The 57,671-nt window shown below is 65.3% G+C and carries 50 protein-coding genes and 4 tRNA genes (2 of these 54 running past the window's edge); 15 read left to right on the forward strand and 39 right to left on the reverse strand.

What is annotated here, in order from left to right:
• The 3 genes in view from ABEA06_RS11420 to thiL are tightly spaced (at most 22 nt apart) and all read right to left on the reverse strand, a layout consistent with a single transcriptional unit that may run on beyond the window.
• Nucleotides 1-1,478: the 5' portion of an ATP-dependent DNA helicase RecG gene (locus tag ABEA06_RS11420; RefSeq protein WP_345311566.1), read on the reverse strand. It extends 790 nt beyond the left edge of the window; only the first 1,478 of its 2,268 coding nucleotides appear in the window; the start codon lies at nt 1,476-1,478; the stop codon falls past the left edge of the window.
• Nucleotides 1,475-2,404, reverse strand: coding sequence for a DAK2 domain-containing protein (locus ABEA06_RS11425; RefSeq protein WP_303383374.1), 930 nt, complete (start codon nt 2,402-2,404; stop codon nt 1,475-1,477). Before ABEA06_RS11425 ends, ABEA06_RS11420 begins: the two co-directional genes overlap by 4 nt.
• A 22-nt stretch (nt 2,405-2,426) precedes the next feature.
• Nucleotides 2,427-3,500 (reverse strand): thiamine-phosphate kinase, encoded by a 1,074-nt coding sequence (gene thiL / locus ABEA06_RS11430; RefSeq protein WP_345311567.1) that lies wholly within the window; start codon nt 3,498-3,500, stop codon nt 2,427-2,429.
• Nucleotides 3,501-3,571: 71 nt separating this feature from the next.
• Here thiL and ABEA06_RS11435 point away from each other — a divergent pair, with 71 nt between their 5' ends.
• A complete protein-coding gene (locus ABEA06_RS11435) occupies nt 3,572-4,108 on the forward strand; it encodes a DUF3515 domain-containing protein (protein ID WP_303383761.1) in 537 nt (178 codons plus the stop codon).
• A 53-nt stretch (nt 4,109-4,161) separates the two neighbouring features.
• Here ABEA06_RS11435 and ABEA06_RS11440 read toward each other — a convergent pair whose 3' ends face one another.
• From ABEA06_RS11440 to leuC, 6 genes are all read right to left on the reverse strand, one after another.
• Nucleotides 4,162-5,325 (reverse strand): D-alanine--D-alanine ligase family protein, encoded by a 1,164-nt coding sequence (locus ABEA06_RS11440; protein WP_345311568.1) that lies wholly within the window; start codon nt 5,323-5,325, stop codon nt 4,162-4,164.
• Nucleotides 5,322-6,401, reverse strand: a complete 1,080-nt coding sequence (locus ABEA06_RS11445; RefSeq protein ID WP_425559533.1) for an NAD(P)H-dependent glycerol-3-phosphate dehydrogenase — start codon at nt 6,399-6,401, stop codon at nt 5,322-5,324. The genes ABEA06_RS11440 and ABEA06_RS11445 overlap by 4 nt, the downstream gene beginning before the upstream one ends.
• 62 nt (nt 6,402-6,463) lie before the next feature.
• Entirely contained in the window at nt 6,464-7,207 is a 744-nt protein-coding gene (locus tag ABEA06_RS11450; RefSeq protein WP_345311570.1) for a lysophospholipid acyltransferase family protein, read from the reverse strand.
• 56 nt (nt 7,208-7,263) lie between these two features.
• Nucleotides 7,264-8,583: a UDP-N-acetylglucosamine 1-carboxyvinyltransferase gene (gene murA, locus ABEA06_RS11455; RefSeq protein ID WP_303383026.1), complete on the reverse strand. Its 1,320-nt coding sequence runs from the start codon at nt 8,581-8,583 to the stop codon at nt 7,264-7,266.
• A 100-nt stretch (nt 8,584-8,683) separates the two neighbouring features.
• Entirely contained in the window at nt 8,684-9,283 is a 600-nt protein-coding gene (leuD, locus tag ABEA06_RS11460) for a 3-isopropylmalate dehydratase small subunit (protein ID WP_345311571.1), read from the reverse strand.
• A gap of 59 nt (nt 9,284-9,342) precedes the next feature.
• Nucleotides 9,343-10,809 carry a 3-isopropylmalate dehydratase large subunit gene (gene leuC / locus ABEA06_RS11465; RefSeq protein ID WP_345311572.1) on the reverse strand — a complete coding sequence of 489 codons (1,467 nt, stop codon included), beginning with the start codon at nt 10,807-10,809 and terminating at the stop codon, nt 9,343-9,345.
• A 235-nt stretch (nt 10,810-11,044) separates the two neighbouring features.
• Here leuC and ABEA06_RS11470 point away from each other — a divergent pair, with 235 nt between their 5' ends.
• Nucleotides 11,045-11,779 (forward strand): IclR family transcriptional regulator, encoded by a 735-nt coding sequence (locus tag ABEA06_RS11470; RefSeq protein ID WP_190807323.1) that lies wholly within the window; start codon nt 11,045-11,047, stop codon nt 11,777-11,779.
• A gap of 4 nt (nt 11,780-11,783) precedes the next feature.
• On the opposite strand, the gene ABEA06_RS11475 is transcribed toward ABEA06_RS11470, so the two are convergent.
• The 13 genes from ABEA06_RS11475 to ABEA06_RS11535 all read right to left on the reverse strand — a co-directional run bounded on the left by ABEA06_RS11475 (nt 11,784) and on the right by ABEA06_RS11535 (nt 26,914).
• Complete coding sequence (locus ABEA06_RS11475; protein ID WP_303383023.1) at nt 11,784-13,451, reverse strand: GTPase; 1,668 nt, start codon at nt 13,449-13,451, stop codon at nt 11,784-11,786.
• Nucleotides 13,448-15,202 carry a dynamin family protein gene (locus tag ABEA06_RS11480; protein WP_345311573.1) on the reverse strand — a complete coding sequence of 585 codons (1,755 nt, stop codon included), beginning with the start codon at nt 15,200-15,202 and terminating at the stop codon, nt 13,448-13,450. The genes ABEA06_RS11475 and ABEA06_RS11480 overlap by 4 nt, the downstream gene beginning before the upstream one ends.
• Before the next feature lie 159 nt (nt 15,203-15,361).
• Nucleotides 15,362-15,434: transfer RNA gene (locus ABEA06_RS11485), tRNA-Glu, on the reverse strand.
• Nucleotides 15,435-15,553: 119 nt separating this feature from the next.
• A tRNA-Gln gene (locus ABEA06_RS11490) sits at nt 15,554-15,625 on the reverse strand.
• A gap of 85 nt (nt 15,626-15,710) precedes the next feature.
• Nucleotides 15,711-17,225, reverse strand: coding sequence for a glutamate--tRNA ligase (gene gltX, locus ABEA06_RS11495; protein ID WP_345311574.1), 1,515 nt, complete (start codon nt 17,223-17,225; stop codon nt 15,711-15,713).
• 36 nt (nt 17,226-17,261) lie between these two features.
• Nucleotides 17,262-18,035 (reverse strand): fumarylacetoacetate hydrolase family protein, encoded by a 774-nt coding sequence (locus tag ABEA06_RS11500; protein WP_303383245.1) that lies wholly within the window; start codon nt 18,033-18,035, stop codon nt 17,262-17,264.
• A gap of 54 nt (nt 18,036-18,089) precedes the next feature.
• On the reverse strand, nt 18,090-19,187 hold the full coding sequence (locus tag ABEA06_RS11505) for a branched-chain amino acid aminotransferase (protein ID WP_345311575.1): 1,098 nt from the start codon (nt 19,185-19,187) through the stop codon (nt 18,090-18,092).
• A 26-nt stretch (nt 19,188-19,213) separates the two neighbouring features.
• The gene (locus tag ABEA06_RS11510; protein ID WP_345311576.1) at nt 19,214-20,293 is read right to left on the reverse strand and encodes a 3-isopropylmalate dehydrogenase; all 1,080 of its coding nucleotides are present in this window, start codon (nt 20,291-20,293) and stop codon (nt 19,214-19,216) included.
• Between the two features lie 130 nt (nt 20,294-20,423).
• A complete protein-coding gene (gene metG / locus ABEA06_RS11515; protein WP_345311577.1) occupies nt 20,424-21,977 on the reverse strand; it encodes a methionine--tRNA ligase in 1,554 nt (517 codons plus the stop codon).
• Nucleotides 21,978-22,124: 147 nt separating this feature from the next.
• The gene (gene ilvC, locus ABEA06_RS11520; protein ID WP_312395586.1) at nt 22,125-23,150 is read right to left on the reverse strand and encodes a ketol-acid reductoisomerase; all 1,026 of its coding nucleotides are present in this window, start codon (nt 23,148-23,150) and stop codon (nt 22,125-22,127) included.
• 90 nt (nt 23,151-23,240) lie between these two features.
• Nucleotides 23,241-23,750, reverse strand: a complete 510-nt coding sequence (ilvN, locus tag ABEA06_RS11525; protein ID WP_345311578.1) for an acetolactate synthase small subunit — start codon at nt 23,748-23,750, stop codon at nt 23,241-23,243.
• Between the two features lie 3 nt (nt 23,751-23,753).
• Entirely contained in the window at nt 23,754-25,634 is a 1,881-nt protein-coding gene (locus ABEA06_RS11530) for an acetolactate synthase large subunit (RefSeq protein WP_303383527.1), read from the reverse strand.
• A 293-nt stretch (nt 25,635-25,927) separates the two neighbouring features.
• A complete protein-coding gene (locus ABEA06_RS11535; protein WP_303383528.1) occupies nt 25,928-26,914 on the reverse strand; it encodes an NAD(P)-dependent oxidoreductase in 987 nt (328 codons plus the stop codon).
• A 171-nt stretch (nt 26,915-27,085) separates the two neighbouring features.
• Between ABEA06_RS11535 and ABEA06_RS11540 the strand changes: the two genes are divergently transcribed.
• Nucleotides 27,086-27,158 (forward strand) — tRNA-Lys (locus ABEA06_RS11540).
• Nucleotides 27,159-27,293: 135 nt separating this feature from the next.
• On the opposite strand, the gene ABEA06_RS11545 is transcribed toward ABEA06_RS11540, so the two are convergent.
• A complete protein-coding gene (locus tag ABEA06_RS11545; protein ID WP_303383274.1) occupies nt 27,294-27,782 on the reverse strand; it encodes a MarR family winged helix-turn-helix transcriptional regulator in 489 nt (162 codons plus the stop codon).
• A gap of 163 nt (nt 27,783-27,945) precedes the next feature.
• Between ABEA06_RS11545 and bcp the strand changes: the two genes are divergently transcribed.
• From bcp to ABEA06_RS11585, 8 genes are all read left to right on the forward strand, one after another.
• Nucleotides 27,946-28,455, forward strand: coding sequence for a thioredoxin-dependent thiol peroxidase (gene bcp / locus ABEA06_RS11550; RefSeq protein ID WP_425559531.1), 510 nt, complete (start codon nt 27,946-27,948; stop codon nt 28,453-28,455).
• Nucleotides 28,456-28,567: 112 nt separating this feature from the next.
• A tRNA-Leu gene (locus tag ABEA06_RS11555) sits at nt 28,568-28,652 on the forward strand.
• Between the two features lie 50 nt (nt 28,653-28,702).
• Nucleotides 28,703-30,319 (forward strand): ABC transporter substrate-binding protein, encoded by a 1,617-nt coding sequence (locus ABEA06_RS11560; RefSeq protein WP_345311579.1) that lies wholly within the window; start codon nt 28,703-28,705, stop codon nt 30,317-30,319.
• Between the two features lie 114 nt (nt 30,320-30,433).
• Nucleotides 30,434-31,918, forward strand: a complete 1,485-nt coding sequence (locus ABEA06_RS11565) for a malate:quinone oxidoreductase (RefSeq protein ID WP_303383277.1) — start codon at nt 30,434-30,436, stop codon at nt 31,916-31,918.
• Nucleotides 31,919-32,216: 298 nt separating this feature from the next.
• The gene (locus tag ABEA06_RS11570) at nt 32,217-32,606 is read left to right on the forward strand and encodes a MarR family winged helix-turn-helix transcriptional regulator (protein WP_345311580.1); all 390 of its coding nucleotides are present in this window, start codon (nt 32,217-32,219) and stop codon (nt 32,604-32,606) included.
• 132 nt (nt 32,607-32,738) lie between these two features.
• Entirely contained in the window at nt 32,739-33,842 is a 1,104-nt protein-coding gene (locus ABEA06_RS11575; protein ID WP_345311581.1) for a YihY/virulence factor BrkB family protein, read from the forward strand.
• Between the two features lie 285 nt (nt 33,843-34,127).
• Complete coding sequence (locus ABEA06_RS11580) at nt 34,128-35,225, forward strand: S-(hydroxymethyl)mycothiol dehydrogenase (protein WP_345311582.1); 1,098 nt, start codon at nt 34,128-34,130, stop codon at nt 35,223-35,225.
• Nucleotides 35,222-35,905 carry an MBL fold metallo-hydrolase gene (locus tag ABEA06_RS11585; protein WP_345311583.1) on the forward strand — a complete coding sequence of 228 codons (684 nt, stop codon included), beginning with the start codon at nt 35,222-35,224 and terminating at the stop codon, nt 35,903-35,905. The genes ABEA06_RS11580 and ABEA06_RS11585 overlap by 4 nt, the downstream gene beginning before the upstream one ends.
• Nucleotides 35,906-36,056: 151 nt before the next feature.
• On the opposite strand, the gene ABEA06_RS11590 is transcribed toward ABEA06_RS11585, so the two are convergent.
• Genes ABEA06_RS11590 through ABEA06_RS11600 form a run of 3 tightly spaced genes read right to left on the reverse strand, consistent with a single transcriptional unit; the run spans nt 36,057 to nt 41,743 of the window.
• Nucleotides 36,057-37,358, reverse strand: coding sequence for an MFS transporter (locus tag ABEA06_RS11590; RefSeq protein ID WP_345311584.1), 1,302 nt, complete (start codon nt 37,356-37,358; stop codon nt 36,057-36,059).
• A gap of 9 nt (nt 37,359-37,367) precedes the next feature.
• Complete coding sequence (locus tag ABEA06_RS11595; protein WP_303381899.1) at nt 37,368-40,523, reverse strand: AAA family ATPase; 3,156 nt, start codon at nt 40,521-40,523, stop codon at nt 37,368-37,370.
• Nucleotides 40,520-41,743: an exonuclease SbcCD subunit D gene (locus ABEA06_RS11600; RefSeq protein ID WP_345311585.1), complete on the reverse strand. Its 1,224-nt coding sequence runs from the start codon at nt 41,741-41,743 to the stop codon at nt 40,520-40,522. The genes ABEA06_RS11595 and ABEA06_RS11600 overlap by 4 nt, the downstream gene beginning before the upstream one ends.
• 65 nt (nt 41,744-41,808) lie before the next feature.
• On the opposite strand from ABEA06_RS11600, the gene ABEA06_RS11605 reads away from it, so the two are divergent.
• Nucleotides 41,809-42,840 carry an ADP-ribosylglycohydrolase family protein gene (locus tag ABEA06_RS11605; RefSeq protein ID WP_345311586.1) on the forward strand — a complete coding sequence of 344 codons (1,032 nt, stop codon included), beginning with the start codon at nt 41,809-41,811 and terminating at the stop codon, nt 42,838-42,840.
• A 63-nt stretch (nt 42,841-42,903) separates the two neighbouring features.
• Here ABEA06_RS11605 and ABEA06_RS11610 read toward each other — a convergent pair whose 3' ends face one another.
• The 8 genes from ABEA06_RS11610 to clpS form a co-directional block, all read right to left on the reverse strand.
• Complete coding sequence (locus tag ABEA06_RS11610; protein WP_303381902.1) at nt 42,904-43,485, reverse strand: 3'-5' exonuclease; 582 nt, start codon at nt 43,483-43,485, stop codon at nt 42,904-42,906.
• Nucleotides 43,486-43,583: 98 nt separating this feature from the next.
• Entirely contained in the window at nt 43,584-44,444 is an 861-nt protein-coding gene (locus ABEA06_RS11615) for a phosphotransferase family protein (RefSeq protein WP_303381903.1), read from the reverse strand.
• Between the two features lie 3 nt (nt 44,445-44,447).
• Nucleotides 44,448-45,131, reverse strand: a complete 684-nt coding sequence (locus ABEA06_RS11620; protein ID WP_345311587.1) for a non-canonical purine NTP pyrophosphatase — start codon at nt 45,129-45,131, stop codon at nt 44,448-44,450.
• The gene (gene rph, locus ABEA06_RS11625) at nt 45,121-45,939 is read right to left on the reverse strand and encodes a ribonuclease PH (protein ID WP_303381905.1); all 819 of its coding nucleotides are present in this window, start codon (nt 45,937-45,939) and stop codon (nt 45,121-45,123) included. Before rph ends, ABEA06_RS11620 begins: the two co-directional genes overlap by 11 nt.
• A gap of 9 nt (nt 45,940-45,948) precedes the next feature.
• Nucleotides 45,949-46,788 carry an MBL fold metallo-hydrolase gene (locus ABEA06_RS11630; RefSeq protein ID WP_303381906.1) on the reverse strand — a complete coding sequence of 280 codons (840 nt, stop codon included), beginning with the start codon at nt 46,786-46,788 and terminating at the stop codon, nt 45,949-45,951.
• Between the two features lie 28 nt (nt 46,789-46,816).
• Nucleotides 46,817-47,710, reverse strand: coding sequence for a glutamate racemase (gene murI / locus ABEA06_RS11635; protein WP_303381907.1), 894 nt, complete (start codon nt 47,708-47,710; stop codon nt 46,817-46,819).
• 226 nt (nt 47,711-47,936) lie between these two features.
• A complete protein-coding gene (locus ABEA06_RS11640; protein ID WP_345311588.1) occupies nt 47,937-48,488 on the reverse strand; it encodes a DUF2017 domain-containing protein in 552 nt (183 codons plus the stop codon).
• Nucleotides 48,488-48,733: an ATP-dependent Clp protease adapter ClpS gene (clpS, locus tag ABEA06_RS11645; RefSeq protein WP_303381921.1), complete on the reverse strand. Its 246-nt coding sequence runs from the start codon at nt 48,731-48,733 to the stop codon at nt 48,488-48,490. The genes ABEA06_RS11640 and clpS overlap by 1 nt, the downstream gene beginning before the upstream one ends.
• Before the next feature lie 170 nt (nt 48,734-48,903).
• On the opposite strand from clpS, the gene ABEA06_RS11650 reads away from it, so the two are divergent.
• Both ABEA06_RS11650 and ABEA06_RS11655 read left to right on the forward strand, forming a co-directional pair.
• Entirely contained in the window at nt 48,904-50,244 is a 1,341-nt protein-coding gene (locus ABEA06_RS11650) for a nicotinate phosphoribosyltransferase (protein WP_345311589.1), read from the forward strand.
• Nucleotides 50,245-50,258: 14 nt separating this feature from the next.
• Nucleotides 50,259-50,891 carry an isochorismatase family protein gene (locus ABEA06_RS11655; protein ID WP_312395609.1) on the forward strand — a complete coding sequence of 211 codons (633 nt, stop codon included), beginning with the start codon at nt 50,259-50,261 and terminating at the stop codon, nt 50,889-50,891.
• Nucleotides 50,892-51,022: 131 nt separating this feature from the next.
• Here the strand turns inward: ABEA06_RS11655 and ABEA06_RS11660 are convergent, their stop codons facing one another.
• From ABEA06_RS11660 to ABEA06_RS11680, 5 genes are all read right to left on the reverse strand, one after another.
• A complete protein-coding gene (locus ABEA06_RS11660; protein ID WP_345311590.1) occupies nt 51,023-52,861 on the reverse strand; it encodes a DEAD/DEAH box helicase in 1,839 nt (612 codons plus the stop codon).
• 114 nt (nt 52,862-52,975) lie between these two features.
• Nucleotides 52,976-53,320 (reverse strand): DUF3039 domain-containing protein, encoded by a 345-nt coding sequence (locus ABEA06_RS11665; protein WP_303381912.1) that lies wholly within the window; start codon nt 53,318-53,320, stop codon nt 52,976-52,978.
• A gap of 81 nt (nt 53,321-53,401) precedes the next feature.
• Nucleotides 53,402-55,135 (reverse strand): hypothetical protein, encoded by a 1,734-nt coding sequence (locus ABEA06_RS11670; protein ID WP_345311591.1) that lies wholly within the window; start codon nt 55,133-55,135, stop codon nt 53,402-53,404.
• A complete protein-coding gene (locus tag ABEA06_RS11675) occupies nt 55,117-55,965 on the reverse strand; it encodes an ABC transporter ATP-binding protein (RefSeq protein WP_303381914.1) in 849 nt (282 codons plus the stop codon). Before ABEA06_RS11675 ends, ABEA06_RS11670 begins: the two co-directional genes overlap by 19 nt.
• Before the next feature lie 141 nt (nt 55,966-56,106).
• Nucleotides 56,107-57,075 carry a tetratricopeptide repeat protein gene (locus ABEA06_RS11680; RefSeq protein WP_345311592.1) on the reverse strand — a complete coding sequence of 323 codons (969 nt, stop codon included), beginning with the start codon at nt 57,073-57,075 and terminating at the stop codon, nt 56,107-56,109.
• A gap of 151 nt (nt 57,076-57,226) precedes the next feature.
• Between ABEA06_RS11680 and ABEA06_RS11685 the strand changes: the two genes are divergently transcribed.
• On the forward strand, nt 57,227-57,671 hold the start of the coding sequence (locus ABEA06_RS11685) for an AI-2E family transporter (protein WP_345311593.1). Its footprint extends 746 nt past the window's final position; the window shows 445 of its 1,191 coding nt (coding positions 1-445); its start codon is at nt 57,227-57,229; the stop codon falls past the right edge of the window.

The raw sequence follows: 57,671 nt of genomic DNA on the forward strand, positions 1-57,671 counted from the left end.
TGCTCGGCCAGGCCCACCACGTGGGTGTGGATGGGGCGGCGGCCCCCGGGCAGCTCGCGCAGGGTGCTCACGTCCAGGTCGCCGAAGACCGTCATGGCCACGGTGCGCGGGATGGGGGTCGCCGTCATGACCAGGGTGTGGGGCGTGTGCCCGGCCTTGTCGCGCAGCGCGTCGCGCTGTTCCACGCCAAAGCGATGTTGCTCGTCCACGACCGCCAGGCCGAGGTCCGCGAACTGCACTTTCTCCTGGATGAGTGCGTGCGTTCCGACCACAATGCCGGCCGCGCCGCTGGCGATGTCCAGGAGCGCGACGCGTTTGGCCGCCGTGGGAAGGGAACCGGTCAGCAACACGACCTTGGTGCCGTCCGGGTCGCCGTCGAGTTGATCGGGGCGGGCGAGCGGGCCCAGAGAGGTCACGATCTTGTCGTAGTGCTGCTGGGCGAGTACCTCGGTGGGCGCAAGCATGGCCGCCTGACCCCCGGTGTCCACGATCTGGAGCATCGCGCGCAGGGCCACCACGGTCTTACCGGAACCCACGTCGCCCTGGAGCAGGCGGTTCATGGGGGCGGTGCCGGCCAGTTCGGCCCGGATCTGCTCACCCACCGCCTGTTGACCGTCCGTCAGGGTGAACGGCAGGGCGGCGTCGTAGCGGGACAAGAGCCCGTCCGCGCGGGCGGGGCGCTCGGCGACGGGCTGGGACGCGTGCTCATGACGACGCCGCGCGAGTTCCGTTTGCAGTACGAAGGCCTCCTGGTACCGGAAACGCTCTTGCACCGCCTGGAACGCGTCCACGGATTCCGGGCGGTGCAGGTCACGGTAGGCCTGCGCGAGGCCCACGAGTGTCTCGCGCTCCAGGATGTGCTGCGGAATCGGGTCCGTGAGCGAGTCCAGGTCTGCGGTGAGCAGCAGTTGCTGGACAGCGCGCGTGATCCGCGGGGTGGTGAGCTTGCCCCTTTCCGGATACACCGGGATGGGGTAGACCTCACCGGATTGGGACGTGAAATCCGTGACGGAGTCCGGGGTGTCCACCACGGCGTAATCGGCGCCCGTCATCGACAGGTAGCCGCGGTAGAGTTCGGGTTTTCCCGTGAACAGCGCGTGGGTTCCCACCGGCAATTCTTTCTGGGCGGTGTACGCGTTGAAGAACGTGATCTTGAGGCTGGCCCCGGTGCCGTCCGAGACGAGCACATCGGTCAGGCTGCGGCGCGGGTCCCGCTGCATGCGCCGCGTCGAGGAGGATTCCACGCGGGCCACGAAGGACGTCCGTTCCCCGGCGATCAGATCACTCAGCAGCTGCAGGTGGCCACGGCGGATGTAGCGGCGCGGCGCGTAGTCCAACAGCCCACCCACGGTGGTGATGCCCAGATCCTTCTCGAGCAACTTGACCGTGGCGGTGGGTGCATTACCGGGAATGTAGCGGGACAGCGGTTGGTCCAGGAGCCCGGCGAAGGCCGAGACCCGCGCGGCCCCGCTGGTCACGGGGAAACCCGGTGGTCGTCGGGTCCCAGCGAGGTCACGCTCACGTTGACCGCGTGCCCGTGAGCGCGCATGAGCGCGAGTGCTTCCTCGGGGTCTGCGACGTGCACGTGAACGCGCCACGTGTATTCGTCGTTGTCCGATTCGCTCACCGCGCTGACCAGCACGCTGTCTCCGGCGCTGTCCAGTTCGTGGCGCAGTTCGGCGGCATCCAGGGCGGAGAGTTTCACGGTGCACATGACCTCGAAGCCCGCGCAATCATGGTTGTCCTGGTATCCGGTGTGGTCGGAATAGTCTCGGATGATGTCCGGGACCGGGTTGTGCCGTTGCTCGTCCCCTGTCAGGGCTGCCCTGAGCTCGACCAGCACGATCAGCATGCCCAGCGCACCGGAATCCACGGTGCCGCGTTCGTGCAGGACCGGCAGTTGCTCCACCGTGTCGATCACCGCGTGGTTCCCGCGGGCGATCACCAGGTCCAGCCAGTCGGAGAGCTGCTGATTGGAGCCGTCCGGGGAGGTCTCGGGCAGGGACACCTTGCTCACGGCATCGAGAACGGAGATCATCGTTCCCTCCACCGGATCGGTGAGGGCCGACCAGCAGCGGACCTGAGCGGCGGAGAACGCATCGCGCAGTTCGCCGGCTGTGACCCGCATGGACCCTTCGAGGGACGTTCCCATGGCGGTCAACGTCAAGGCCATGAGCACGCCCGAGTTTCCGCGGGCCTGTTCCAGAGCGGTGCGGCCCGCATGTTGGAGCAGCTCACCGATGTCGTTGCCTTCGATCAGCTGTGCCGCCTCGGTCGCGTAGCCCACCGTGGTGCTGAGATTGACGCCGGTGTCCGAATCGGCCACGGGAAAGACATTGAGATCATTGAGCACGTCAGTGTGCTCCGTCAGGGCACGGTGCGCGGAATCCAACCAGTCGCGCACGGCCGATACGGTAGAGCCTCCCTTATGGCTCAAAATGATCCCATCCTTCACCCACGTCGTAGCCGAGCCATTGGCCCGGATCCTGCCCGGCAATGGTGACGGCGCTGTCCCCGGGGAACGCCTGACGGCGGTCTGCGGGCGCACACGAGCCTATCGCACGCATCCCCGGGGGAACCTGGACATCGGTCGGAACCACGGCGAGCAGCCCGTGGTCCTCGCCGCCGGTCAGCACCCAGCGCCACGGGTCCGCCCCCGCGGCGCGCCCGGCCTCCACCAGCGGAGCCACGTGCTTCCCGAGGGCCGCCGGATCCAGATCAATGACGACACCGCTCGCTCGCGCCACGCGGCCGGCGTCCCGTAGCAGCCCGTCCGAGATGTCGATCATGGCGCTCGACCCGGCCCGTGCCGCTCGTGGCCCCGCACCGATCGGGGCGCGGGGACGCAGTTGTGCGCGTTCGAGCTCTCTCCGCTCAACCTCGGGATAGTGATCCCAGCCGGTGCCGGGCGGAGCTTCCAGCGAGCAGAGCCCGGCAGCAGCGTGTCCGAGAACGCCCGCGTGCACCAGGGTTCCCCCCGCGCCCGCTCCTGAGCGCAGTACGGGCTCCCCGCGCTCCATGACCCCCAGGACCGTAGCGGTCACGGACAGTTCTCGCCCGCGCCCCAGATCCCCACCCACCAGGGCGCATTCCGTGGCGCCGAGCCTCTCGAAGGCTTCCGTCAGCCCGGCGGCGAAATCCTGCACCCAGCGCACGGGGGTGTTCCCGGGCAGGGTCAGCGACACGACCATGGACGTGGGAACCGCTCCCATGGCGGCGATGTCCGCGAGGTTCTGGGCCGCGCACTTGTGCGCGGTGTCCGCCCCCGTGGTCTCGTAACCGTTGGGCCAACGCGCCCGGAAATCCTGATCAATCACCTGAGTGTCGGTGGTGATGACCACTCGCCCCTGCGGAACCGCCACCACGGCGCAGTCGTCGCCGGGCCCCACCTCGACGTACGGTGACGAGGTCTTGGCCAGCGGGAGGAACGCCTTCAACAGCTCGGATTCGGGGACCTGCTCCACCGTGGCTGCGGGGGTCGGTGTGGGGGAAACGGTCATGGGTTCAGCGTAACGAGCGGCACAACCGGCTTCGCAGAGGCCACACGGTCAGCGCGTCTACAGTGGAGATCATGTTCTTCTCCCGCGCGCGCACCCAGGACGGATCTCACGGACTCCACAACTCCACCCGCCGCGCGGCATTGGCAACGATGACTTTGGGGACCTTGTTGCTCACCGGGTGCGGCTCCCCCGTCACGGTCGAGGGAGCGCCGCACAATACCGATCCCGCGTGCGCGTCCGCGATGCTGGCCATGCCCGAGACCATGGGCGATTTGGACCAGCGGGCCACCACGAGTCAGGGCACCACGGCCTACGGCGATCCCTCGGGTGTGATCGTGCGCTGCGGAGTGGAGCCACCAGCACCCACCACTGATCCGTGCACCAACGTCAACGGGGTGGACTGGTTGATCTCCGAGGTGGAGGGTCAGGAGAATCAGTGGCGAGCCGTCAGCTACGGTCGCTCCCCCGCCGTGGAACTGCTTTTCGACACCGCTCGTGTTCCGTCATCCACCGCGATCGTGGAGGCCGGCAGTGCGGTGGCGCAGATCCCCCAGGAGAACACGTGCTTGTCCGTGTCCGACACCCTGGACCTGCAGAACACCCCCTGACCCGGAACGGGCCACGGGGTGCCAGGACGGTCGGTGATCGACTCGCGGGGTGCTCAGCGCAGTCCCACGGGGCGTTCCAGCGCCAGCGAAATCAGCTCGTCGATCAGATCCGGGTACTGCACTCCGGACGCCGCCCACATCCGCGGGTACATGGAAATCGGGGTGAAGCCGGGCATCGTGTTGATCTCGTTGATGATCACGCGGTGATCGGGCGTGACAAAGAAATCGCAGCGCGAGAGTCCCTCGCCGTCAATGGCGTCGAATGCTATGACTGCCTTCTCCCGCAGGGTCGCGATCACATCGTCGGGCAGATTCGCGGGACAGGACAGTCGGGCGCCGTCGTCCGCTACGTACTTGGCCTCGAAGTCGTAGAAGTCATGGCCCTGGACCTCGATCTCACCGGGCAGGGACGCACGAGGGGTGGACCACTCGTGAGCGCCCAGCACGGCGCACTCGATTTCGCGGCCGTCGATCCCGGCCTCGATCACGAGCTTCAGGTCGTGCTTGCGGGCGGTCTCGATGGCGGCGTCGAGGTCTTTGGCCCCGTCCACGCGGGTGATCCCGAACGAAGAACCGGCGCGAGCGGGCTTGACGAAGACGGGGAAACCCAACGCGGCCACGTTGTTCCGGACCTGCTCCGGGTTGGTCAACCAGTCGCGGTTGTGGACCACGGTGTAGGGACCGACCTCCAGCCCGGCGGCCTCGAAGGCGACCTTCATGAAGTGCTTGTCCATCCCGATGGCCGAGGCCGAGACACCGCAGCCCACGTAGGGCAGGTCGGCCAACTCCAGCAGACCCTGCAGGGTCCCGTCCTCTCCGAACGGCCCGTGCAGCAGCGGGAACACGGCGTCGATGTGCCGGCCCCGCGTCAGTGCGCCGCCTTCGACCCCGTATTCGTGGACGAGCAGCTCGTTCTCCCCCACCTGCAACGGCAGGGTCACTCGCTTCTCGCCCACGGGCAACACGGCCATGGTCCGGCTGTCCAACAGGGTCTCCAGTTCCTCCTGCGAATACAGGAACCAGGTGCCATCGGTGGCGATGCCAACGCTCACCACGTCCCACCGATCGCGATTGATGGCGCGCAGCACCGAACGGGCGGTGACCAAGGACACCGAATGCTCGGAGGAGCGGCCCCCGAACACCACGGCCACGCAGGGTTTGCCGGCCGCGCCGGCCCCCTCCGCGGTGCCTTGAGCGTTGTCCGCCGTGTTCATCATGCGCTGTTCCCTTCGGATTTGAGGTCTCGGCCGAGCAGCTTGGGTGCCAGCTGGTCCACCGGGATGTCACCGCGCAGCACACCCACCACCGCCTCGGTGATGGGCATTTCCACGCCGTGTTCTTGGGCCAGGGCCAGCACGGCGGGGGCGGATCTAATGGCCTCCGCGGTCTGGGTCATGGCGTCCTGGACCTGGGACATAGTCAGTCCCGAACCCAGCAGCCTACCCGCAGTGTGGTTCCTGGACAGCGAGGACGAGCACGTGGCGACCAGGTCGCCCATGCCGGAGAGCCCGGACAGCGTGGTGAGCTCCCCTCCCAGTGCCAGGGCAAGCCGCGTGGTTTCGGCCAGTCCGCGGGTCATCACGGATGCTTTGGAATTGTCGCCGTAGCCGCGGCCGTCGCAGATGCCCACGCACAGGGCGATCACGTTCTTGACCAGACCACCGATCTCGGTGCCGGTGACGTCGGTATTCGTGTACGGCCGGAAGTAGGGTGCCGCGCAGCAACGGGCCACCCACGCCGCGGTGGTCAGGTCGGGGGCCGCCACCACGGATGCCGTGGGCTCCTCACGCGCGATCTCCATGGCGAGGTTCGGTCCCGAGAGCACGCAGGAACGGCGCGCCCACTGATCACGGCCACCGCCCGTGTGCTCGCCCAGGGCCTGGGCGATGACCTCCGTCATGCGCAGTCCGGTCGCGGATTCCAGGCCCTTGGCCAATGACAGCACCACCGCGTCCGGATCAATGAATTCCGCAACCGCGCCAAGTTGGGCGCGCAGGGACTGAGCCGGAATGGCGGCCACGACCAGTCGCGCCCCGTTGAGTGCTTCCCCCAGATCGGACGTGAATTGGATCTCACGCGGCAGATCGATGTCCGGGACGTACCGCTCGTTGCGGCCGGTCTCACGGACGCGGTCCATGGCTTCACGATTGCGGCCCCACAAGTGGACGGTGCGTTCGGCACTCGCCTCCCGGGCGGCGTCGGCGAGGACCTTCGCAAAGGTGGTACCCCACGAGCCCGCGCCCAGCACGACGACCTTGCGCGGGCCGTTGGGTTCATCGGCCAGTGCCGTCAACGACGACGCCGCGGCGGTCTCCGGGGGTGCCTTGCGGTCGATCGGACGGCCGGTCGAGACGTTCATGATGATTCCTTGCGGGCGCGGGGATCGAAGCGGGACTCGGGTGCTTCTTCACCGCGCAACTGGGCCACCAGACCGGTGATCCGGTCCATGATCACGGTGGTCGCGTAATTGAGGTCGTCCGCCGTCGGCTGGTCCGTGGGCTGATTCCCGGGGCGCATGAGCTCCCGTGGCTGAAGCGGTTCCCCAATGAGCACGCGGACCTTCTTGGGCGGAAACAGGTTGACCGTGCGTTTGCCCTGCGGGTCCCGGTACAGCACGTTCTGGTCGCCCCAGTGCGCTAGAGGCACCACGGGCACCTGCCCCTGCAGGGACAACCGCGCCGCCCCCGTGTGGGCTCGCATGGGCCACATCCGGGGGTCGCGGGTCACGGTGCCTTCCGGGTACACCAGAATGGCGCCGCCGTCGTGAAGTTCGGCAATGGCTGCCGCCAGGGAATCCTTGGCGCGGGTGGTTCCGCGAAAGACGGGCACCATGCCGATGTGTGCGAGCAACCACCCCAGGACGGGCACACGGAACAGGGATTCCTTGGCCAGGAACCGGGGCATGATGCCGGACTTGTAGACCGGGTACGCCACCGTGATGGGGTCGATCTCGGTGAGATGATTGGCCGCGACCACGAACCCGCCGGAGGCCGGAAAGTTCTCGGTTCCACGCCAGGAAATCCTGGCGACCATGCGGTAGACGGGAATGGCGATCCCGGCCAGAATCCGATACGTGGATCGCTGCGACGTTCTACTCACTCGAGGATTCTCTCCCTACACCGCTCGTGACAGACACTCGCTGGGGCATGGGCGCGTCAGCGATCTTCGAGATCGAAATCCGCGCCCAGTCCCGCCAGTTTATCGGTGAAGTGCTCGTAGCCGCGTTTGATCAGCTCGATGCCGGTCACGTGGGAGACACCGTCCGCCGCCATGGCCGCGATCAAATGCGAGAATCCGCCGCGCAGGTCGGGGATGTTGATGTCCGTGGCCTTCAACGGGGTGGGTCCGGAGATCACAGCGGAGTGCAGGAAGTTGCGCTGACCGAAGCGGCAGGGCACGGAACCCAGGCACTCGCGATGCAATTGGATGTTGGCACCCATGCGGTTGAGCGCGCGAGTGAACCCGAAACGGTTCTCGTACACGGTCTCGTGCACGATCGACACGCCATTGGCCTGGGTCAGGGCAACCACCAGGGGTTGCTGCCAGTCGGTCATGAACCCGGGGTGCACATTGGTTTCCACGATGAGGGGGTTGAGGTCTCCGCCCGGGTGGTAGAACCGGATGCCTTCGTCCTGGATGTCCAGGCCACCGCCCAGTTTCCGGTAGGTGTTGAGGAAGGCCATCATGTCCGCTTGCTTGGCCCCTGCCACCAGGATGTCGCCACCGGTGGCCAACGCCGCGGACCCCCAGGACGCGGCTTCAATCCGGTCCGGCAACGCACGGTGCCTGTACCCGCGCAGCTCGGGGACACCCTCGATCCGGATCACCCGGTCGGTCTGGACCGTGATGATCGCACCCATTTTCTGCAGGATCGCGATCAGGTCCATGATCTCGGGCTCGGTTGCGGCACCGCGCAATTCGGTGTGACCCTCCGCGCGGGTCGCGGTGAGCAGCACCTGCTCGGTGGCGCCCACGGACGGGTACGGCAGATCGATCTTGGCGCCCTGCAGCCCATGAGGTGCGCTCATGCGGATGCCGGATTCCAGCTTCTCCACGCGCGCACCGAAATTGCGCAGCACTTCCAAGTGGTAGTTGATGGGGCGGTCGCCAATGCGGCAGCCCCCCAGGTCCGGGATGAACGCCTCACCCAACGCATGCAGCAGCGGCCCGCACAGCAGGATCGGGATCCGGGAATCCCCGGCGTGAGCGTCGATATCCGCGTGGCGCGCCTGGGTGACGTTGGAAGGGTCGAGGGTCAGAACGCCGTCGGCGCCGTCGCGGTTGACCGTGACCCCGTGCAGGGCGAGAAGATTCGTCACCACGGCCACGTCCTTGATGTCGGGAACGTTACCCAGGACTGACGGCGTGGAACCGAGCAGCGCAGCGACCATGGCCTTGGGAACCAGGTTCTTGGCTCCGCGCACGGTGACCTGACCTGACAGCGGGACGCCGCCGGTGATTCGTAAAGAACTCATGACCTACCGATCTCGGGGGGAAGCTAATGTCCCGTCGCACACCGCAGTACGGAACCTGCCCATTCTAACGAGTCGTCGGCGTGATCAGCGCACTGAGTTCTCAGCTTTTTGCCGGGAGCGTGACGGGCTTGAAGGCCGGTCGGCCGTCTTCGTAGGCCTTGACGTCCTCGTCGTGTTGCATGGTGAGACCAATATCATCAAGACCTTCCATCAGACGCCACCGGGTGTAGTCGTCGATCTGGAAGGGCACCGTGACCGTGTCGCACGTGATGGTCCTGGATTCGAGATCCACCTCGATCTCAATGCCGGGCTGCTCGTCCATGAGTTTCCACAGCAGTTCCACGTCCGATTGATCCACCTGCGCGGCCAACAGGCCCTGCTTACCCGAGTTGCCGCGGAAGATATCGGCGAAACGCGAAGAGATGACCACGTTGAAGCCGTAGTCACGCAACGCCCACACGGCGTGCTCACGCGATGAACCGGTACCGAAGTCGGAGCCGGCCACCAGGACGGAACCGTTGCTGTAAATGTCCTGGTTCAGCACGAAGTCCGGGTTCTTCCGCCAGCCCGCAAAAAGGGCGTCGTCAAAGCCGGTCTTGGTGATGCGCTTGAGGTACACGGCCGGGATGATTTGGTCCGTGTCCACGTTGGACTGCTTCAGCGGCACACCGGTACCGCCGTGAGTGGTGAATTTCTCCATGGTGGGTCTCCTTGACTGTTGCGGGCCCCGCCCGCCGTGGCGGGGCACCAGCGAACGACTTAGCGGGCGGGCGCGGATTCCAGGTCGGACGGTGAGCTGAGCGTTCCACGCACAGCGGTTGCCGCTGCCACCACGGGTGAGACCAAGTGGGTGCGGCCACCCTTGCCCTGGCGACCCTCGAAGTTGCGGTTGGAGGTCGAGGCGCAACGCTCCCCCGGCGCCAACTGGTCCGGGTTCATACCCAGACACATGGAGCAGCCGGCAAAACGCCAGTCCGCGCCGAAGTCCTTGAACACCCGGTCCAGGCCCTCCGCCTCGGCCTGCAACCGGACCCTGGCCGAACCGGGAACGACCATCATGCGCACGTTCTCGGCCTTGGTGCGTCCCTTGACGATGTCCGCAGCGATCCGCAGGTCCTCGATCCGGGAGTTGGTGCACGAGCCCAGGAACACGGTGTCCACCGCAATGTCCTTCATGGGAGTACCGGATTCCAACCCCATGTAGTCCAGCGCACGCCGCGCGGCATCCTTGGCGTTGTCGTCCCCGGCGTCCTCGGGGTTCGGGACGGCCTCGGACAGCGGGACACCCTGACCGGGGTTGGTGCCCCACGTGACGAACGGCTCCAGCTCGTCGGCGTCGATGAACACCTCGTTGTCGAACTCCGCGCCCTCATCGGTGTGCAAAGTGTTCCAGTATTCGACCGCCGCATCCCAGTCCTCGCCCTGCGGGGCGTGCGGGCGAGCCTGCACGTAATCGAACGTGGTCTGATCAGGGGCGATCATGCCGGCGCGTGCACCCGCCTCGATGGACATGTTGCAAATGGTCATCCGCGCTTCCATGGACAGCGACCGGATGGCCGAACCGCGGAACTCCAGCACGTAACCCTGACCGCCGCCGGTTCCGATCTTGGCAATCACGGCCAGGATGATGTCCTTGGAGGTCACACCCGGTTTGAGGGTGCCCTCCACCGTGATGGCCATGGTCTTGAACGGCACCAGCGACAGGGTCTGGGTGGCCATGACATGCTCGACCTCGGACGTGCCGATGCCGAAGGCCAGTGCGCCGAAGGCACCGTGGGTCGAAGTGTGGGAGTCACCGCACACCACGGTCATACCCGGCTGGGTCAGACCCAGCTGCGGGCCCACCACGTGCACGATGCCCTGTTCGGCGTCCCCCAGGGAATGCAGGCGCACGCCGAACTCTTCGCAGTTGGCGCGCAGGGTGTCGATCTGTTTCCGGGAGGTCTCGTCCTTGATGGTCGAGAAGATGTCCTCGGTGGGAGTGTTGTGATCCTCGGTGGCGATCGTCAGATCGGGGCGGCGCAAGCCACGTCCGGCCAGCCGCAGGCCCTCGAAGGCCTGGGGGCTGGTGACCTCGTGAACGAGGTGGAGGTCGATGTAGATCAGGTCCGGCTGACCGTTCTCCCCCTGGCGCACCAGGTGGTCCGTCCAGACCTTCTCGGCGAGTGTGCGCGCAGTGGCGCTGGAATCCTGCGCCACATTGCGGGTTCCGGTGGTTTGTGGCATCTCGACCTCTCCTGATCATGGCTGCGTCGGCGAACCGGCCGCGAGTCACCTCGCGTGGTTTGCCCGGCACCGTGTTTTCTCCATGGTCCACGGGACCCGCCGAACAGTTCCAGTGTACTCGCTTGCTTCTCGCATTGTGAGACGGCAATCTTAGAGCATGGACATTCTTGACGCGATGGATCCGACCGGCGCACCTTTGGGGACTCCGTTGGGTGGCCGAGGAACGGGTGCCGGCATGCCCGGGGAATCTTCCTTCTCCCCGTCCGGTGTGGGGGTCATCGACAAGGCCTCGCTCATCCTGGACGCCCTGGAGGCCGGCCCCGCGTCGCTGGCCGATCTGGTGGAAGCTACCGGGCTCGCGCGCCCCACCGTGCACCGCTTGGCCGTGGCACTGGCTCACCACCGTTTTGTGGGTCGCGATGTGCAGGGCAGGTTCGTCCTGGGCTCCCGCGTGGTCGAACTCGCATCCGCAGCCGGTGAGGACCGGCTCATCTCCGCATCGGCTCCCGTCCTGCTCCAGTTGCGTGACGCCACCGGTGAGTCGTCACAGGTGTTCCGCCGACAGGGCGAGTGGCGTGTCTGCGTGGCCTCCGCGGAACGCCCCATCGGCCTGCGTGACACCATTCCGGTGGGCACACAGCTGTCCATGAGGGCGGGCTCCGCCGCCCAGGTGCTGATTGCGTGGGAGGACCACGCCCGCCTGATCGAGGGGCTCTCCCACGCCCGGTTCTCCGCCACGACCCTGGCCGGCGTCCGACGCCGCGGCTGGGCCCAGTCGATCGGCGAGCGCGAACCCGGCATCGCCTCGGTCTCGGCTCCCGTGCGCGGGCCCTCCGGTCGGGTGATTGCCGCCGTGTCCATTTCCGGCCCCATTGAACGACTTTCCAAACAGCCGGGGCAAAAGCACGCGGAAGTGATCGTGCAGGCGGCACGCCAGCTCACCGAGGCGGTCCGCGTGAGCGGATCCTGACCGGCTAGCTAACGTGGGCGGTGGTCAGCGCCAACGAGTCACCGAACCTGCGATGCGCTTCCAGTTCACGTTCCACGGGAGACTCCACGAGCTCACGCGCGGTCTCGCGCACGGACTCGCCCAGGCGGCGTCGCAGTCGGGAGGCCCGCATGCGCGAGGCGACGGAAGCGATGAGTCCGCCCGTGATGGCCAGGAAGATCGCCACCACCACGCCGGTGATGACCATGAGCGTGGGCACCGGGAGCGGGAACCCCTCGACCGTGGGCGGCGGGGGCAGCGGAATCTGGAAGTATTCGGCCGCGAACAACCCCAGCAACCAGAGCAGGCCCAACACGGTCATGGCCATGGCGATCCACTGCAATACGTCGAAAAGAATCCACCACCAGGACGCGGACCGAGCGGAGAACTTGGTGCGCGCCACGGCCTGGTCCAGCGCGTCCGGCAGACGCGCCTCGTTGGAACGAGCGGCCACGCGCACACTGCGCCGCCACGGTGCTCCCGCCCCTTCGGAGACCGCATCCGCGTAATTACGGACGGCGGAGTCCGCCGAAGCCTTCTGGGAGGCGTTCATGGGAGGCAGGGACGTGCGGTGGACCGAAGGGTCCGAGCCCTTGTCGTGGCTTTCGATGTGCAGGCGCTTGAGCGGATCCTTGCGGAAGTTCGCGAGCCAGCGCGTTGCGATCCAGCCCGTGTGCTTGCCGGCGCGCAGGCGGTAGGAACGTGCCGCGGCGTCGGCAATGAGGTCCACCCCCGCGGCGCGCACGAGGCCCGAGGTGAGATGTTCGCTTGCTTCTCGCGTGATGCCCCGGGGGTCGCCCTCACCGGCGGCTTCCGCGAGAACGTGTCCGGCATGGATCACGTCCGCCTCGAGACGCTGCCCCGCGGCCGCCCGGTGTGCTGCAATGGCGTGGATGCGCTCGCGCAGATCGGGCACACCCTCACCGGTCAGTGCGGATACTGCCACGGGGGCACTGGGTCCGGACGTGGGTAGCCCGTCCTGAGCGAGTAGCTCCCGAAGCGAGGCCAGCACATTGGGCAGGTCCGAGGGCGCCAGGCGGTCGGCCTGATTCAGCACCACCATGGTCACCGCACCGTGACGGGACAGCGGCTGCACGAAATCCTGGTGCAGCACGGCGTCAGCGTATTTCTGAGGGTCCACCACCCACACGACCACGTCCACCAGGCCCACCATGCGGTCCACGATGTCCCGGTGCTCGCGCGTGACCGAGTCGAAATCGGGCAGGTCCAACAGAACCAGGCCGCCACTCGTGGTGCTCGCCCTGCGGCCCTTACCGGTGCTGATGCTCAGTGCGGGGCCCACCACGTGGCGGTCGCTGACGTCGAGCCAATCGAGCAGGGCTTCACTGCCCTCCTCTCCCCGGATCGCAGCCAGCGGCTGAGACGTGGTGGGCCGGCGCGCAGCGGTGCGCGCCAGATCCTGGCCGACCACCGCGTTGAACAGCGTTGATTTTCCGGACCCGGTGGCTCCGAAGAAACCGACCACGGTGTGATCGGCGGACAGGGCCCGCCGCTCCCCCGCACGGTCCAGGGCTTGGCGTGCGGCCGTCACCGCTTCCTGGTCGAGACGACCATCGGCCAGTTCCGCGGCTTGGGCGAGACCCTTGATCCGGTCGGACAGCGTGGCCTCGGGTTGTCTGGTGCGAATTTTCACAGGGCCTCACCGGCCGTGCGGATGTGCTGAGCCGCAGACCGCAACTCGGACGCGGTGGGGTGCTCACCCAATTCGTCCAGGCGGTCCAGGAACGCCTTGGCGCGCTGATCCAGCAGGTGTTTGATGCGGGTTTCCAGGTTCTCCCGTGCTTTCTGGCTCATTCGCCGGACAGCGTCCTCCCCGAAGACCGCTTCGAGCAGTTTGGTACCCACCACGCCGGAGCCGCCGGCGATGCCGACCTCGAGACCGGTGAGGCCACCGGTCATGGAGAACACGCCGATCATTAGAATCACGGCCAGGGCATTGACCCCCAGGGACATGGCCCGAGCTTGCGTACGCTTGCCCGCGCCCTCCTGTTGAATCATGAGCATGACGTCCGATTGCCACGAGCGGATGTGCTCGGCGGTGGTTTCGTGATAGTTCTCCGGCAGTGCGGACAGATCGCGGCCCGCGAGCAGGACCTGCCCCGAGGTTTCATCACGCCAGCGCCGCTCGGCCAATTCCGAAGCGCGGGCGGTGTGTTCCACGATCACGGCCTGCAAGCCGGTTTCAATGGCTTCTTCGACCTGGACCTCCGGGGCGGGCTCGCCCTTGAAGAACGCGGTGATCCGGTCGCGCACGCGGCCGATGCCCGCCTCGAGGTTGCGGAAGAACTCGCCGGTGCCCACGAAGTCCTGCCAGCGGGCCAGGACCTCCCCGCGCAGCAACGTACCGTCACGGGTGGAGTCGATGATGGCCGCCAGGGCGTCGTCAAAGGCCGAGGTGACCTCGCGGCGCAGGTGGTCCTCCGTGCGTTGCTGGCCCTCCACCGCGTCCGCGGTTCGATCCGTGGTGTCCGCGAGCTCGCGCACGGCACCGCCCAGCGTGCGTGCCGCGATGTCCGAGCGTGCCTGGGCGTCGGCCCCGAGGTCCTCGAGCCATCCGCGCAGCGGGGCCACCACGGGCGGCGGCAGCATACCCAGCTCGTTGAGCGGTGACTCCTCCACCACGAAGATGGGCGCGTGCCCGAGCCCTTCCTGATTGAGCATCCGCCGCAGGTCGTCCCGGATTTCCTCCGCCGACGCCGCCTGGACCCGGTCCAGCACCACGGCCACGGTGATATCGCGGCCGGCCGCGTTGCGTAGCAATTGCCACGGCACCGCATCCGCGTATCGGTTGGCGGTCGTGACGAACAGCCAGAGATCCGCCGCGGAAAGTAGTTGGGCGGCGAGCGCGCGGTTGTCGTCGGACACGGAGTCCACGTCCGGTGCGTCGAGCACGGCCAGGCCCTGCGGAATTTTCTCATCCGCCAGCAGCACCAACGACCCCGTGTCCTCCACGGGGCGATCACTCTCGGACCGGGCCGGGGCCGTCACCGTCGGGTCCATGAGCTTCCCTCGCACCCGCGCCAAATGCGGCAGGACACGCTGGGACGTGAACGCGGCGGCGTCGTCGGGGTGGTGGATCAGCAGCGGACGGCGCGTGGTGGGTCGAATGGCGCCGGAACGCGTAACGGGGTGACCCACGAGCGCGTTGACCAGCGTGGATTTTCCCGCGCCGGTGGATCCGCCGACCACCGCCAGCAACGGGGCGTCCAGGGACCGGACGCGGGGCAACACGTAATCATCGAGCTGGGCGACGGCCCGCCCCACGGTCTCTCGCTGCTGCGGCGCACTGGCCGTGGCCAGCGGCAACGTGGTGGAGCTCAACAGGTCTCGGGTCTGCTCGAGCGCTTCGATCAGCGGAGTGGCAGATGCGTTATCGGTGCTCACGCCGCCATTGTGCCAGCCTTCAGCTCAAGGCGAGTGCCAACTCACCCACGACACGAATGCTTGAGGCGGCGGTGCGCATGAGCGGCCACCTGCGAGAGCACCGGCCACGGGAACGAGAAAACCCCGCCTCCGGAAGGAGACGGGGTTTCGTCACTTACGTGACCCCAGCGGGATTCGAACCCGCGTTACCGCCGTGAGAGGGCGGCGTACTAGGCCGCTATACGATGGGGCCTTAGGTGATCGAGAAGCTTTCAGGCTCAATCGACGGACTAAACAGTAACATCAGATTTTGCCTGCACCAACTTGCTCGCTCGGTGCATACATCCGTGGTGAATCAGTGGATGGTCAGCGCTGGGATACCAGGACTCGAACCTAGAACGACGGTACCAGAAACCGCTGTGTTGCCAATTACACCATATCCCAATGTTTTGCCAGGGCTCTCGCACCCGCGCAACGAGCAATAACTATACCCAATCGCCGCGCGGGTGCCAAACCGGGCTCGGAGCCCTTAACTGAGCTGGGAGGCGAGCGCCTTGATGCGGTTCAGGGACGATTCCTTACCCAGGATTTCCAGTGACTCGAAGAGCGGCGGGGAAATGCGTTCACCGGACACAGCGGTGCGGACCGGACCGAATGCCAAACGGGGCTTGATTTCCAGTCCCTCGACAATGGCCTCCCGCAATGCGGCTTCAATGGGCTCTGCCGTGAAATCCTCCAATGGTTCGAGCGCCTCGACCGCGGCGTGCAGCACCTGCGGGGCGCTGTCCTTGAGCTGCTTCTGGGCATCCGGGGCGATCTGGATGTGATCGTCGGAGCGGAACAGGAAGCCCAACAGACCCGGGGTCTCGCCCAGCAGGTTCATGCGCTCCTGGACCAACGGTGCCGCCTGATCCAAGATCTTGTTCTGCTCGTCCGTGAGGGTCTCCCCCGTCAAACCGGCCGACTGCAGGTACGGAATCAAGCGGTTACGGAAGTCCTGCGGCTCCAACATGCGGATATGGGTGCCGTTGATGGCCGTGGCCTTCTTGACGTCGAAGCGCGCGGGATTGGCCAGAACATTGTGGATGTCGAAGTTCTCCACGAGTTGGTCCACGCTGAAGATGTCCTCGTCCGCGGACAGCGACCAACCCAGCAGCGCCAAGTAGTTCAGCAGTCCCTCGGGGATGAACCCGTTGTCCCGGTGGTGGAACAAGTTGGACTCGGGGTCGCGCTTGGACAGCTTCTTATTGCCCTCACCCATCACGTAGGGCAGGTGGCCGAACTCGGGAATGAACTCGGCCACGCCGATGTCCATCAGGGCGCGGTAGAGGGCAATTTGGCGAGGGGTCGAGGACAGCAGATCCTCACCGCGCAGCACCTGGGTGATACCCATGAGAGCGTCGTCCACGGGGTTGACCAGCGTGTAGAGCGGCTTACCGTTGGCGCGGGCCACCACGAAGTCCGGCACCGACCCGGCCTTGAAGGAGATCTCGCCGCGCACGAGGTCGGTGAAGGAAATGTCCTCGTTAGGCATCCGCAGTCGCAGAACGGGCTTGCGGCCCTCGTCGCGGAATGCCTGCTTCTGCTCTTCGGTCAGGTCGCGATCGTAATTGTCGTAACCGAGCTTGGGGTCCTCCCCCTTGGCCTTGTGCCTGGCTTCCACCTCTTCCGGGGTGGAGAAGTCCTCGTACACGTGTCCGGACTCCACCAGCTTGGCCAGCACGTCCTGGTAGATCTCACCGCGCTGGGACTGGCGGTACGGCTCGTGGGGTCCACCCACGTTGACGCCCTCGTCCCAGTCGATGCCCAACCAGGCAAGTGCGTCGAGGATCTGGCCGAAGCTCTCCTCGGAGTCGCGGGCGGCGTCCGTGTCCTCGATGCGGAACACCATGGTGCCGCCGGTGTGGCGGGCCCAGGCCCAGTTGAACAGTGCGGTGCGGATCAAACCCACGTGCGGCGTGCCCGTGGGAGACGGGCAGAAGCGCACGCGCACGGGGGTGTCGGCGGAAACGGTGGGGTGCAGTGAAGTTTCGTGGTCAGTCATGATGTGACCATTCTAGGCTCAAGGATCACCCCTGGCTCAGCGGCGCAGCACCGTGGTGAGGCGGCCGATTCCCTCGATGTCCACGTCCAAGGTGTCCCCCTCGTCGACGATGCCCACCCCGGCCGGTGTGCCCGTGAGGATCACGTCCCCGGGCAGCAGCGTGAAGGCCTGAGACACGTAAGAGACCAGCGTGGGGACGTCGAAGACCATGTCCGCGGTGTTCCCGTCCTGCTTCAGTTCGCCGTTGACGCGGGACTGCACCCCGATCGAGCTGATGTCCAGCTCGGTCTCGACCCACGGACCCAAGGGGCAGGCGCCGTCGAAGCCCTTGGCGCGGGCCCACTGGCCGTCCGTCCTCTGGGCGTCACGCGCGGTGAGATCGTTGGCACCGGTGTAGCCGAACACGACCTCGGGAACTCTCTCGACCGGGACGTCCTTGCACATCCGCCCGATCACCACGGCGAGTTCGGCCTCGTAGGAGACCTGCTCGGTCCACGACGGCAACGTCACCGGATCCCCGGGGCCGGACACCGAGGTGTTCGGTTTGAAGAACAGCAGTGGTCTGGTGGGTAGGTCATTGCCCATTTCGGCGGCGTGGTCCGCGTAGTTGCGTCCCACGCACACGATCTTGGAGCGCGGGATGACCGGAGCAAGCAACCGCACCTCGGAGACCTCCACCGTGCGGTCGAGGGGTTGCACGCCCACGTAGAGGGGGTCGCCCGAGAGGTATGTGATTTTTTCCTGGCCCTCGGGCCCGGAAACCACACCAAAGTGAATTTCATTGTCAAAGGTGAACCGTGCAATGCGCATGCCCTAAGGCTACACAGCACGGTCCACCTCGGACTCGTGTTGAGCGGTGAGCGATCAGGCCAGTCGCGTGAGCCAGCCGTGGGTATCCTCCGCACGACCGGTCTGGATGTCGAGCAGCTGCTGGCGCAGGGACATGGTCACTTCGCCCGGCTGGTCGTCCTCGCTGCCGATGACCTCGTCGTGACTGACCAGACGACGCACGGGTGCGATGACCGCTGCGGTTCCGCACGCGAAGACCTCGGTCAGCTCGCCCGACGCCTTGCCCTCACGCCATTCGTCCAGCGTGAATCGGCGTTCTTCGACCTGCAGGCCGCGCTCCTTGGCCAGCTCGATGATTGAGCGGCGGGTGACGCCCTCCAGAATGGTTCCCGTAAGTTCCGGGGTCACCACTCGGCCGTTTTTGAAGACGAAGAACACGTTCATGCCACCGAGTTCTTCAACGGCGTCGTCGCGCTCGTGGTCGAGGAACAACACCTGGCTGCAGCCGTGGGCGTCGCCTTCCATTTGCGCAATCAACGACGCCGCATAGTTGCCGCCGCACTTTGCCGAACCGGTGCCGCCCTTGCCCGCGCGGGCGTAGGTGCGGGACAGCCAGATGTCCACGGGCTCCACCGTGCCGAAATAGTTACCGGCCGGGGAGGCGATGACGGAAAACCGCGCCTGGCGCGACGGGCGCACCCCGAGGAACGGCTCCGTGGCAATCATAAAGGGGCGCACATAGAGGGACTCACCGTCACCGGAGGGCACCCATTTCTCGTCCGTGCTCACGAGTTCACGCACGGCGTCCACGAACGTGTCTTCCGGCAGTGCCGGCAACGCGAGGCGCTCGGCCGAGCGGTTCAAGCGAGCCGCATTGGCCTCCGGGCGGAAGCTCCACACGGAGCCGTCCTGGTGGCGGTAGGCCTTGAGTCCCTCAAAGATCTCCTGGCCGTAGTGGAACACGGCGGCGGAGGGGTCCAGGGCAATCGGACCGTAGGCCTCCAGGCGAGGATTGTCCCACTGCCCGGTGCCCTTTTCCACGTCACCGGTCCAGTCGATGGAGATCATGTTGTCCGTGAAATGTACGCCGAAACCGGGGTTGGCCAGGACGGCGTTGCGGACCTCGTCGGTGGCCGGGTGGGGATTGGGCTGGCGGACGAACTGGGTGCTCAAGAGTATTCTCCTTCGACTGCTCGGATTCAGGCGTCCTGCAGGGCGGCCACAATGTGGTCGCCCACCTGATCGGTGCTGCGCTTCTCATTGCCGTGCGTCTCGAGATCCCGGCGCACTGCCTGGTTGATCTGGTCTGCGAGATTCTCGTGGCCCAGGTGTTCCAGCATCATGGCGGCGGCAAGGATGGCGGCCACCGGCTGCGCTGTTGCGGTTCCCGCAATGTCCGGTGCGGAACCGTGAACGGGTTCGAACATGGACGGCGCAGTGCGATCTGCGTTGATGTTACCGCACGGTGCCAGACCGATACCTCCGGTCACCGCGCCCGCCTGGTCGGTGAGGATGTCGCCGAACAGGTTGTCGGTGACGATCACGTCAAAGCGGGAGGGCTCGGTGGTCAGGAAGATCGTGGCGGCGTCGATGTGCAGGTAATCCACGGTGACGTCCGGGTACTGCGGTGCGAACTGGTTGACGGTCTCCTGGTACAACCGGCCCGCATTGACCAGCACATTGTGCTTGTGCACCAGGGTGAGTTTCTTGCGCGGGCGCTTTTGCGCCAGCTCGAACGCGTACTTGACCAGGCGGCGTACACCGTGGGCGGTGTTGATCGACACCTCGGTCGCGATCTCGTGGTCGGTGCCCTGGCGGACCCGGCCGCCGTTACCGGCGTAGAGACCCTCGGTGCCTTCACGGACCACCACGAAATCAATGTCCCCGGGCTCGGCCAGCGGGCTGGTGGTCCCCAGGTAGAGGGTGGCGGGGCGCAGGTTGATGTAGTGGTCGAACGTGAAGCGCAGCTTCAGCAGCAGGTCACGCTCGAGAATTCCGGAGGGGATGCGGGTGTCGTTGGGGGCGGCACCGACCGCGCCGAACAGGATGGCGTCATGACCGCGGAGCTGGTCGAGGGTTTCATCGCTGAGCACCTCCCCCGTGGCCAGCCAATGCTCGGCTCCCAGCGGGTAGGTGGTCTTCGCCAGGGTGATGCCGGCCGGCTCAGTCACGGCGTCGAGTACTTTCACCGCCTCGGCAACGACCTCGGGGCCGATTCCGTCCCCGGGGATCACGGCGATCGAGTAGGTGGTGGCTGCGTTCGACGATGCTTCGCTCATGATCCCAGCCTAAATCTGCCGGGCGTCAGGATTCCACAACGTGAATACGTGTCTCGAATACCGAGACATGAAACGACGGCGCCGTCACGTTCCCGTGACGACGCCGCCGCCTCACCTGCCGCACGCGCGCTCAGGCCTTGAGAACCTCGGGCTCTTCGTAGCGCGGGAATACACCGCTCGGCTTGGGCAGCTCGGTCCCGGGCACCAACCGATCGGCAATCGCGGCGTACCGGCGGGCTTCCCCGTCGGGTTGACCCAGCTGGGTCAGCAGCTCGGCCATGGAGTCGGGCATGATCGGCTGCACCAGGATCGCCACGATCCGCAGCACCTCCGCCGTCACGTACAGCACGGTGGCCATGCGCTCGGGGTCCGTCTTGCGCAGTACCCACGGCTCCTGCGCCGTGAAGTAGCGGTTGGCATTGGCGATCACACGCCAGACCGCTTCCAACCCACGGTGGAACGCCTGGGCGTCGAACGCGGTGCGCAACGTGTCCACCGCGGCGCTGGCCTCGTCGAGCATGGCCTGGTCCTCGGCGGTGAACTCACCGGGCTCGGGGGCTGCTCCCCCGAGGTTCTTGGCGACCATGGACAGGCTGCGCTGGGCCAGGTTTCCCAGGTCGTTGGCCAGGTCCGAGTTGATGCGCGATGCAATCGAGTCGTGGGAGTAATTGCCGTCCTGGCCGAAGGGAACCTCGCGCAACAGGAAGAAGCGCAGTTGATCCAGGCCGTATTCGCTGATCAGCGAGTGCGGGTCGATCACGTTGCCCACCGACTTGGACATCTTCTCGCCCTGGTTGAACAGGAACCCGTGGGCGTACACGCGCTTGGGTAGTTCCAGTCCGGCGGACATCAGGAAAGCCGGCCAGTACACGGCGTGGAACCGGGCGATGTCCTTGCCGATCAGGTGCAGATCGGCGGGCCAGTAGGTCTGGAACTTGGTGTCCTCGGTGTCCGGGTAGCCCAGGCCGGTGAGGTAGTTGGTCAGCGCGTCCACCCACACGTACATCACGTGATCCGGGTTGCCCGGCACGGGAACACCCCAGTCGAAGGTGGTGCGCGAGATCGACAAATCCTGCAACCCGCCCCCCACAAAAGATGCAATTTCATGGGAACGGGTCTCGGGCTGCACGAAACCCGTCTCGTAGAGCGCCAGCAGCTTGTCCTGGTAGGCCGAGAGGCGGAAGAAGTAGCTCTCTTCCTCGGTCCACGTCAGTTCGGTGCCGGTGCCGATCGAGTACCGCTGGCCGTCCGCGCGGACCTCGGTCTCGTCCTCGGCGTAGTAGGCCTCGTCGCGCACGGAGTACCACCCGGCGTACTTGTCCAGGTAAATGTCACCGTTGGCCTCCATCCGCCGCCAGAGGTCCTGGCTCGCGGCATAGTGGTCCTCGTCCGTAGTGCGGATGAACCGGTCGTAGCTGACCTGCAGCTCGTCGTCCATCGCCTTGAACTGGGACGCGTTCTGATCCGCGAGCTCTCGCGGTGACACACCCTGCTTCTCAGCGGTCTGCTGCATTTTCTGGCCGTGCTCATCGGTGCCGGTCTGGAACCGCACGTCAAAGCCGTCCAAACGCTTGAATCGCGCCATGGTGTCCGCGGCAATCGCCTCGTACGCGTGCCCGATGTGCGGGGACCCGTTCGGGTAGGAAATCGCGGTGGTCAGGTAGTAGGGAATCTGCTCGCTCACGCCCTCCACTCTAGCGACCGTCCAGTGCTTTTCCCGCCTCGGGAATCCTCGGACAGCACGACGCCGCCGCGAGAGTTCACGTGAACTCTCGCGGCGGCGTCGGCGATCGAACTATTGCACCCAACGGCAGTGCCGGATCAGGACCGATCAGCGAGCGGCGGTGCCCTCGGTGTAGTCCTCATCGGTCTGCTCCCACGCGAAGAGGGAACGCAGCTCACGGCCGGTCTCCTCAATGGGGTGAGACTCTTCCTTGGAACGCAGTTCCTTGAACTCCTTGCCACCGCTGGACTGGTCCTCCATGAAGCGCTTGGCAAAAGTGCCGTCCTGGATGTCCTGCAGAACGGCCTGCATGTTCTCCTTGACGTGGGCATCGACCACGCGCGGCCCGGAGACGTAGTCGCCGTACTCGGCGGTGTCGGAGATGGACCAGCGCTGCTTGGCAATGCCGCCCTCGACCATGAGGTCCACGATCAGCTTGAGCTCGTGGAGCACCTCGAAGTAGGCGATTTCCGGCTGGTAGCCGGCCTCGGTGAGGACCTCGAAGCCCTGCTGCACCAGGTGGGACATGCCGCCGCACAGCACGGCCTGCTCGCCGAACAGGTCGGACTCGGTCTCCTCCGTGAAGGTGGTCTCAATGACACCGGCGCGGGTGCCGCCGATGCCCTTGGCGTAGGACAGTGCCAGCTCGAGGGCCTTGCCGGACGCATCGACCTCGACGGCCACGAGGTCGGGCACGGCGCGGCCGGCTTCGAACTCGCGGCGCACGGTGTGACCGGGGCCCTTGGGAGCGACCATGGCCACGTCAACACCCTCGGGTGCCTTGATGTAACCGAACCGGATGTTGAAACCGTGCGCAAAGAAGATCGCGTCACCCTCGTCCAGGTTGTCCTTGATGGACTCCTCGAAGACCTGGGCCTGGACCTGGTCCGGGGTCAGGATCATGATCACGTCCGCTTCCTTGGCGGCCTCGGCCACGGTGAGCACGCGCAGACCGTGAGCCTCTGCCTTCGCACGAGACTTGGAACCCTCGGCCAGACCGATACGGACGTCCACGCCGGAATCACGCAGGTTCAGCGCGTGGGCGTGCCCCTGGGAGCCGTAACCAATGATGGCCACGGAGCGGTTCTGGATGATCGACAGATCTGCATCGTCGTTGTAGTAGATCTTTGCCATGGGGTTGTCTATCTCCTCATTCGATGGTGGGACTGCTGTTCGGATCGGGGACCGCGTCCCGAGCGGAACCCGATCAAGGGTGTCGTGGTGCTAGTGCCGCAGCGCGCGGTCCGACATGGACTTGGGGCCGCGCCCCAGGGCCAGCGTGCCGGCACGAACGATTTCGCGGACGCCGAAGGGCTCGAGCACGTCCAACAGGGCGTGGATCTTGTCCCGCGCACCCGTGGATTCAATGACCACGGATTCGGTGGAGACGTCCACGATGGTGGCCCGGAACAGATTTGCAGCCTGGGTGACCTGCAAACGAGTGGACGCGTCCGCACGCACCTTGACCATTATGTGGTCGCGCTGCACGGAGGACTCCGGGGCGAGCTCAACAATCTTGATGACGTTGATGAGCTTGTTGAGTTGCTTGGTGACCTGCTCCAGCAATTCGCCGTCCGCATCGACCACCACGGTGATCCGTGAGATCCCCGGGATTTCGGTGGGACCCACCGCCAGGGAGTGGATGTTGAACGCACGGCGCGCGAACAAACCGGCAACGCGCGTCAGCACGCCGGGCTTGTCCTCAACCAGAACGGAGAGGGTGTGTCGGCTCATCAATTAGTCCTCCGGGTTCCAGTCAGGAGTCAGGTTCTTGGCAATTTGGATCTGGTCGTTGGAAACGCCCGAGGGAACCATGGGCCAGACCATGGCGTCCGCGGACACCACGAAGTCGATCACCACGGGGCGGTCGTTGATCTCCAGGGCCTGCTTGATCACGTCATCCACTTGATCATCGCTTTCGCAACGCAACGCGGCGCAACCGTAGGCCTCGGCCAGTTTCACGAAGTCCGGCACACGGCGGGAATTGTGGCCGGTGTTCAGCTCCGTATTGGAGTAGCGACCGTCGTAGAACAAGGTCTGCCACTGGCGCACCATACCCAGTGACGAGTTGTTGATCACGGCCACCTTGATGGGGATGTTGTTGATCACGCACGTGGCAAGTTCCTGATTGGTCATTTGGAAACAACCGTCGCCGTCGATGGCCCACACCACGCGGTCCGGCTGGGACACCTGCGCGCCCATGGCGGCGGGAACCGCAAAGCCCATGGTGCCCAGACCGGAGGAGTTGAGCCACTGGCGAGGGCGCTCGTAGGCCACGAATTGCGCGGACCACATCTGGTGCTGGCCCACGCCGGAGACGTAGACGGCTTCGGGTCCGGTCAGGGCCGAGATGCGTTCGATCACGTACTGGGGACTGCCCAGCCCGTCATCGGTGCGAGCGTAACCGAGCGGGTAGGTGTCGCGCAGACTCGACAGCGTGGTCCACCACGTGCCCAGATCCGGTTTGCCGCCCGTCTCGAATTCTTGCCGCACCGCATCACTGAGATCAGGGATCACGGTCTTGAGGTCACCCACGATCGGAACGTCCGCCGTGCGGTTCTTGGAGATCTCCGCGGGATCGATGTCCGCGTGGATCACCTTGGCATTGGGGGCGAACGTGTCCAGTTGACCGGTCACGCGATCGTCGAACCGAGCACCCAGAGTCACCAGCAGGTCAGCCTGCTGCAACGCGTAGACGGCCGGAACCGTGCCGTGCATACCGGGCATGCCCAGGTTCAACTCGTGGGAGTCCGGGAACACACCGCGGGCGGTGAGTGTGGTGACCACGGGAGCGCCGGTGAGTTCTGCGAGCTCGAGGAGCTCCGCAGCGGCGTCGGCTCGCATGGTGCCACCACCGGTGTAAAGCACCGGACGCTCGGCGGAAGCGATCAGACGGGCCGCTTCCCTGATCTGCTTGGAGTGACCACGCGTCACGGGGCGGTAACCCGCCAGCTCCAGCTGCGGGGGCCAGGAGAACATCATGGTGGAGACCTGGGCGTCCTTGGACACGTCCACCAGGACCGGGCCGGGGCGTCCGGTCGAGGCCAGGTGGAAGGCCTCCGCCAGAACGCGAGGAATGTCCTGGGGGTCGGTCACCAGGTAGGAGTGCTTGGTGATGGGCATGGTCATACCCACGATGTCCGCCTCCTGGAATGCATCGGTTCCGATGAAGGCACTGGAGACCTGACCCGTGATCGCAACCATGGGGATCGAATCCATGTTGGCGTCCGCAAGTGCGGTGACCAAGTTGGTGGCGCCGGGACCGGAGGTCACGATGCACACACCGGTGCGCCCCGATGCCAAGGCGTAGCCCTCTGCCGCGTGCCCCGCGCCCTGCTCGTGACGCACCAGGATGTGGTTGATCTTCTCCGCATCCATCAAGGGGTCGTACGTGGGAAGGATTGCACCACCCGGAAGACCGAACACATCGGTGACCCCGAGCTGCTCGAGGGAGCGAATAATGGCGCGCGAGCCGGTCATTTCCTCCGGGCCTTCGGCGCCGGCCACCGCGGTGGCCACGGGATGCTGCTCCGATTCCGCGCCCACCAATGACGCTGAAGTGTTCTCGGCGCGCCGATGGGCCATCACGGCCGGTGAAATCGGCTGATCCTTACTCATAGTGGATATTTCCTTTACCTGCTGTTGGTGCTGAACGCCGGGCGGGCCATCCCCTGACCGATGACGGTGAGCCAGTGCGGATCGTTATACATAAGGAAAGGCCCTCACGCCACGGGTTTCGTGAGCGTTCGGGCCTGTGTCCACGCGCGACGTATTCGACTCAGGCCCGATGTCCGATAAGAACAACGACTCCAAGGTCTACAACGTCACTCGGTGCGAACTGCATAACACCCACTGTAGTGAGGCGCGCGCCTCCTGTGTCAATCTTCGGACGCCATGTCTCACATTATGAACTACTCTCCGGTGGACGGGAGAACAAGGCGTCCCGGTTGCACCAAGAACTTCGGTGCTTGGCCGGTCCTGACGCGCTCGACCTGCTGGAGAATGAGATCCCGCACGCGGGGCCGGTAGGACACATTGGATCCGCCCACGTGAGGGAGCACGATGGACCCTGCGGCGCTCATGAGGGGGTGATCACCGGGCAGCGGCTCCGGGTCCACCACGTCCAGGGCACAGCGCAGTCGCCCCTGGACCACTTCTTCGGTCAGGGCGTCCGTGTCGACCAGCGACCCCCGCCCCACATTGACGACCAGAGCGTCGTCGGGGAGCCTACGCAGGGCCGCGGCGTCGAACATGCCCTCCGTTGCCTCGGTGAGTGGGAGCGCGACCACCAGAATGTCGGTCTCGGGCAGAATCTGGTCCAATTCGTCCACGCCACGAACCTGGCCCTGCTCGTCCTCCCGCGCCGACGACGCCACGCGAGTGATCTCGACCTCGAACGGCCGCAGGCGGTCAATGACGGCCGAACCGATTTCTCCGATTCCCACGACCGTGGCCCGGGAATCCGCCACCGCACGGGAAAAGAACCGCTTGTACACGCCTTCCTTCTGCTGCACGATGGCGCGATCCATGCTGCGCTGCGCGGCAATGATGAGACCCACCGCGATTTCCGCGGTACCCGCGGCGTGCACCCAACCGGCGGAGCTCAACGCAACGTCGGGGCCGATTCGCTCCGGAACCCCGTCGTAACCGGTGGACTGCAACTGTAGGAGTTTCACATTTTCGACCGCGGACGGATTCTTCAACCATCGTCCGCTGAAGTACGGCGCCACGGCGATGTCAATGTCCTCGCGTGCGCACCCCTCGGGCTCACCCTCGAGATCCCACAACACACAAGTGAAGTCGTCGAGTTCGGCACTGATCTGATCGAAGAGCTTTTGCTCAGGCAGGGAGATCACGCGCAAGTCTGACAGGGCCACGGTGGGGTGCTGAGAGGTCATGGCTTTATGGTACGTGCGAGCGGCTCCTCGGACGTGTCCGGCACCACGCCTGCCGAATTGGACAGATCCGCAGGCGGTGCTACAGTTATCTCTCGTTGCGCAGGGGAAACCCCGCATGGAGCCGTTGTCAAACGACACGGATGATGTGCTAAATTTTTCCCGGTAACGCCAGCGCCCCTAGCTCAATTGGCAGAGCAATTGACTCTTAATCAATGGGTTCTGGGTTCGAGTCCCAGGGGGCGCACCCCACAAGTTCGACCGCATTGCTGGCAATGCGGTCGAACTTTTTTATTGCCCGATTTCACGGCTCAATGAAATGTACGACCAGGAAACTGCGCAACCCCTACCGAGGTGGCGTAGTCCAGGCCGGTTCGCGGGATTACTGTGCTGCGCTGGCGGGGTTCTCCGCATCCTCCCGCACCACACCGTCATCGGTAACTTCCAATTTCCATCGGGCTCCACCCAGAGTGGAAATGATCTCCGCCAATGAACGCCGAAGATTCTCATCCATAAGGGTGCCTTCACCCAACAAATCGTTTTCCAACTTGGATGCCGTGTCCAGGACCTTCTCCCCCTCCGGAGAGATGGACACGACGTGTGAACGGCGATCACGAACATCCTTGGATCGGGTGATATGCCCGTGAACCTCAAGTCGATGCAAAGTCTTGCCCATGGTCTGAGCCTGAACCCGAACCTTGTGTGCAAGCTGCGCCTGGGTCATACTACCCTCGGCCTGCAGGACGTCCAGGGCCATCACACCGGCATGGGTGATTCCCAGGGATGCGAGGCTCTCGTTCCACGCATGTTCCACTAGGCGCGCCGCAGTTGACAGCAGGCGATTTGGGGGCCACTGGTTTCGATGAGACATACCCCCCAGTATACCCGCCAATGGCCAATCGGCAGATTATGGTCAGGGTACTGATAAAGCAAATTCGTGACGTAAGGTACCTTATCCACCACATGTCCTGCGCGTCAGCCATTCTGTAACTTCTGGCCTGGAGCGAGCTCATGCCCTCGAGCGGCCGGTCGAGATGCGCGAGCACTGTTACCCAACCGGAAGGAAGCCCCCTGTGACAACCACGTTAACTGCCGGAGACACCGCCCCCGCGTTCACCCTCCAGGATGCGAACGGAGACGACGTCTCCCTCGGGGACTACCGCGGCCGGCGCGTGATCGTGTATTTCTACCCCAAGGCAGCCACTCCCGGCTGCACCACGCAAGCGTGTGATTTTCGTGACAACCTCGCGCGGTTTACTGCAGATGGGTTTGCGGTGCTGGGAATCTCCCCGGACGCCCCGACTGCCCTGGCGCGCTTCACGGACAAGCAGGAACTGACGTTTCCGCTGCTCTCGGACCAGGACCATTCCGTAGCCGAAGCCTACGGCGCCTGGGGCGAGAAGAAGAACTACGGCAAGACGTACGAGGGCCTCATCCGCTCCACCGTGGTCGTGGATGCCCAGGGTGTCGTGGAACTGGCGCAGTACAACGTGCGCGCCAAGGGCCACGTGGCCAAGTTGCGCCGGGACCTGCACCTGGACTGAACGGCGGGACCGGAGCACCCGGGCCGGGCACTGCGATGCGGGCACCCGACACGTTCGGCCACGATTGTGCGGTTACCATGGTTCTCGTTCGCCGGGTAGGCCCGTGCGAGCTGCGCGAGTGGTGGAACTGGTAGACACGCAGGATTTAGGTTCCTGTGCCTCACGGCGTGCGGGTTCGATTCCCGTCTTGCGCACCAACCCGGTTAGCTCCGTCAACAGCTGTCGGTCGGTGAAAGGATCAGCCTCGTTGAGCACCTCGGAATTCCAGTTCGGGCGTCGCGGGTTCCTGGCCGCGGCCGGGCTGGGAGTAGTGCTCACCGGTTGCGGTGCCACCACGCCACGGTCTCAGGACTCCCCGGCCCTGCCCGACGCCTCGTTCGTCTTTGCCCAGGCAGCTTCTCCCGCCACACTGGATCCGTCCATCAGTAATTCGGTGGAAACTTCTCGGATCGCCGCTCAAGTCCTCGAGGGTCTGGTCAGAGCAGACCCCTCGACCGGGGAGCCTCTCCCGGGTCTGGCGGAATCCTGGGAGCTCGACGCCGACAACCGTTCCGTAACCTTCACCCTCCGGCGCGGGATCTCGTTTCACGACGGCGCCGCCCTGAACGCCGAGGCAGTGCGCGCGAACTTCGACAAGTGGCGGGAGCAGGCCGAGTCGGATGAGCCCTGGGCGCCCAGGACGTCCTTTGCCACGGTGTTCCGACACGGCAACACGGATCCATCCACACCCTCCAGCTACGGCGGTTGCGAGGTGGTCGATGAGCGCACGGTCAAGATCGTGCTGCGCCACCCGTACCACCCCCTGCTCCACGCGCTGACCCAGCCATCGTTCGGTCTTGCCTCACCCGACAGCATCGCCGCCGACACCTCGCGCAGCCATCCCGTGGGCACCGGTCCGTTCGGCTTCGACTCCGCCGATGCCACGGCGGTCCGACTGAGCGTCAATCCCGATTACTGGGCGGACCTGGGCCACCTAGGCAGCGTGGAGTTCCGCAGTGTCCCGGACTCCAAAGTCCGGTACGCCGCACTCGTATCCGGCCAAGTGGATGCCTATGACCAGGTCGGCCTGGACGATTTCGCCCCCCTGGCCCGCAGCGGCACCCAGGTGCTGTTCCGCGACCCGTATTCCGTGTCCTACGTGGGGATCAACCAGCGTCTCCCCCTGCTGCAGGACGTGACGATTCGCCGCGCAATCGCTGCGGCCATTGATCGAGGTGCCATTGCCCGGGAGCTGTTCCCCAACGGCACCAACGTGGCCAATCAGTTCATCCCGGCGCGATTCAACGTGGATGGTGATGACCTACAGGTCCCAGGATTCAACCCGCAACGCGCCCGAGACCTGCTCGCCGACTCGGACTACGACGGCGAACGGCTGAGCTTTTATTATCCGCGCAACACCTCCCGGCTGTACCTGCAGAAACCCGAGCAGGTCTTCGCCATGATGTCCGAGCAGCTCACGCGGGTGGGATTTAATCTGGACCCGGTAGCCCTGGAATGGGATGACGACTATGTGCAGAAAGTTACGGATCCGGAGTCACGTCATGCCCTCAGCCTGATGGGATGGAGTGGCGGGTTCCGAGATCCGGACAATTTCCTGGGCCCGTTGATGGGCTCCCCCAACGCCGAGTTCGGGATTCGGAACACGGGCCTGTTCACGGCCGTCAATCGCGCGGCCGCGATGTCCGACGACGCCGCCCGGGCCAACACCTACCGGGCGTTGAACAATCGGATCTCCAGAATGCTGCCGGCCATTCCGCTTGCGCACTCCGTATCGGCCGTGGCCGTCAACAGCAGGGTCGAGACCTTTCCCCTGACCTCGACCGGACACGAACTGTTCAACGACCTGACCCTGCGTAGCGGCTGACGAATCGGCATCTCGCACTGATTTCCATTCGGTGATCGTCGCGGGCTGGAGATAGTCTTGATGTGAACCTCACGCGGCGCACCGACGCGCCCGCAAAGCATTCCGGGAGACACCTTGACTTCAACTCAGCCCACAGAATCCACCGACGTTCTTCTGGTTGGCGCAGGCATCATGAGTGCCACGCTTGCAACCATCCTCAAGGATCTTCAGCCCCACTGGGACATGACCATCCTGGAGCGTCTGGACCGCGCAGGGTTGGAAAGTTCCAACGCCTGGAACAACGCCGGCACCGGTCACGCCGCCCTGTGTGAACTCAACTACGCGCCCCAGGCCGCGGACGGTTCCGTGAGCGCACAGAAGGCACTCAACATCAACGAGCAGTTCCACGTGACCCGCCAGCTGTGGTCCACGTTGGTGGAGAACGGAGTGCTCAAGGAGCCCTCCGGCTTCATCAACCCGGTCCCCCACATCTCCATGGTGTTCGGCGAGGACCACGCCGACTACCTGCGCACCCGCTACGACTCGTTCAAGCAGAACAAGCTCTTCGAACGCATGGAATTCTCGGTGGACCGCGACAAGATCGCCGATTGGGCCCCGTTGACCATGCACGGTCGTGGTGCCGGTCGTGTGGCTGCGACCTTCGCCCCCGAAGGCACAGACGTGGACTTCGGTGCGCTGACCAATCAGCTGATCGACTACGTCGCGGGCCAGGGTGCCACGGTCCGGTACGGCCAGCAGGTCACGACCCTGAACCGGCAGTCCGACGGTTCCTGGCTGGTCAAGGTCGAGGATCTCCTCAACAGCGACAACAACCGGAGCATCCACGCCAAGTTCGTGTTCCTCGGCGCCGGTGGTGGCGCCCTGCACCTGCTGCAGCGCTCCGGTATCAAGGAAGCCAAGGGGTTTGGAGGTTTCCCGGTGTCCGGGCTGTTCCTGCGTAACACCGATCCCGCCGTCACCTCTCAGCACAACGCCAAGGTGTACGGGCAGGCCTCCGTGGGAGCACCGCCCATGTCCGTGCCGCACCTGGACACCCGTTACGTCAATGGCCAAAAGGCCGTGATGTTCGGTCCCTATGGCGGATTCAAACCCAACTTCTTAAAGCACGGTTCTTTCCTGGACCTGCCCAAGTCGGTGCGTGCGCACAACCTCTACCCCATGACTCGCGCGGGACTGGCCAATCTCGACCTGGTCAAGTACCTCCTGAGCGAATTGACCAAGACCCGCTCCCAGCGCATGGACGCCTTGCACGAGTACTACCCCACCGCCGAGGCCGGCCAGTGGGATCTCATCGAGGCCGGCCAGCGCGTCCAGGTCATGAAGAAAGATCCCCAAAAGGGTGGCGTGCTGCAGTTCGGCACAGAGCTGGTGACCAGCGCGGACGGTTCCATCGGAGCGTTGCTGGGCGCGTCCCCTGGTGCCTCCACCGCGGTACCCATCATGTTGAACATGTTGTCCCGTTGCTTCCCGGCCAAAATGTCGGAGTGGGAGCCACGGTTGAAGGAACTCATTCCGGCCTACGGTGAAAAACTCAATGACAACCCGCAACTCGCGGACGAGATCATTGGCCACACCTCCGAGGTGCTGGGTATCCGCTGACCTGCTGAGTCACCCGCGGCCCGAGCCGGGACTGCGTTTCCACGGGAGCATTTGTACATGTCGTGCAAATGCTCCCGTGCTGTTTCCACAATTCGCACCCGGTATCGCGATGTGCACTCTTCCGGGGACAGGGTTACCCACAGGTGTCAGAAATGTGGACACTGGCGACACCGGAGCTTTGGCTGCGGTTTCGTAGCATGGAAAGAACGCTCATAGGGGGTGAGCGTTCAAAGGGGGAATTATGCCATCAAGAGGGAGTATCGAAGCGTGGGAGGCCGTAGGCCGTTGCCACGTCTCCGTGACCCGCGTACTACAACGCAACGTGAACTTACATGGTTTGTCGCGCCGAGAATTCGAGGTGCTGGCAACTTTGTACACAGCTGATCGCAGTGGTTTGAGATTGCGTGACCTCAACAGTCATGTACTTCTGACCCAGTCGAGTCTTTCCAGAATGTTGGAACGGCTCGAGTTGAAGGGCTTGGTCACCCGGCGCCAGGATGCGCAGGACCTACGGGGTGTGCGTGTCGCGCTGACCAGTAGTGGTTCGGAATTGTACGAGGCCATTTCTGTGGATCATGACCAAATGGTTGCCGAACTCATCAGCACAGCGCTCGATCCGGATGAAGTCCGAGTGCTGATGCGGTTGAGCGAACGCGTCCACCAGTACTCATTGTCTTTACACCGATAGGCCCGCTGGGCTCGGAAGGGGACCGAGTGCCGCGGTGAGCTGCGGGGTGCATGATCCAGCGCCCACAGCTCAGTAGACTGTCTAAGAACTGTCATCAGCACCAGCGACACATTTCTTAGAGAGGACTACGCGATGAGCGAGCAAAAGCTTGAAGCCACGCAGCGCCGCGACCACGCGGCCCCAGATCCGGACCACGATGCCAAGCCCGACTCTCCCACTGATCTCAAGGGACAGTCGTGGGGGTACGTGTTCAAACGCGCCCTTTCTGAATTCAGCAAGGACGGCTGTACCGACCTGGCAGCATCGCTGACCTACTTCGCGGTGCTGTCGGTCTTCCCGGCGCTGTTGGCGTTGGTTTCGCTGCTGGGCGTTTTCGGCCAGGGCGAAGCCACCACCACGGCGATCCTGGACTTCTTGGAGCAGTACGCACCGCCCGAACTGGTCAGTCTGCTGTCCGGTCCCATTTCCCAGCTGACCACCCAGTCGGGTGCCGGATTGGCCCTGATCGTCGGTGTGGCCGGTGCATTGTGGACCGCTTCCGGTTACACCGGCGCGTTCGGTCGTGCCATGAACCGGATCTACGAGGTCAGCGAGGGACGCCCGTTCCTGAAGCTCAAGCCCGTCATGTTGCTCGTGACCCTGGCGGTCGTCTTGATCGTGGCGCTGGTCATGTTCATGGTGCTCCTGTCCGGTGACATCGCCCAGACCGTGGGCGACCTGGTGGGCCTGGGCTCCACCGCGGTGACCGTGTGGAACTGGGCCAAGATTCCCGTCATCCTCTTCCTGGTGGTGCTGCTGATCGCGCTGCTGTACTACGCGACTCCCAATGTGAAGCAGCCCAAGTTCCGCTGGATGAGCCCCGGTGCCGTGATCGCATTGGTGGCCATGGGCCTGGCCGGTGCCGCTTTCGCGTTCTATGTGACCAACTTCGCGAGCTACAACGCCACCTACGGCGTCATCGGCTCCGTGATCATCTTGCTGTTGGGCCTGTGGATCATGAACAACGTGCTCCTGTTCGGCGCGGAGGTCGATGCCGAGGTCGAGCGCGGCCGCCAGCTCCAGGGTGGCCTGCGGGCCGAGGGCACCATCCAGTTGCCCCCGCGTGACGTCCGCCAGACCAAGAAGCTCCAGGCCAAAGAGGAAAAACTCGAGGCCGAAGGCCGCAAGCTCCGCCTGCAGCACGACCACATCGATTACTCGTCCGATTCCGACGATTCCAAGGACTCCAAGGACTAGCGTCAACTACTTCACGCGTTCGGTCCGAAGCCGGTTCGAGGTCCCCACGGGCCACGAACCGGCTTCGGCCGTTAACGCACCCTCGGATTCCGCGCGCGCTGCGCGGCCCCGCACTCTTCTCGCACGCCCACGGCGCACAATCCAAGGCCGGCGGCCTCGCCGCGTTCCCCGCCGAGCGGCGTCGTCACAACGCAGTTCCTCGCGGGGCGAACTCCCGGCACCTCCCCCGAGCTCTGACCTAAGCTGGAAGCAATGCCAGCTACAGCCCAACAGGAAGGCACACGCATGCACAAGGTTAAAGGTGTCGTGGTCAAGGCAAAGAACGAACCGGCCACGGTGGAAACGATTCTGGTACCGGATCCCGGACCCGGCGAGGCCCTGGTGGACGTGCTGACGTGCGGTGTGTGCCAAACCGACCTGCATTACAAGGTGGGCGGCGTGGGTGACAACTTCCCCTACCTGCTCGGCCACGAAGCCGCCGGTGTCGTCAGCGCCGTGGGCGAAGGCGTCACCGAGGTCGAGGTGGGCGATCACGTGATCCTCAATTGGCGCGCTGTGTGCGGTGAGTGCCGCGCATGCCGCAGGGGCGAGCCGTGGTACTGCTTCGACACGCACAATGCGACCCAGAAAATGACTCTCGAGGACGGTACCGAACTGGAACCGGCCCTGGGCATCGGTGCCTTTGCGGAAAAGACGTTGGTGGCGGCCGGGCAATGCACCCGTGTGGAAACTCCTCTCGAGGACCACCAGTACGCTGCCGTGGGTCTGCTCGGGTGCGGCGTGACCGCCGGCATCGGTGCGGCCATCAATACCGGCGCCGTGAAGCGTGGCGAGTCCGTAGCCGTGATCGGCTGCGGTGGCGTGGGCACGGCCGCAATTGCCGGTGCGGCCTTGGCCGGAGCCACAACCATCATTGCCGTGGACCTCGACACCGAGAAACTCGCCACCGCCCAGCGCCTGGGCGCAACCCACACGGTCAACTCCAAGGACCGTGATCCGGTGGAAGCGATTAGGGAACTCACGGACGGTAACGGTGCGGATCTGGTCATTGATGCCGTGGGCATCGAGCCCACCTTCAAGCAAGCATTCCAGGCTCGCGATCTCGCCGGACGGGTGGTCCTGGTGGGCGTGCCCGATCCCGGAACCACCATTGACCTGCCCCTGGACGAAATCTTCTCCCGCGGCGGTTCCATCAAGTCCGCGTGGTACGGGGACACCCTGCCCTCGCGTGACTTCCCCATGCTCGTGGACCAGTACAAGCTGGGCCGCCTCGACCTCGATGCGTTCGTGACCGAGCGCATCAAGTTGGACGAGGTGGACGAAGCATTCGAGACCATGAAGGCCGGTAAGGTCCTGCGATCCGTAGTGGAGATGCCCCGATGAGCGAACAGCCGACAACGATTCTCAGCGACGACCAGACCGGTCTGCGGATCGACAATTGCGTGACCTCCGGCACGTTCAGCCTGGACGGCGGCACGTGGGAGGTCGACAACAACGTGTGGATCATCGGCAACGGGGTGGAGTGCGCGGTCATTGACCCGGCACACAACCCGCAAGCCGTTGTGGACGCCGTGGCGGGGCGAACCATCACCCACGTGCTGTTGACCCACGGACACGACGACCACATCGCCGCGGTTCGCGAGTTCGTGGAACTGGCCGGCACCGACGCCCAGATCTATATGCACCCGGAGGACCTGGTGCTGTGGCGCAAGGTGTTCTCGGACGGCTCCGAGCCGGAACCGCTCGAGGACAACCAGCACATCGTCGCGGGTACGGCGGCACTGACCGTGCTGCACACCCCCGGGCACTCCCCCGGTTCCGTGGTCTTCCACGCTCCCGAGGTCGGCGATCACGGCGTGCTGTTCAGCGGCGACACGATGTTCCAGGGCGGCCCGGGTGCTACGGGACGGTCCTATTCGGATTTCCCCACCATCATTGGATCCATTCAGGAACGCATCCTCGGCCTGCCGGAGGAAACCCTGGTACTCACCGGGCACGGCGACTCCACCACCGTGGGCAACGAGAAACCGCACCTGAGCGAGTGGATTGCGCGCGGCCACTGAGTCCACGGGCACAAGCTCCACCCAAATGAACCGCGTCACGGCCGGCAACGGCTGCGGCGCGGTTCGTCTTTAATGAGCGCCCTTGCACCGGCGTCCGGGGGCTTTCTCATCCCCCGCGGGCGGCACCGCGCGGCCGGGACGACCGTGCCGGTCACCCGTGCAGGCTGGACAACGGCGACCGGCGCCACATGAAGATGAAAGTCAGTGAGCTGGCCAAGGGAATCAGGGCCATGGCCACCGGGACGAGCGCAGCGGAAATGTAGTCGTAGCGCACACCGAAGTACGCGCTGAGCACCAACCCCAGGGCCGTTCCGGCAGAGGTAGCCGCGGTCATGTGCGAGACGAGCCCCATGTACATGTTCTCCGGGGCCACGTAGGCCGCCAGGCCGAACAAGCACAGCAGACTCGGCCCAATGGTCAACCCGATCAAGGCGAGCACCACCGCGAACCCGAGCGCCCCCGAAGGGGTGGATAACATCATGGAGGTCAGCAGCGCCGCTGTGGCGTAGAGGATCCACAGGTTCCAGGGCGTCACCCGGGTGCGCCAGGACACGGTGACGACCGCCGCAATTGCGGACGTCAAACCCAGGAACGCATACAGGGCACCCATCGACGGCACAATGTCCACGGACACGGCAAAGACCACCAGGCACCCCTGGATCGCACCCAGTAGGGCCCCGAGACCACCGCAGCCCACCAGCAGCATGGTGCGCAGCCGCTGCGCGGACCAGCGCCGAGCGTGGGCTAGTCGTTCCGACCCCTCCCGCAGCGACATGGTGAGGATTGGCTGCTTGAACCTGGCGGACGGATGAAGCATGAAGATGAGCACCATGAGCACTGAGAGCACCGCCGAGACCCGCAGGACGGTTTGCGGCCCTGCCGTGGTGGCGATCAACCCGGTGATGGCGGCACCCGTGACCACGGACATGGCTTCACTCACGGATTCCATGCGCATGGCCGCGGGTAGAAGGTCCACCCGTTTGCGATGCTCCAACACAGAATTCCACCGGATCCTGCAGGCCAGACCCTGCGGGGCCAGGGACAGTCCGGCGAGGAAGAAGGGCAAGAACATCCCCACACTCTCGATCCCCGTGGGGACGGATTCAATGGGCGCCAGGGGCAACAGCCACATGACCGTGCCCTGAACCAGAGCCAGCACGGCCAACCCCCCTTGACGCCAGGGGACATTGACGAAGAACGTCATGATGAGTCCGCACAGGGCACTTCCCAGATACACGGCCGCCGAGCCCAGCGCCGCCGTCCACGGGGAAGCCGTCTGAGTGGCGATCCATGTGATCACTCCCAGGGGGGCGAGAACCTGGGGCAATCGCAACGCGAGCATGATCCGGGTGAGGCCGCGCCCGCCCATCCCATTGAGCTCTTTGACGTCTCTGATCAACTCGGGGACGGTGGTGGACGTGACGGGCGAGGGTGCGGGCACGAAAGAACTCACGGGATCAGCCTACGCGTTCGTCTCCAGACCGGTCATGACCCGCAAGTGTGACCCCTTGGGCGTCTTGGTCACGACCAGTTGTGTACCGATGCGCTGTTTCATCTCGGCCACGTGGGAGACCAACCCGATCACCCGTCCGTTCTGCCGGAGTCCGTCAATGGTCTCGAGCACCTGTTCCAGGGTGTCCTCGTCCAAGGAACCAAACCCTTCGTCCACGAACAGGGTGTCCATGTCCTGACCGCCCGCGGCCGCGCGCACCACGTCCGCGAGTGCCAGGGCGAGGGCGAGGGACGTGAAGAATGATTCACCGCCGGACAACGTTTCCGTACCTCGGCGGACCCCTGTCCACGAATCGTCCACTTCCAGGCCCAGCCCCGCCTTTCCGCCGCCCCGCGTCTGGTCGGTATGCAGCAAGCTGAACCGGCCGGAGGACATCCGCTGCAGATGCTCCGAGGCCACGGCCGCCACGTGCTCCAGCTTGGCCGCGAGCACAAAGGACGTCAGTGTCATGCGAAGACTGTTGTCCGCGGACAACCCGTTGGCCACGGCGGACAGGCCGGTGAGCCGTTCCGTCTTTTCCCGGGCTTGGCTCAGGCGCTCACCGCGTTCACCTCCCGCACGGCCCAGTTCCCGAACCGCGCGTTCAAGGGCGGTAATGGTTCCCGACGCCGCGGTGATCAGGTCCCGGCGGGCCGCGAGGCTCTCACTGTGCTGCACGGCCCGGGCCACGGATTCCGTGGACGTTTCAGCGCGTTCCCGCGGCGAGAGCTGACCAGTGGCCACCATGGCTTCCGTGGCCAGTTCGGCGGTGACCTTGCCGTGCCGGTCGTGGTGATTCTGCAGCCAGATTTCAATCTCCTGGACCTCGGAGGGCTCCAGACGTGCCGACCGCACCTCCTCCGCCGTTGCGAAGGGTGAGTCCTCCAGCTCGCCCGTGAGGGCGTGTTGGGCGTAATCGAGATCCTGGGTGGCACGGTCGAGGCCGCGCTGGGCGGTTTCCATGCCGGACACGGCATCGATGAGGTCCTGGGCGGCATCCAGCCGTTGCCGGGCCGATTCGAAACCGAACAATTCCCGGTCCAAGCGCTCACTGGCCTCCTCCAGCTGCGCGGTCAGGGACGTCCTCCGCGTGGCATCGCGTTCGATCCGAAGGTCGATGTCGCGCAGGCCCACCCGTGACTCATCGATGCGACGATCAAGGGTTGTCAGCGTGTCCGCAGTATCACGGGCGCGCACGAGTTGGCGTTCGAGCCGGGCAACGGCATGCGCGGATTCCGTGGCCGCGGCTCGAACCGCGATGATGTCCTCCTGTGCTCCGGCGCCGAGTGCCTGAGCGGCGTGCTGCTGGGCCGTCTGCCACTCGTTGTGGGCCCGGTCGGACTCCGCCTGGGCTCGGTCACGGGTCGTTCGGGAACCCGCGAGCATTCGTTCGGTGACTTCGCTGCCCCGCTCCTGCCCCGCGGGAGCGGGGTGGAGTGTGGAACCGCACACGGGACATGGTTCTGACGCGCGCAGTGCGGAGGCGAGCGTCGCGGCGGCCGAGGCGAAGCGTTGAGCTTCCAGTTCCTCCACACGGTGAGCCGCGGCACGGCGGGCGGCTTCCGCGGTGCGATATTGCTCTCCGCGTGCGTCCCGTTCCCGAGCGAGGGTTTGGAACTCCTCCGTTGCCGCCAAGGTATGGCGCGCTCGTTCATCACGGTCCCGGATCACAGCGGCATCCCGTGTGGCTTCGCGCAGCTCTTCCGCGGTGCGCTCCACTCCCGCTCGTTCCTCGAGGTCTCGGTCCAGGGTGTTCTCGACAGTTTCTTTTCGAGCACGGTGCCGCGCCAGGTGCTGTTCCACTTCGGTGAGGGCCAGCTGAACGGTTCGCAGCGATTCCTCCGCCTCGAGCGCCTGCTGTGCGCCGTGACGAGCACTCACGGCCACGTCGCGAACGGCCGCCAGATCCCGTTCGCCGGTTATCCAGCCCTCCAGAACGGTGGCTTGATCGCCCAGGACGAGCCGAAATCGCTCATGATCCGCGGACCCCGCCGAAAACGCCCCCCGTGCCGCTTGCGCCGCGGTTCGGGCTCGGTCAACCGCCGACTTCGCGTGTTCGGCCGCGTCGACCAGGCCGGCCAGTTTGTGCGCGGACCGGTGTCGTGTCAGCTGAGCGTCCCGAGCGTTCACGGTCTCCCCTTGCCCCTCCAGCTCCGCGCGGACACCGCTCAGTCGGTCATGGCGTTCGATGTTGGCGAGCCGCTCGGCAAGCTCTCGTGCTCGTGTCGCAGCTTGTGTCTGTTGAGTGCTCACCGCATCACGGGCGCTGGTGAGCTGGGGCACCACGGTGTCGAGCCGGCCCGACAGCTCCTCCAGGGTTGTCGGTGCGGGGAACTCCTCCGCCCCGTCCGACGTCGAGTCGGCCACCGGCCTGTCGTCGTTCGGGGAACCCCGCCACTCAGAAAGCGAAACGGTTTCCGCCGGTAGTTGCGCAAGCACCTCCCCCAGCTGCTCGTCCAGTTGGCTCACGCGTTCGAGGTCTCGTTGCTGATCAAGGCTGAGCGCATCGAGTTCGGCTTGGCAAGCGGAGGCAAGGTCCTTGAGTTCCTGTTGGATACGAGGGTAGATATCGGTACCGAACAGTGTTTCCAGGAGCTTCTCGCGTTCCTTGGAACCCGCCCGTAAGAACTGCGCGAACCGGCCCTGAGGGAGCATCATCACCTGCGTGAATTGTTCCCGGTTCAAACCCACCACGTGTTCTACGGTCTGGCCGACCTCGTCCGGTCGATAACCGCGTTCGACCCAATCACCCGCCACGAACTCTCGCAGCAGCACCCTGGCGTGTTGTTCGGACCACCCCGACGCCGCCCGTTTCGACGGTCTGCTCCAGGCCGGGGAGCGGCTGATGTGCCACCGGCGCCCGCCGGCCGAGAACTCCAGATCCACCAGGGGTGGAGTGTCCGGGTCCGCATGGTCACTGTGCCCCGGTTTCCTTCCACCCATGGCCACCGTTGTGGGTGCCGTGGAATACAGGGCAAAACAAATCGCATCCAGCACGCTGGTTTTGCCGGCCCCCGTCTCACCGTTGAGCAAGAACACGCCGGCCTCATTCAATGTGTCGAACTCGACCACTTCGTGTCCCGCGAAGGGACCGAATGCGGTGATCTCCAAACGATGCAGTTTCATGGTGTTCCCTCTTCCGACGTACCACGGGAGCGCGCGGCAGCCACCGCTGATGCGATATCACTTTGCTCCGCATCCGATACCGACCGCTGTCGGACGTGTTCGAAGAACGATGCGCACAGTGAGTCCGGGCTCTGGGCGCCTTTGACCCGGGCGCTGTAACTGATCTGCTGTTGCGAACGGCCGCCCTCGGGTTCCCACCGCAGTTCCACGGTCTGTGGAAACCTGGTGCGGATGCGCTCCATGGCCGAGGCGGGACGTTCGGGATCCGTGAGCACCACCTGGCACCATGCGCTTTCCGCATTTGCGTGGCCGGGATCCCGCAGCAGGTCCACCAGGTTCCCGCGCAGTTGAGCCAGGTGCAGCCCGGCCCGGTGGTCGAGGGCTTCGACCCGCGGTTCAGCCGCGCCCGTGAACTCCACGAGCCACGCGCCCTTCGTCTGGCCCGTTTCCGAGAACGAGTAGGCCACGGGAGATCCGCTGTACCGCACGGCGGTGCGCACCGTTTGCCGCCTGTGGATGTGGCCCAGCGCAGCGTAGCTGTGTGCCGCGAAAACATCCGCGCTGACGGTGCCGAGACCCCCGGAGTCGATGACGCGTTCGGAGTCCGTGGTGGCCGCACCCGTGACGAATGCGTGTGCCATGACCACGCCCCGGGTGTGGGCTCGGGATCGGAGATCGGCCGCGGTGGATGTGGCGATTGTGTCCAGAACGTCCTGGTGGGTGGGTGAACACGCCAACCGGGGTGCCACCGACCGCGGCTCGAGGTACGGAATGCCGTACACGGCCACCGTGGACGCACTGGTTTGTGCTGCCGGGTCGGCCCCGCTCAGCGCCGTGTCCGTGACCCGCACCCCCGACGCGTGGGCGGAGAAGAGAACGGGGAGATCCGCCTGCTCCGAGCGGGTGCGAATGAAGACCCCGCCGTGCGCCATGATCTGCGCCCCGAAACCCAAACGGGCGGCGGAATCATGATTGCCGCTGGTCATCACTACGTACGCACCGGCTCGGCGAATCTTCGCGAGGGTGGCGTTGAGCAGTTCCACCACCTCGGTGCGCGGTTGCGCCCGGTCGTACACGTCGCCGGAAATCAGCACCGCGTCAATGCGGTGCTCGACAACCCATTGGACGATCTCGTCCATGGCGCGGGCCTGGACGTCCAGGACGTCCACGCCGTGGAACGTGCGGCCCAGGTGCCAGTCGGAGGTGTGGAGAAATCTCATGCTCGACAATCTATCCACCTTCACCGACACGCATTGGGGCACTGCCACTCACATAGACTCGGTGCATGCACGCCTCTTCCCCAGCACCCTTGCTCTCGCCCGATCACGGGATCGACGCCGCCCGGGGCGCCTACCCGGACACCGTCACCGCCGTGTTCGGCAGCCTGGCGATCGCTGCGGCAACGGACAGCCCGGCATCCGAGGCGTACATGCAGCTGGCCGCCCGCTCGGCGGACGCTCTCAATGAGGTGGCGGAGTGGGCCAATACCGGGCTGTCGGCCGATCCGACCGCGTGTGCGTGGCTGTCCTACCTGCGCTGGGCACGGGCGGCCGGTGCTCGGCCGCCCGCCAGTTCCCCGGTGCCGCCCGCGCGCGAGTTCGACCGTGATTTCCCCGTGCTCAGCCGCGCTTGCGCTTGCTCGGGTGACAGTTTTACCGCGCTGGCCACCGGCGAATTCGGTGAAGTGGCCCGCCCGATCGACCCCACGGCCGAAAGCGGTGAGGTCCTCGCCCGCAGCATCCCCTACGGGTTGGTCCCCAATCTGGGCTGGAAGGCGCTCGTGCCGATCATCGTGGACGCCGCCGCCATCACGCACGGTCATGCGGAAGCTCAAACGGCCGCGGTCGGCGCGGCTCTCGCCATTCACGCGAGCGTGCGCGCCCAAGAGACGGACGCCGGTTTCGGGGAGGTCCTCACCGCCGTGAGCGAGGTTTGCGAGGGCATGACTCGCCCGGCGCCGAAAACACGCGCTCTTTTGCACTTGGTCACCCAGACCACGGGGCGCGCAGACCTCGGATCCGCCGACGGCGCCCTGTCCCGTGCCCTCGGGGACGGCACCGCGGCGTCGTCGGGGCTGGCCCTGGGACTGTTTGCAGCGGGTACCGCACAGGCCGCCGATGGGGCGCGCAGCGAGACCGTGACGCAGGCACTTGAGGTGGTCTCGGCGCATCCGGCGGCCTCCCCCGGGGCCCGCTCCGTGGCGGCGGCCGTCTGCGCAGCACGGTTTGGAACTCAGGTCGTCCCGACGGTGACCGATCCGGTGGGCGCGGAACTGGCCGAGCTCGCCCGCCGGTGGAGCGACCGCTGGCGCCCCTGAGCGTTAGATCCGCGCGCGGGAGCGGCGTCCGCACACCCGACCAGTGGGGCGGGCCCACGACGCTCAGAGTCGGGTGTTGTAGATCTTGGTTCCGTAGTGGGCGGCCAGTTCCTCCATGGAATCGGCCGCGCTGCGATGCGCCAGATCCATGACGATGCCCGCGCACGCCTGGGCATCGGCCAATGCGTTGTGATGATTTTCAAGGGACACACCCACCGCGTGTGAGACCGCCGGCAGCGAGTACGACCGCAGTCGGTAGGCGGCCCTCGACAGTCGCAAAGTGCACGCGTAGCGCCATGACCGGGCCGGATGGCCCACTGCCGCATTGGCTGCCTTGATGACGCCGGTGTCGAAAATCGCGTTATGGGCCACCAGGATCCCGTCCGGGGCGCCGGCCTCGAGGCGTTCCACCAGCCACTTCCAGTACTGCGCGTACGGCGGCGCCCCCGCCACATCCGCCGGCCGAATCCCGTGCACCCTGATATTGCCCGGTTCGAAGTGGTCATGGCCGGGCGGAGGTTGCAGGAGCGAGTACTGGGTGTCAGCCACGTGGCCGTCCTCCACGCGGACCACGCCTACGGCGCACGCGGAGGCAAAGCTACGGTTGGCTGTTTCGAAGTCTATGGCTGTAAAACTGACGGGCACTGTGACAGGCTACTGCCGGCCTCAGACACGCTGCGCGCGCACCGGGGTGATCCGCGCAGTTACGCCCCGAACGTTCGTGACCGGAACCGGTCGAGCGATCAGGCGTGGACCGATGCGTGAGCGTCGTACCAGTCGTCGGCCTTTTCCACGGCCTGATTGATTTGTGCGATGTCCAATTCGTGATGGATCGCGTAGGCCACGGCCTGCAACGGGAAGATCCGGGCGTGCAGCTGTGCCCGCTCGAAGTCGTCGGGGGTGGTGGCGTGGCGAACGCTGTCCCAGCCGAACCACAAGCCCAGGGAGGCGGTGTCGTAGGCGGGGTCCGACAGGCACGCGTGATCCCAGTCGATGATTCCCACCAGACGATCGTTGTCCCACAACATGTTGTTGCCCATGAGGTCACCGTGCACCAGTTCGGGCTCGACCATCTCGAGTTCCACCAGGTCCTGGATGGCTTCCTGGGCGCGCGATCTGTTGCCCGGGATCAGGCGCGGAATGACCTGGTCGAGCAGTACATGGCGGCGTCGGTGCCCGCCCCAGTGCTGGCCCGGCCGGTCGAGCCACGGTGCGGCCTGGGAAACGTCGGCCGAACGCAGCTGATCGAGAACGCTCGCCAGGACCGTAGTGTCCACGGGCCCGGGATCGCGAGTGGTCCCGGGGAGCCACGTCATGCCCACGGCCGTGTACCGCCCCTCGTTGAGCACCGGGGTCAGTGGCCGCGGAATCGCGAAATCGAAGTCGGGAAGCAGCGACAGCGCCCGCACGCGGCGTCGTACGTTTTCACCCGATGTGGGGTTCTTGGCTATGCGCACGCTCATCACGTGCCCCGCGTTCACCACGATGTGTGCGGAGCCGCCCGCGTGGACCTCCCATTCGGAGCGGTCCACGCTCACTCCCGCTTCCGCCAACACCGCGTCGACGGCGTCAGCGAACGGAAGATGCCCGCATGCGAATTTCATGACTCAGTCCCCCGGGCCCGGTCGTGGTGGATCAACCACGACCGGATCGTCCTGTTCTCCCAATGCCGCCAAAAGATGCGGCAGCACAGCATTCATGGCCCGCGCTCGGTGACTGACCCGGTTCTTTTCCTCGGGAGTCAACTGCGCACAACTCAAACCGTCATAGCCATCCGGGGCGAAGATCGGGTCGTACCCGAAACCATGCTCACCCGCCGGTTCCCGCAGGATCCTCCCCGGGAATTCTTCTACCACCACGTGTTCCGTGCCGAGGGGGGTCACCACGGCGGCGGCGCACACGAATTGGGCGCCCCGGTGGTCGTCGGGGACGTCTCCCAGTTGCGCCAGCAACAAGTTCAGATTGGCGCTGTCATCGCCATGGCGACCGGACCAGCGGGCGGAAAATATTCCCGGAGCCCCACCCATGACGTCCGCCGCGAGACCCGAATCATCCGCGAGCGCGATCATTCCTGTTTCGCGCGCCGCGGCGCGTGCCTTGAGCAGCGCGTTCTCGGCAAAGCTCACGCCGTCTTCTACGACGTCGCTGAGGCCCGCGGTGCGCGCATCCACCACGGTTGTGGCGTCGTCGAGGTGCGGCACGGCCGCGGCCACCATGGCTTGGAGTTCGCGAACCTTACCCGGGTTCTTGGAGGCCAGGACGATCCTGGCCGGTTCTGGGTCAGCGTCCACGACCCGCCTCCAGCGTTTCCTGCTGAATGGTGGTCAACTGGGCGCACCCCGCGACCGCCAGGTCGAGCAGGACATCGAGCTCACCCCGGTTGAAGGGCGCACCCTCGGCGGTGCCCTGGACCTCTACGAAATTCCCCGACCCCGTGACCACCACGTTCATGTCGGTCTCCGCGCGGACATCCTCCACGTAAGGCAGGTCCAGCATGGGAACGCCGTCGATGATGCCCACCGATACCGCCGAGACGGTGTCCACCAGCGGTTTCACGTTGGCCTTGATCACGCCGTTCGCGTGGGCCCAGGAAATCGCCTCCGCCAGCGCCACGTAGGCACCAGTGATCGCTGCCGTGCGCGTTCCACCGTCCGCCTGGAGCACATCGCAGTCCAGCACCACGGTGTTCTCACCGAGGGCCTTCAAATCAATGATGGAGCGGAGCGCGCGGCCGATCAGGCGGGAAATTTCGTGGGTGCGGCCACCGATTTTGCCCTTGACGGACTCGCGGGCCGAACGCGTTGATGTGGCGCGCGGCAACATGGCGTATTCAGCGGTCACCCAACCGCGGCCCTCGCCCTTGAGCCAGCGGGGAACTCCCTCGGTCAGGGATGCGGTGCACAGCACGCGGGTGGCGCCGAATTCAATGAGCGCGGATCCCTCTGCCTGATCGGACCAGCCGCGAGTGATGGTGATGGGACGCAGTTCATCGACGGCGCGGCCATCGGCTCGCACAATATTCGCCTGCTCCGCAGCAGCGGTGGATCGCTCCCCGACCAACGTGGAATTATTTTGTGACGGATCGGTAGGCGAAGTCATAGCGCCAGCCTAGTCCGCCGTTACTGGCCTTGCCAACGCACCTGAAATGGTGACATTCTCCGAGACCACCTTGTAGGTGTACCCCGGCTCCGCAATGCCCACGGGACCGTCGAACGCAGCGATGCCTTCCCGCCGGGTCCTGGTGGGCGAATTCCACACCGGCAGGTGGGTCAACAGCAGCTGGTGCACCTTGGCCTGGGCTGCGGCCTGGCCGGCGCGGTAGCCCGTGAGATGGATACCTCGTAAGTGATCCTCGCGGCCTTCTTCGTAGGCCGCCTCGCACAGGAACAGGTCAGCGTCGCGGGCGGCATCCACCAGGCCGTCGCAGTAATCGGTGTCCCCGGAATAAGTCATGACCGAGGGCCCCATCGGGCCGTCGAACGTGATGCGCAGGGCGTAGGACTCGGGGCACGGGTGTTCCACCTCGAACGGGGTCACGGTGAAGGGGCCCACGGTCACCGGCTGGCGCTCCCGCCACACGTTGAACACGAACTCGGTTTCCATGCTGTGGCCGTCGGGCATTGCGTGGGAGCGGTTGAGGTAGTCATGCAATCCGGACGGTCCGTACAACGGAATACGTCCGGCCTTCCATCCCCGCGGGTCCCACTTGACCGCCACGTGGAGACCGGCCAGGTCCACGCAGTGATCCGGGTGGAGGTGCGAAATCATCACCGCGTCAATGTCTTCCAACGCGAGCTGCCGTTGCAGGACGCCCAGGGAGCCATTTCCCATGTCCAGGATCACGCGCCAGGTGCGGCCCTGGTGATCCTCACCGGTCAGCAAGTAACACGACGCGGGAGAGTTGGGGCCCGGGAAGCTACCGGTGTTCCCAATAACGGTCAACATCATGACTGCGGGTGCCTTTCGTGGTGCCGACTCAACGCTGAGCCGGGTGGATCATGGCCAAAGAACCCGTGGGGTACTGTTCGGCCACCGAGGACGTATGACGAACGCGCAGCACCTCGGGTCCGAGGAATCTGCGGGCAAGAACTTCAAAACTTTCGGGATCACCCGTGGCCAAGAATTCGTGGTGCGGAGTGAGGTTGACGTCGCGCTCCAGGTTGTCGTCCATCAGTGCGCGGTAGACATCGCGCGCCGTTTCCTCCGCCGAGGACACCAGGTTCACGCTGTCCCCCATGACGTAGGAGATCACCGCGGTCAGGAGCGGGTAGTGGGTGCACCCCAGAACCAGTGTGTCCACACCCGCATCTTTGAGCGGCTCCAGATAACCCTGGGCGGCGCGCAAGAGTTCGGGTCCCGTGGTCACGCCACGTTCCACGTAGTCGACGAATTCCGGACACGCCACGGACGTGACCTGCAAATGCGGTGCCGCGGCAAACGTGTCATCGTAGGCACGGGAACCCACGGTGGCTTCCGTACCGATCACGCCGATCTTCCCGTTGCGCGTGGTGGCGACCGCGCGCCGGACGGCCGGTTGGATCACCTCGACCACGGGAATGTTGTAGGCCCGGGTGTAACGCTCCCGAGCATCGCGCAGCACGGCAGCGGACGCCGTGTTGCAGGCGATGACCAAGAGTTTCACGCCGGAATCAACCAGGTCGTCCATGATGTCCATGGCCAGGGAACGCACCCGAGCAATGGGCAGTGGACCGTAGGGGCCGTGCGCGGTGTCCCCCACGTACAGGATTTCCTCGTGCGGCAACTGGTCAATGATGGAACGAGCAACGGTCAATCCACCCACGCCGGAATCGAACACGCCAATGGGCGAATTCGGATTGGGGCCTGAAGTGTTCACGTGCTCATCCTGCATATCGAAAGACAGTAACGCTCCGCGCTGATTTTCCCTATCCGAGCCACCGATGAGCGGACACACTACAAGTAACAGTCCGTGCCTGACGGTGCGGCACAACGGCGAAAAACTGGAAAATTCAGCCCAAAATGTGCATCCAAAGGATCGGACGCTTCGGTAACTGACGGCGAGGACGTGCAGCACATGCGAGACATCTCACAGTGCCACGGTGCCGTGCTCGGCACGGTCAGAGCGTCTTGAGCAACGCATTCATCAGTGACTCCTGCAGCCAGGACACAAAGTTGTAGACGACCGCCATGTAGTCATGGATGTCCCCCACGTCTGCGAAGTCGACCTGCTCACCGACCCGTTCGGCGTCCTCGGACGTGGTGATGTCCAACCGCGTTGCCAGCACCAGCCGAATATCGTTGAGCGATCGCGCGAAATCCTGCGCCTGTTCCACGGTCAGGGTCACGGGATCGGATTCCAACGCCAACGACGACGCCTTCAGCGCCCCGACCTTCGCCTCGCGCAGTGACCTGTCGGTCAGCCGGCGGAATTCTTCCGCTCGCTCGGGGTCCATGGACGCAGCCGGGAGCAGTCTCTTCAGGGCCGGGTCGGTGGGTTCGCTCGCGTCCTGGTCGATACCGACCAGGGCCGCCAGGGGATCCTCATCCGGGCGGGCTTGGGGCTCAAGGGTCCCGGCGACGTCGGAAAACAGTTTTTGGAGTAACTGAACTTCGGGTGCTTCGAAGCGCCCGACGATGCCCTTGCGGGTCTTCTTGAATCCTTGTGCCATTAGTTGTGGTCCGCCCGTTCGTACGTGGCCCAGAGTCCGTATCCATGCAGGGCACTCACGTGGGTCTCTGCTTCCTCGAGGGTCCCCGACGCCACAATGGAGCGCCCGTTGTGGTGCACCTCGAGCATCAAGGTCCGAGCCTTGGAATCCGAATAGCCGAAGTAGGAACGGAACACATACACCACGTAACTCATGAGGTTGACGGGGTCGTCCCACACCACCACGTTCCACGGAACGCTGAGCATCGTGCGGGTTTCGGGGTCTTGGGTCAGAACAGGAGTCTCGACCGGAGCCGCGCTCATGAGAACGGGTGCGTATCGGGCACGCGCGGATAAAGGAGTGCAAATCATGGTGCGCCTATCGTATCCGCCACGCACGGATGTGCGCAGTGAGCCGATCCCATTAGGCTGGAGGCGTGAATCAGCGCAGCTATCCATGGGAACCCCAACCGACCTCCCTCATGACGGACCATTACGAGCTCACCATGCTCCAGGCCGCGCTGCGGGCGGGAACGGCCTCGCGGCGCAGCGTATTCGAGGTGTTCGCCCGCCGCCTGCCCAATGGTCGCCGCTACGGCGTGTTCGCCGGGGTGGGTCGCGTGTTGGAGGGCCTCGAGAAGTTCCGCTTCTCGGAGCCTCAATTGCGGTTCCTGCGGGACACGAACGTGGTGGATCAACAAACGATCGGCTACCTCGAGAATTTCCGGTTCACCGGACAGATCCGCGGCTACGCCGAGGGTGAGGTGTACTTCCCCCACTCGCCCCTGCTGACCGTGGAATCCTCTTTTGCCGAGGCCTGCGTCCTGGAGACCTACATCCTCTCGGTGCTCAATTACGACTCCGCCGTGGCTTCCGCTGCATCCCGCATGGTGGGTGCTGCTGGTGAGCGCCCGTGCATTGAAATGGGTTCCCGCCGCGCCCACGAGGAGGCTGCTGTCGCAGCTGCTCGCGCGGCCGTGATTGCCGGGTTCACCTCGACGTCCAATCTGGAAGCCGGTTATCGCTACGGCGTGAAGACGGTGGGCACCGCCGCCCACTCGTTCACGTTGCTGCACGACTCGGAGGAAGAGGCCTTCCGGGCCCAGATCGATGCCCTGGGGATCTCCACCACGCTGCTGGTGGACACCTATGACGTGGAAAAAGCGGTCAGGTTGGCCGTGGACATTGCCGGCCCGGATCTGGGCGGGGTCCGCTTGGATTCGGGCGACCTGGTCACCCAGGCGGCTCAGGTGCGCTCTTTGTTGGACAAGCTGGGCAACGCCAACAGCACGATCACGGTGACCAGTGACCTCGACGAGTACGCCATTGCCGCCCTGCGCGCGGCTCCCGTGGATTCTTACGGCGTGGGCACCCGCCTGGTCACCGGTTCCGGTGCGCCCACCTCGTCAATGGTGTACAAGCTCGTGGCACGTGAAGGCGCCTCCGGCACCATGGAGCCCGTGGCCAAGGCCTCGTCCGGCAAAGCATCGGTGGGTGGCGAAAAATTCGCGCTGCGCCGTCGTAACGACCAGGGCGAGGCCACCCAGGAAATCGTGGGTGTCTCCCATGAACCGACCGATGACGGAGACGACCGTGAGCTGCTGGTCCACTACGTGACCGGCGGTGAACTGCGCGACGGGTACGTGGGTGCGCAGGCCGTGGGCCGCGCCCGCGAACGCCACGCCCTGTCCGTGGCGGAACTGCCCCGCGCGGCCCGACGCCTGTCCGAGGGCGAGCCCGTGATTCCCACCATCATCGAACCCGGAACCGCTCATTGATCAAGGAGGCACCCGTGCGCACAGCCCTCATCATTGTTGACGTACAAAACGATTTCTGCGAAGGCGGCAGCCTGGCCGTGACCGGAGGCGCCGCGGTGGCCGCGCAGATCGCGGAATACCTGGAGGACCACCACTCCGACTACCGGGTGGTCGCCGCGACCCAGGACTGGCACATCGATCCCGGGTCGCATTTCAGCGACGAACCGGACTTCGTGTCGAGCTGGCCGGTGCACTGCGTGGCTGAGACCGACGGTGCGGCAACCCACCCGCATTTCGATACCGACCACGTCACGGAATTCTTCCGCAAGGGCGCCTACGACGCCGCCTACTCCGGTTTCGAGGGCCTGTCCGCCCCGGACGTGGACGTCCCCATGGGCGAAGACCCCGAGGACGCGGATGAAGAACGGACCAGCCTGGACGACTGGCTCCAGGAGCATGAGATCGAGGCCGTGGACGTCGTGGGGCTCGCCCTGGACTATTGCGTTCTGGCCACCGCCAAGGACGCGATGGACGCCGGTTACGAGACCCGGGTCCTGTTACCCCTGACCGCCCCGGTGGCCAAGGAGTCCGGCGAGCGCGCCACCGTGGAACTCGCGGACGCCGGCGTGGCCGTGGTCGAGGATCTCGGCCGGCCCCCGCTCGACTGACCCCCGCTCGACCGGCCCCGCCCGACTGACCGTGTCTCGGCTGATCGGCAGATGTACCCACCGCATGACAAGGGCTCCGAACAATGTTGTTCGGAGCCCTTGTCATGGTCGGGTCGTTGCCTGTCGGCCTGCTATTTCCGCCCGATGAACCACCGTTGCAACAGGGCCAACCGCGCGGTGATCTGGTCCGCACTGGCCTGGGCGACCGCCGGGCCGCCACATTTCTCCCGCAGTTGATTGTGGATGATGCCGTGCGGGGTACCCGTGCGCGCGGACCACGCGGACACGTTCTTGGACAGTTGCGAGCGCAGTTCCTTCAGCCGCCGGTGATCGGGCACCGCGGGTGCGGCCGGTTCCGACGGTGAATCGCCGGAGCGGCGCTGGGCATGCCGGGTTTGTCGTTCCCGCAACAGGGTGGACACTTGTTCGGCGTCCAACAGCCCGGGAATCCCCAGGAAGTCCGCTTCCTCCTCGGAACCCACGGCCACGCCGCCACCGAACGCGCCGCCGTCGAAGAGCACACCGTGGAAGGAAGCATCGGAGTCAAGGGCCTCGAAGTTACCCTGGGCCAGCGAACCCGATGCGTTCTCTTCGCGATTGGCTTCCTCGAGCAGGTCGTCGTCCCAGCCGCTCTCCATGGGTTGATCGAAATCCACCACGCCGGGCATGTTCTTGGGTTTGTCGAGCGCGTGATCGCGCTCCTCCTCCATGGAGTTGGCGAGGCCCATGAGTGCGGGCACCGAGGGTAGGAACACCGACGCCGTCTCACCGCGCTTTCGCGCGCGCACAAAACGACCGACCGCCTGCGCGAAGAACAACGGCGTGGACGTGGACGTTGCATACACGCCCACCGCGAGGCGAGGAACGTCCACGCCCTCGGACACCATGCGCACCGCCACCATCCAGCGCTGATCGGATTCGGAGAACTCGTCGATCTTGTTCGACGCCGCCTTGTCGTCGGAGAGCACCACCGTGGGGCGGCGTCCGGTGATCGCAGTGAGTTGTTCGGCGTACGCCTTGGCATCCTGGTGATCGGTGGCGATGACCAACCCACCGGCGTCGGGCACCGCGCGGCGGACCTGGGTCAGCCGCTGATCAGCGGCCTGCAGAACGGACGGAATCCAGTGGCCGTTGGGATCCAGCGCGGTGCGCCACGCCTGGGAGGTGATGTCCTTGGTGAAGCCCTCCCCCAATTGGGCAGCCATTTCCTCACCGGCGGAGGTCCGCCACCGCATCTGGCCGGAATACGCCATGAAGATCACCGGGCGCACCACGTGGTCCTTGAGTGCGTCACCGTAACCATAGGTGTAATCGGCGGTGGAGCGGCGGATTCCCTCCCGGTCCTCCTGATACGTCACGAATGGAATCGGTGACGTATCCGAACGGAACGGGGTACCGGTGAGTGCCAAGCGACGGGCCGCGGGTTCGAACGCCTCACGCAGGCCGTCTCCCCAGGACAGGGCGTCACCGGCGTGGTGGATTTCGTCCATGATCACCAGGGAGCGTCCGGCTTCGGTCCGCGCCCGGTGCAACAACGGCTTGTTGGCCACCTGGGCGTAGGTCACCGCAGCGCCCATGTAGGACGAGCCGTGGCTACCGTCCGCGTTCTTGAAATTGGGGTCCAGGGCGAGTCCCACGCGCGCGGCGGCATCGGCCCACTGGCGCTTGAGATGCTCGGTGGGGGTCACAACGGTGATGCGCTGGATCTTGCCGGAATCGTGGAGCTTCTTGGCCACGGTCAACGCGAAGGTCGTTTTACCGGCACCCGGTGTCGCCACCGCCATGAAATCCCGGGGCTGGGATTCCTCGTAGCGCCGGAGGGCCTCCGCCTGCCATGCACGCAGCTTGGGTGCCGTGCCCCACGCCGCGCGATCCGGGTATGCCGGTGGCAGGTCCGCCACCGCTCCGAACAGGTCTAACTGATCGCTTTCAGACACGTAGTGCTCGTCCTCTCCGCGCACGTGCCGCATGAACCGCCTCGCGTACGACGGCGTGTGGGCCCGCACAGCACAAGGCGCCCGCGAGCACGGGCGCCGCCGGTCACGCGGCCCAGGGGCCCACGTGACGAATTTTGTGATGGATGCTTAGTTGTTGTCCGAATCGTCCTTGCCCGGGCGGAGTCCCTGATAGATCTCCTTGCATGCGGGGCAGACGGGGAACTTCTGCGGATCGCGGCCGGGCAGCCACACCTTGCCGCACAGGGCGATCACCGGTTCACCGGACAGCGCAGATTCCATGATCTTTTCTTTGCGCACGTAGTGGGAGAATCGTTCGTGATCGCCGGGTTCCTGCAGCTGACGCGTGTCCTCACGCTCAATGGTGGAGGTGGATCCCACGGTGTCCGCCTTGCGGCCGAACAGACCATTGGTCACCGTGTGACGGTGCTCAACGGTGCTACCAGTGCTCATCGATGCTGCGGTGTTCTCCATGGCCCACAGTCTACCCCCGGGCCCGGACACGACTCAGCGCCCAGGCTCTGGAAGAACTCTGGACGCTGAGCCGCGAAGCGCTTAGCGGTACTGCGCAACCTCCTGCAGCAGCTCAGGGGCGCGGCGGTCCAGCCATTTCCCGCCGAGCACAATACCCACCCAGAAGACACCCAGGCCTTCCACGATGCCCACTGCCAGGGCCAGCCAGCCCCACAGTGCCTGCCCGGTGACCACCTGCGTGACGAGCAGGATCACCGGCGGCAACGCCATGAGCGCCACGGCACCCAGGATCACGAACTGGATGATCACGTTCAGCAGCGTGTACCCCTGCGGGGTCTTGAGGGGAGACGCTCCCGGGGGCGGCACGGGATAGGTGTAGCGGGCGGACATCACGGACACCACACCGGTACCGGCCAACAACAGTGCCGCGCAGATCCCGATCATGCCGGGCAGATAGCTCCACCCACCGGTACGGACCATGCTCAGCGCGAGCATGGCAATCACGAATGGCACCCCGATGCACAGCATGGCCAGTGCCCGGCCCAGGCGGTCGTGGCTTCCCTTGACCGGTGCCAGGATGTGCAGCGTGAACGCGGTGTTGTCGTAGCCCACGTCAGCGGAGATCGCGTACGCCATCAGCAGCGCAACAAAGCAGGGAAGAACCCAAATGGGGCCGGTGCCGTCTTCGCTGATGAACCAGAAAGCGGCCGCCATGGCCGGGATGATCAGCAGCGTGGCCGAATACCGGGGGTCCTTGAGCCAGTACGTGAGGCAGCGCGCCATCACGGCTCCCCAGCCCGTCGCGGGCAACCGGCCGAACAGGCCCACCCCGGACATGGACCTGGAACCGGAGCGAGCGGCGTCGCCGGTGGCATCGGCCAGAGCCCCGCGTAAAGCGGCACGCCACACCACCACCAACACGGCCAGAGTGGCCACGGTGATCGCCAGACGTCCGAGCGCCGCACCCCACTGGCCCCGAGCGACGTCGGCGGGAATGGCCCACGTGGCGCCCAAGGGTGACCACGCGAGATAACCGGCCCAGGTCGGCAGCTGCTCCCACACCTGTCCGACACCGCGACCGATCAATGCGAACAGCGGGCCGAGCAGGACCACCAGACCCAACAAGACGATCGAGATGATTTCCCCGGCGCGGCGCCGTTTGTTGAAATTCGCGGACAGAGCCGTGACCGCCCGAGAACCGACGAACGCGAGGAGCAATCCCAGCAGGGCGCACAGGATGGCGAGCACCAGGGCACTGCCCCAAGCACGCCATGACGAAATCCACGCCGCCGTGATCAGCACGGTCGCGATACCCGGAATGCCGATGACGGCGCCCAGGATCTGGCCGATCTGAATGCCGGGGATCCGTAAGGGAAACAAGGCCAATCGGGACGGGTCCAAACTGGAATCCGCCTTGGAACTGACGACCGGCACGAGCCACCAGCCCGCGAGCAGCAGGGTGCCGAAGAACACGGCCACGGTGCGGACGGTCTCGAGGGACTCGTTGCCCAACAGGAACAGCGCAACACCGAACGAGCCCACCAGGAACAGGACGTACAACCCGCCCAGAATGGTTCCTACAAGGATCCACGTGCTGCGCGTGAGGGTGTTGATCAACAACCGCCACTTCAGCGCTGCCATGCGCAGGCCCTCGGTCAGCGGCCCCACGGCACGCGCGTGGGTGGAGGGACCCGCGGGCCCGGTGGGTCGCAGCGTTTCGGGGGCCACGTCCACCGTGCCCTGCGCAGAGGTGTCAGTGCCGGGCGCGCCGGAGGTTACGCTCCGCTCGGTTGAATTCATTCGGGTCGAAGCCACGACAAACCCTCCCCCGCGTCCGTGCGGCCGCCCACGAGAGTCACGAAACGATCCTCGAGGGACATCTCACCGCGCACCTGCTCGACCGTGCCCTGCGCCAGGACCCGACCGTTGTCCATGACCGCCACGTGGTCGCACATGCGCTGGACCAGGTCCATCACGTGGCTTGAGACCACCACCGTGCCGCCCGCCTGCGTGTACTGATGCAGGATGGCCCGGATATTGGCGGCGGACACCGGGTCCACCGACTCGAACGGCTCGTCGAGCACCAGCAGCGCCGGTGCGTGGATCATGGCCGCGGCCAGGGCGATCTTCTTGGTCATACCCGCGGAGTAGTCCTGGACCTGTTTGCCAGCGGCATCCTGGAGGTCCATTGCGTGAATGAGGTCCTCGGTGCGCTCCTTGACCAGCTCCCGGTCCATGCCGCGCAGCAGACCCGAATACGTCACCAGCTGCCGGCCGGTCAGCCGGTCGAACAAGTGGGTTCCGTCCGGCAGCACACCCATGCGTCGTTTGGCGGTCACCGAATCGGCCCACACGTCCACGGGCCGGCCCTGGCTACCGCCACCCACCCAGACCGTGCCCGCGGTGGGTCGCAAGAGGCCTGTGGCCATGGACAACGTGGTGGTCTTACCCGCGCCGTTGCGCCCCACCAGTCCGTAGAACGACCCGCGGGGTACCGCGAGGTTGACACGATCCGCGGCCGGGCGAGCCCCCGGTCCGGGGTGGCCGTAGACCTTGGTCAGGTCCTGGATCAGCAGTGCTGGGTTCGGAGCGTGTGGTTGCGGAGGCCGCTCCGCGGGCCTGGAACTGTCTGCCTGGATGCTCATGACCCCAGCCTATGAACAGGGCCGTGTGACACACATCCCCCGCCGGTGTGAATTCCGAAGCGGCCAGGTCATCCCCTGGCGTGAGCGAGGCTCACACCTGAGTCACGGATGACGGCCCACGACCGGAGCCCGCGCCGCGGTCTAGAACAACGCCCGCATCAATTGGCCGCGAGCCGTGGTGACACGAGGATCCTCGGAACCCACCACGTCGAAAAGTTCCACCAGGCGCTCGCGCACGGTGTCCTTCTCCTCACCGGTGGTGGTCCGAACAAGCTGCAGCAAGCGCCGGAACGCGTCCTCCACGTGGCCGCCCGAAACATCCAGATCGGCCACGTCCAGCGCGGCCCGGATGTCCTGGGGATCATCCGCAGCAGTTTGACGCACAGCATTCGCGTCCATTTCACTCACGCGCTGCAGCAGGTGCACCTGGGCGAGCGCGAGCTTGGCATCCTTGTCGCCCGGGTTCTCTGCGAGCGCCTTGTTGTAACTGGCCTCCGCGCCGTGCAAATCACCCGCTTCGAGCTTGTCGAGCGCTTCCTGGTGCAGCGGGGGCAGTTGTTTGGGGGCCGCCTGCGCGGTGGGTTCGGCCGTGCCGGTCACACCGTTCTCAGCTGCCAGCGTGAGGAGTTCGTCCAGGAGCTGACGCATCTGGTCCGCGGGCACGGTCGAATTCACGAGCGGCACGGCCTGACCGCCCACCATGGCCACGACGGTGGGAACGCTCTGGGCCTGGAACACCTGGGCGATCTGCTGTTCTTTGGACGCGTCCACGGTGCCCAGCAGGAGCTTGCCCCGGTAGCTGTCCACCAGTTCCGCGAGGGTCTCCACAAAGGTCTCGGACTCGGGGCTCTGCGGTGCATGCAGGGCAACCACCACCGGAACGGTGGTCGACTGTTCCGCGTACTTCTGGAAGTCCTGGACGGTGATGCTCACGCGATAGCTTGCACCGTGGTTCGTGCCCGCCGACGGCGCCGCCGCCCCGGAGGTATCCGCTTCCGGGGAGTGCATGGCTCCGAGATCCACTGCTCCGCGCACCGACGCCGGCACCGCTTGCTCATGTGAACCGGGGTTCGTCCGGTGCTGGTCGTTCTGCTGGGGAAATTCACTCATGCTCGGTCTCCTTTGTCGCCGCATCCTCATGCCTCCGGGCGCCACATCGCGCTCGTGGTCAGCGCCGGATGCAATGCATTGTGCTCTCTGACCATTATCGCCATGCGCGCCACGCCCACTTCAACGCGGCCGTGCGTTGTACGCTTCCGGCGTGACCACATCGCCCCAGCCGCCGGAGAAGTCTGCACCGAGATTCCGCCCGTCGCGCCATCGCTTCGATGTGCCCCCGGAGCCCGGAGCCAGTCCCGGTGCCGCCTCCCCACCCCGTCGTGCGCCGTGGGACAAAGGGATGTTCGCCGGTGGTCATCCGGTGCAGACTGGATTCTTCCTGACCGTCGGTGTCGGCATTGCCCTGCTCGGTTTTTACGTGCTGACCAACGTGGGAAGTTTGGCCGGCTGGGTGGTCACCGCCGCGTTCATTGCCCTGGGGTTGGACCCCATTGTGCGGTGGCTCGAAGCGCGCGGGTTGCCGAGGCCCCTGGCGGTGGCCGTGGTGATCCTGGCCCTGGCCCTGGCGGTCACGGCCTTCATCGTGCTGGTTGTTCCGCGGATCATGAGTCAGGCCCAACAGTTCATGGGCACCATTCCCGAACTCG

The sequence above is a fragment of the Kocuria gwangalliensis genome (assembly GCF_039544365.1).
GTDB lineage: Bacteria > Actinomycetota > Actinomycetes > Actinomycetales > Micrococcaceae > Kocuria > Kocuria gwangalliensis.

Excerpts from the sequence above, each read along its gene's own strand:
- thiL (WP_345311567.1), bottom strand. The coding sequence starts at position 3,500 with ATGACCGTTTCCCCCACACCGACCCCCGCAGCCACGGTGGAGCAGGTC.
- ABEA06_RS11435 (WP_303383761.1), top strand. The coding sequence starts at position 3,572 with ATGTTCTTCTCCCGCGCGCGCACCCAGGACGGATCTCACGGACTCCAC.
- ABEA06_RS11440 (WP_345311568.1), bottom strand. The coding sequence starts at position 5,325 with ATGATGAACACGGCGGACAACGCTCAAGGCACCGCGGAGGGGGCCGGC.
- murA (WP_303383026.1), bottom strand. The coding sequence starts at position 8,583 with ATGAGTTCTTTACGAATCACCGGCGGCGTCCCGCTGTCAGGTCAGGTC.
- leuD (WP_345311571.1), bottom strand. The coding sequence starts at position 9,283 with ATGGAGAAATTCACCACTCACGGCGGTACCGGTGTGCCGCTGAAGCAG.
- leuC (WP_345311572.1), bottom strand. The coding sequence starts at position 10,809 with ATGCCACAAACCACCGGAACCCGCAATGTGGCGCAGGATTCCAGCGCC.
- ABEA06_RS11470 (WP_190807323.1), top strand. The coding sequence starts at position 11,045 with ATGCCCGGGGAATCTTCCTTCTCCCCGTCCGGTGTGGGGGTCATCGAC.
- gltX (WP_345311574.1), bottom strand. The coding sequence starts at position 17,225 with ATGACTGACCACGAAACTTCACTGCACCCCACCGTTTCCGCCGACACC.
- ABEA06_RS11500 (WP_303383245.1), bottom strand. The coding sequence starts at position 18,035 with ATGCGCATTGCACGGTTCACCTTTGACAATGAAATTCACTTTGGTGTG.
- ABEA06_RS11510 (WP_345311576.1), bottom strand. The coding sequence starts at position 20,293 with ATGAGCGAAGCATCGTCGAACGCAGCCACCACCTACTCGATCGCCGTG.
- ilvC (WP_312395586.1), bottom strand. The coding sequence starts at position 23,150 with ATGGCAAAGATCTACTACAACGACGATGCAGATCTGTCGATCATCCAG.
- ilvN (WP_345311578.1), bottom strand. The coding sequence starts at position 23,750 with ATGAGCCGACACACCCTCTCCGTTCTGGTTGAGGACAAGCCCGGCGTG.
- ABEA06_RS11530 (WP_303383527.1), bottom strand. The coding sequence starts at position 25,634 with ATGAGTAAGGATCAGCCGATTTCACCGGCCGTGATGGCCCATCGGCGC.
- ABEA06_RS11535 (WP_303383528.1), bottom strand. The coding sequence starts at position 26,914 with ATGACCTCTCAGCACCCCACCGTGGCCCTGTCAGACTTGCGCGTGATC.
- ABEA06_RS11545 (WP_303383274.1), bottom strand. The coding sequence starts at position 27,782 with ATGTCTCATCGAAACCAGTGGCCCCCAAATCGCCTGCTGTCAACTGCG.
- bcp (WP_425559531.1), top strand. The coding sequence starts at position 27,946 with ATGCGCGAGCACTGTTACCCAACCGGAAGGAAGCCCCCTGTGACAACC.
- ABEA06_RS11575 (WP_345311581.1), top strand. The coding sequence starts at position 32,739 with ATGAGCGAGCAAAAGCTTGAAGCCACGCAGCGCCGCGACCACGCGGCC.
- ABEA06_RS11580 (WP_345311582.1), top strand. The coding sequence starts at position 34,128 with ATGCACAAGGTTAAAGGTGTCGTGGTCAAGGCAAAGAACGAACCGGCC.
- ABEA06_RS11585 (WP_345311583.1), top strand. The coding sequence starts at position 35,222 with ATGAGCGAACAGCCGACAACGATTCTCAGCGACGACCAGACCGGTCTG.
- ABEA06_RS11595 (WP_303381899.1), bottom strand. The coding sequence starts at position 40,523 with ATGAAACTGCATCGTTTGGAGATCACCGCATTCGGTCCCTTCGCGGGA.
- ABEA06_RS11600 (WP_345311585.1), bottom strand. The coding sequence starts at position 41,743 with ATGAGATTTCTCCACACCTCCGACTGGCACCTGGGCCGCACGTTCCAC.
- ABEA06_RS11605 (WP_345311586.1), top strand. The coding sequence starts at position 41,809 with ATGCACGCCTCTTCCCCAGCACCCTTGCTCTCGCCCGATCACGGGATC.
- ABEA06_RS11615 (WP_303381903.1), bottom strand. The coding sequence starts at position 44,444 with ATGAAATTCGCATGCGGGCATCTTCCGTTCGCTGACGCCGTCGACGCG.
- rph (WP_303381905.1), bottom strand. The coding sequence starts at position 45,939 with ATGACTTCGCCTACCGATCCGTCACAAAATAATTCCACGTTGGTCGGG.
- ABEA06_RS11630 (WP_303381906.1), bottom strand. The coding sequence starts at position 46,788 with ATGATGTTGACCGTTATTGGGAACACCGGTAGCTTCCCGGGCCCCAAC.
- murI (WP_303381907.1), bottom strand. The coding sequence starts at position 47,710 with ATGCAGGATGAGCACGTGAACACTTCAGGCCCCAATCCGAATTCGCCC.
- ABEA06_RS11640 (WP_345311588.1), bottom strand. The coding sequence starts at position 48,488 with ATGGCACAAGGATTCAAGAAGACCCGCAAGGGCATCGTCGGGCGCTTC.
- clpS (WP_303381921.1), bottom strand. The coding sequence starts at position 48,733 with ATGCTCAGCGTTCCGTGGAACGTGGTGGTGTGGGACGACCCCGTCAAC.
- ABEA06_RS11660 (WP_345311590.1), bottom strand. The coding sequence starts at position 52,861 with ATGCGGCACGTGCGCGGAGAGGACGAGCACTACGTGTCTGAAAGCGAT.
- ABEA06_RS11665 (WP_303381912.1), bottom strand. The coding sequence starts at position 53,320 with ATGGAGAACACCGCAGCATCGATGAGCACTGGTAGCACCGTTGAGCAC.
- ABEA06_RS11675 (WP_303381914.1), bottom strand. The coding sequence starts at position 55,965 with ATGAGCATCCAGGCAGACAGTTCCAGGCCCGCGGAGCGGCCTCCGCAA.
- ABEA06_RS11680 (WP_345311592.1), bottom strand. The coding sequence starts at position 57,075 with ATGAGTGAATTTCCCCAGCAGAACGACCAGCACCGGACGAACCCCGGT.